The sequence below is a fragment of the Mariniradius saccharolyticus AK6 genome, assembly GCF_000330725.2.
Classification (GTDB): Bacteria; Bacteroidota; Bacteroidia; order Cytophagales; family Cyclobacteriaceae; genus Mariniradius; species Mariniradius saccharolyticus.
The window spans coordinates 173,014-230,684 of sequence record NZ_AMZY02000003.1 but is presented as its reverse complement, the minus strand read 5'-3'; the positions used below and the strand labels follow the sequence as shown (position 1 = coordinate 230,684).

General features: G+C 46.2%; 51 protein-coding genes (2 of these 51 only partly in view). 31 read left to right on the top strand and 20 right to left on the bottom strand.

Translation table 11 applies throughout. The features are described 5' to 3' along the window. Together C943_RS02270 and C943_RS02265 are read left to right on the top strand one after the other, a co-directional pair. Positions 1-576, top strand: the final stretch of a protein-coding gene (locus C943_RS02270; protein ID WP_008623770.1) for an MFS transporter. 606 nt of this gene lie to the left of the window's left edge; 576 of the gene's 1,182 nt are visible here — the last part of the coding sequence; the start codon falls outside the window, past its left edge; it ends in the stop codon at positions 574-576. A gap of 205 nt (positions 577-781) precedes the next feature. After that, positions 782-1,480: a lysoplasmalogenase family protein gene (locus tag C943_RS02265; RefSeq protein WP_008623769.1), complete on the top strand. Its 699-nt coding sequence runs from the start codon at positions 782-784 to the stop codon at positions 1,478-1,480. A gap of 25 nt (positions 1,481-1,505) precedes the next feature. Here the strand turns inward: C943_RS02265 and C943_RS02260 are convergent, their stop codons facing one another. From C943_RS02260 to C943_RS02240, 5 genes are all read right to left on the bottom strand, one after another. Further along, on the bottom strand, positions 1,506-2,864 hold the full coding sequence (locus C943_RS02260; protein WP_008623768.1) for a M24 family metallopeptidase: 1,359 nt from the start codon (positions 2,862-2,864) through the stop codon (positions 1,506-1,508). 57 nt (positions 2,865-2,921) lie between these two features. After that, positions 2,922-4,292: an MATE family efflux transporter gene (locus tag C943_RS02255; RefSeq protein ID WP_008623767.1), complete on the bottom strand. Its 1,371-nt coding sequence runs from the start codon at positions 4,290-4,292 to the stop codon at positions 2,922-2,924. A gap of 13 nt (positions 4,293-4,305) precedes the next feature. Next, complete coding sequence (locus C943_RS02250) at positions 4,306-4,845, bottom strand: NUDIX domain-containing protein (RefSeq protein ID WP_040478754.1); 540 nt, start codon at positions 4,843-4,845, stop codon at positions 4,306-4,308. A 64-nt stretch (positions 4,846-4,909) separates the two neighbouring features. Further along, entirely contained in the window at positions 4,910-5,392 is a 483-nt protein-coding gene (locus tag C943_RS02245; RefSeq protein ID WP_008623765.1) for an Lrp/AsnC family transcriptional regulator, read from the bottom strand. A 210-nt stretch (positions 5,393-5,602) separates the two neighbouring features. Further along, positions 5,603-6,796, bottom strand: a complete 1,194-nt coding sequence (locus C943_RS02240) for a tetratricopeptide repeat protein (protein ID WP_008623764.1) — start codon at positions 6,794-6,796, stop codon at positions 5,603-5,605. Between the two features lie 76 nt (positions 6,797-6,872). Here C943_RS02240 and C943_RS02235 point away from each other — a divergent pair, with 76 nt between their 5' ends. After that, positions 6,873-7,517, top strand: a complete 645-nt coding sequence (locus C943_RS02235) for a hypothetical protein (RefSeq protein ID WP_008623763.1) — start codon at positions 6,873-6,875, stop codon at positions 7,515-7,517. 53 nt (positions 7,518-7,570) lie between these two features. Beyond that, complete coding sequence (locus C943_RS02230) at positions 7,571-9,598, top strand: M3 family metallopeptidase (RefSeq protein ID WP_008623761.1); 2,028 nt, start codon at positions 7,571-7,573, stop codon at positions 9,596-9,598. Positions 9,599-9,623: 25 nt separating this feature from the next. Here the strand turns inward: C943_RS02230 and C943_RS02225 are convergent, their stop codons facing one another. Then, complete coding sequence (locus C943_RS02225) at positions 9,624-11,072, bottom strand: amidohydrolase (RefSeq protein ID WP_008623760.1); 1,449 nt, start codon at positions 11,070-11,072, stop codon at positions 9,624-9,626. Positions 11,073-11,420: 348 nt separating this feature from the next. Further along, positions 11,421-12,434: a cation diffusion facilitator family transporter gene (locus C943_RS02220; RefSeq protein ID WP_245545497.1), complete on the bottom strand. Its 1,014-nt coding sequence runs from the start codon at positions 12,432-12,434 to the stop codon at positions 11,421-11,423. A 96-nt stretch (positions 12,435-12,530) separates the two neighbouring features. Between C943_RS02220 and C943_RS02215 the strand changes: the two genes are divergently transcribed. Together C943_RS02215 and C943_RS02210 are read left to right on the top strand one after the other, a co-directional pair. Further along, on the top strand, positions 12,531-13,619 hold the full coding sequence (locus tag C943_RS02215; protein WP_008623758.1) for an AI-2E family transporter: 1,089 nt from the start codon (positions 12,531-12,533) through the stop codon (positions 13,617-13,619). Continuing rightward, complete coding sequence (locus C943_RS02210) at positions 13,603-14,541, top strand: tetratricopeptide repeat protein (RefSeq protein ID WP_008623757.1); 939 nt, start codon at positions 13,603-13,605, stop codon at positions 14,539-14,541. Before C943_RS02215 ends, C943_RS02210 begins: the two co-directional genes overlap by 17 nt. Here the strand turns inward: C943_RS02210 and C943_RS02205 are convergent. The 4 genes from C943_RS02205 to C943_RS02190 form a co-directional block, all read right to left on the bottom strand. Further along, positions 14,538-17,483: a PAS domain S-box protein gene (locus C943_RS02205; protein ID WP_008623756.1), complete on the bottom strand. Its 2,946-nt coding sequence runs from the start codon at positions 17,481-17,483 to the stop codon at positions 14,538-14,540. The genes C943_RS02210 and C943_RS02205 overlap by 4 nt on opposite strands. A gap of 139 nt (positions 17,484-17,622) precedes the next feature. Then, positions 17,623-18,837 (bottom strand): porin, encoded by a 1,215-nt coding sequence (locus tag C943_RS02200; protein ID WP_008623755.1) that lies wholly within the window; start codon positions 18,835-18,837, stop codon positions 17,623-17,625. A 314-nt stretch (positions 18,838-19,151) separates the two neighbouring features. After that, positions 19,152-21,413, bottom strand: a complete 2,262-nt coding sequence (locus C943_RS02195) for an aconitate hydratase (protein WP_008623754.1) — start codon at positions 21,411-21,413, stop codon at positions 19,152-19,154. Positions 21,414-21,538: 125 nt separating this feature from the next. Next, positions 21,539-22,855 (bottom strand): TIGR00366 family protein, encoded by a 1,317-nt coding sequence (locus C943_RS02190; RefSeq protein WP_008623753.1) that lies wholly within the window; start codon positions 22,853-22,855, stop codon positions 21,539-21,541. A 107-nt stretch (positions 22,856-22,962) separates the two neighbouring features. Between C943_RS02190 and C943_RS02185 the strand changes: the two genes are divergently transcribed. Further along, positions 22,963-24,708 carry a sensor histidine kinase gene (locus C943_RS02185; RefSeq protein WP_040478690.1) on the top strand — a complete coding sequence of 582 codons (1,746 nt, stop codon included), beginning with the start codon at positions 22,963-22,965 and terminating at the stop codon, positions 24,706-24,708. Here the strand turns inward: C943_RS02185 and C943_RS02180 are convergent. After that, positions 24,705-25,715 (bottom strand): aldehyde dehydrogenase family protein, encoded by a 1,011-nt coding sequence (locus C943_RS02180; protein WP_008623750.1) that lies wholly within the window; start codon positions 25,713-25,715, stop codon positions 24,705-24,707. The genes C943_RS02185 and C943_RS02180 overlap by 4 nt on opposite strands. Before the next feature lie 138 nt (positions 25,716-25,853). Between C943_RS02180 and C943_RS02175 the strand changes: the two genes are divergently transcribed. From C943_RS02175 to cas6, 5 genes are all read left to right on the top strand, one after another. Beyond that, a complete protein-coding gene (locus C943_RS02175; protein WP_008623749.1) occupies positions 25,854-26,201 on the top strand; it encodes a 4Fe-4S binding protein in 348 nt (115 codons plus the stop codon). Between the two features lie 171 nt (positions 26,202-26,372). Then, entirely contained in the window at positions 26,373-26,702 is a 330-nt protein-coding gene (locus C943_RS02170; protein WP_040478753.1) for a DUF3276 family protein, read from the top strand. 102 nt (positions 26,703-26,804) lie between these two features. After that, on the top strand, positions 26,805-27,887 hold the full coding sequence (locus tag C943_RS02165; RefSeq protein ID WP_040478751.1) for an AI-2E family transporter: 1,083 nt from the start codon (positions 26,805-26,807) through the stop codon (positions 27,885-27,887). Between the two features lie 10 nt (positions 27,888-27,897). Beyond that, positions 27,898-28,995: a redox-regulated ATPase YchF gene (gene ychF / locus C943_RS02160; RefSeq protein ID WP_040478687.1), complete on the top strand. Its 1,098-nt coding sequence runs from the start codon at positions 27,898-27,900 to the stop codon at positions 28,993-28,995. 104 nt (positions 28,996-29,099) lie between these two features. Further along, positions 29,100-29,969: a CRISPR-associated endoribonuclease Cas6 gene (gene cas6, locus C943_RS02155; RefSeq protein ID WP_040478683.1), complete on the top strand. Its 870-nt coding sequence runs from the start codon at positions 29,100-29,102 to the stop codon at positions 29,967-29,969. A 95-nt stretch (positions 29,970-30,064) separates the two neighbouring features. Here the strand turns inward: cas6 and C943_RS02150 are convergent, their stop codons facing one another. Then, entirely contained in the window at positions 30,065-32,773 is a 2,709-nt protein-coding gene (locus tag C943_RS02150) for a PQQ-dependent sugar dehydrogenase (protein WP_245545496.1), read from the bottom strand. A 133-nt stretch (positions 32,774-32,906) separates the two neighbouring features. Beyond that, the gene (locus C943_RS02145) at positions 32,907-33,488 is read right to left on the bottom strand and encodes an outer membrane beta-barrel protein (protein ID WP_008623741.1); all 582 of its coding nucleotides are present in this window, start codon (positions 33,486-33,488) and stop codon (positions 32,907-32,909) included. 225 nt (positions 33,489-33,713) lie between these two features. Between C943_RS02145 and msrB the strand changes: the two genes are divergently transcribed. After that, positions 33,714-34,814, top strand: a complete 1,101-nt coding sequence (msrB, locus tag C943_RS02140; RefSeq protein ID WP_008623740.1) for a peptide-methionine (R)-S-oxide reductase MsrB — start codon at positions 33,714-33,716, stop codon at positions 34,812-34,814. A gap of 253 nt (positions 34,815-35,067) precedes the next feature. Continuing rightward, on the top strand, positions 35,068-35,478 hold the full coding sequence (locus C943_RS02135) for a hypothetical protein (RefSeq protein ID WP_008623739.1): 411 nt from the start codon (positions 35,068-35,070) through the stop codon (positions 35,476-35,478). 10 nt (positions 35,479-35,488) lie between these two features. Here the strand turns inward: C943_RS02135 and C943_RS02130 are convergent, their stop codons facing one another. Further along, positions 35,489-35,902, bottom strand: a complete 414-nt coding sequence (locus tag C943_RS02130; RefSeq protein WP_008623738.1) for a Dabb family protein — start codon at positions 35,900-35,902, stop codon at positions 35,489-35,491. A gap of 132 nt (positions 35,903-36,034) precedes the next feature. Here C943_RS02130 and C943_RS02125 point away from each other — a divergent pair, with 132 nt between their 5' ends. Then, positions 36,035-38,467, top strand: a complete 2,433-nt coding sequence (locus tag C943_RS02125) for a penicillin acylase family protein (RefSeq protein ID WP_008623737.1) — start codon at positions 36,035-36,037, stop codon at positions 38,465-38,467. Between the two features lie 109 nt (positions 38,468-38,576). On the opposite strand, the gene C943_RS02120 is transcribed toward C943_RS02125, so the two are convergent. The 3 genes from C943_RS02120 to C943_RS02110 form a co-directional block, all read right to left on the bottom strand. Further along, positions 38,577-38,912 carry a rhodanese-like domain-containing protein gene (locus tag C943_RS02120; RefSeq protein ID WP_008623736.1) on the bottom strand — a complete coding sequence of 112 codons (336 nt, stop codon included), beginning with the start codon at positions 38,910-38,912 and terminating at the stop codon, positions 38,577-38,579. A 142-nt stretch (positions 38,913-39,054) separates the two neighbouring features. Next, the gene (locus C943_RS02115; protein WP_008623734.1) at positions 39,055-39,306 is read right to left on the bottom strand and encodes a hypothetical protein; all 252 of its coding nucleotides are present in this window, start codon (positions 39,304-39,306) and stop codon (positions 39,055-39,057) included. A gap of 36 nt (positions 39,307-39,342) precedes the next feature. Then, on the bottom strand, positions 39,343-40,236 hold the full coding sequence (locus tag C943_RS02110) for a sterol desaturase family protein (protein WP_040478749.1): 894 nt from the start codon (positions 40,234-40,236) through the stop codon (positions 39,343-39,345). Between the two features lie 497 nt (positions 40,237-40,733). On the opposite strand from C943_RS02110, the gene C943_RS02100 reads away from it, so the two are divergent. The 3 genes from C943_RS02100 (at position 40,734) to C943_RS02090 (ending at position 43,986) form a co-directional block, all read left to right on the top strand. Continuing rightward, the gene (locus C943_RS02100; protein ID WP_008623731.1) at positions 40,734-41,537 is read left to right on the top strand and encodes a universal stress protein; all 804 of its coding nucleotides are present in this window, start codon (positions 40,734-40,736) and stop codon (positions 41,535-41,537) included. Positions 41,538-41,960: 423 nt separating this feature from the next. Next, positions 41,961-42,632 (top strand): 3-keto-disaccharide hydrolase, encoded by a 672-nt coding sequence (locus tag C943_RS02095; protein ID WP_051069470.1) that lies wholly within the window; start codon positions 41,961-41,963, stop codon positions 42,630-42,632. Between the two features lie 4 nt (positions 42,633-42,636). Next, positions 42,637-43,986 (top strand): Gfo/Idh/MocA family protein, encoded by a 1,350-nt coding sequence (locus C943_RS02090; RefSeq protein ID WP_008623729.1) that lies wholly within the window; start codon positions 42,637-42,639, stop codon positions 43,984-43,986. A 288-nt stretch (positions 43,987-44,274) separates the two neighbouring features. Here the strand turns inward: C943_RS02090 and C943_RS21925 are convergent, their stop codons facing one another. Beyond that, positions 44,275-44,514 carry a hypothetical protein gene (locus C943_RS21925; protein ID WP_157198395.1) on the bottom strand — a complete coding sequence of 80 codons (240 nt, stop codon included), beginning with the start codon at positions 44,512-44,514 and terminating at the stop codon, positions 44,275-44,277. Between C943_RS21925 and fsa the strand changes: the two genes are divergently transcribed. From fsa to secG, 9 genes are all read left to right on the top strand, one after another. Beyond that, positions 44,513-45,172: a fructose-6-phosphate aldolase gene (fsa, locus tag C943_RS02080; RefSeq protein ID WP_008623728.1), complete on the top strand. Its 660-nt coding sequence runs from the start codon at positions 44,513-44,515 to the stop codon at positions 45,170-45,172. The two genes, C943_RS21925 and fsa, sit on opposite strands and share 2 nt — an antisense overlap. A 108-nt stretch (positions 45,173-45,280) precedes the next feature. Further along, complete coding sequence (locus tag C943_RS02075) at positions 45,281-45,484, top strand: hypothetical protein (protein ID WP_008623727.1); 204 nt, start codon at positions 45,281-45,283, stop codon at positions 45,482-45,484. Continuing rightward, positions 45,484-46,194, top strand: a complete 711-nt coding sequence (locus tag C943_RS02070) for a cell division ATP-binding protein FtsE (RefSeq protein ID WP_008623726.1) — start codon at positions 45,484-45,486, stop codon at positions 46,192-46,194. The genes C943_RS02075 and C943_RS02070 overlap by 1 nt, the downstream gene beginning before the upstream one ends. Positions 46,195-46,296: 102 nt before the next feature. Next, entirely contained in the window at positions 46,297-47,703 is a 1,407-nt protein-coding gene (locus tag C943_RS02065; RefSeq protein ID WP_008623725.1) for a S41 family peptidase, read from the top strand. A gap of 998 nt (positions 47,704-48,701) precedes the next feature. Continuing rightward, entirely contained in the window at positions 48,702-50,162 is a 1,461-nt protein-coding gene (gene miaB, locus C943_RS02060; RefSeq protein ID WP_008623720.1) for a tRNA (N6-isopentenyl adenosine(37)-C2)-methylthiotransferase MiaB, read from the top strand. An 18-nt stretch (positions 50,163-50,180) separates the two neighbouring features. Next, positions 50,181-51,464 (top strand): sigma-54 interaction domain-containing protein, encoded by a 1,284-nt coding sequence (locus tag C943_RS02055; RefSeq protein WP_008623719.1) that lies wholly within the window; start codon positions 50,181-50,183, stop codon positions 51,462-51,464. After that, positions 51,451-51,996 carry an LPS assembly lipoprotein LptE gene (gene lptE / locus C943_RS02050; RefSeq protein WP_040478674.1) on the top strand — a complete coding sequence of 182 codons (546 nt, stop codon included), beginning with the start codon at positions 51,451-51,453 and terminating at the stop codon, positions 51,994-51,996. Before C943_RS02055 ends, lptE begins: the two co-directional genes overlap by 14 nt. Before the next feature lie 36 nt (positions 51,997-52,032). Then, a complete protein-coding gene (locus tag C943_RS02045) occupies positions 52,033-52,857 on the top strand; it encodes a hypothetical protein (RefSeq protein ID WP_008623716.1) in 825 nt (274 codons plus the stop codon). Between the two features lie 9 nt (positions 52,858-52,866). Then, complete coding sequence (gene secG, locus C943_RS02040; protein WP_008623715.1) at positions 52,867-53,235, top strand: preprotein translocase subunit SecG; 369 nt, start codon at positions 52,867-52,869, stop codon at positions 53,233-53,235. A gap of 58 nt (positions 53,236-53,293) precedes the next feature. Here the strand turns inward: secG and C943_RS02035 are convergent, their stop codons facing one another. Then, positions 53,294-54,001: a hypothetical protein gene (locus C943_RS02035; RefSeq protein WP_008623714.1), complete on the bottom strand. Its 708-nt coding sequence runs from the start codon at positions 53,999-54,001 to the stop codon at positions 53,294-53,296. A gap of 220 nt (positions 54,002-54,221) precedes the next feature. Between C943_RS02035 and C943_RS02030 the strand changes: the two genes are divergently transcribed. The 4 genes from C943_RS02030 to corA all read left to right on the top strand — a co-directional run. Next, positions 54,222-54,500 (top strand): co-chaperone GroES, encoded by a 279-nt coding sequence (locus C943_RS02030; protein WP_008623712.1) that lies wholly within the window; start codon positions 54,222-54,224, stop codon positions 54,498-54,500. Positions 54,501-54,543: 43 nt separating this feature from the next. Beyond that, entirely contained in the window at positions 54,544-56,172 is a 1,629-nt protein-coding gene (groL, locus tag C943_RS02025; protein ID WP_008623711.1) for a chaperonin GroEL, read from the top strand. Positions 56,173-56,328: 156 nt separating this feature from the next. Continuing rightward, complete coding sequence (locus C943_RS02020) at positions 56,329-56,706, top strand: response regulator (protein WP_008623710.1); 378 nt, start codon at positions 56,329-56,331, stop codon at positions 56,704-56,706. Continuing rightward, positions 56,703-57,671 carry the 5' portion of a magnesium/cobalt transporter CorA gene (gene corA, locus C943_RS02015; protein ID WP_008623709.1) on the top strand. Its footprint extends 36 nt past the window's final position, so 969 of the gene's 1,005 nt are visible here — the first part of the coding sequence; its start codon is at positions 56,703-56,705; its stop codon lies off the right edge, out of view. Before C943_RS02020 ends, corA begins: the two co-directional genes overlap by 4 nt.

Here is a 57,671-nt window from a genome sequence, read left to right as displayed (position 1 = left end):
CACGAAATCATCGAAAAACGGGTATTGACTCCCTCGTTGATTTTATTCCTCGCCGTGTTTTCTTTTGGGATCGTGTTGACGATCACGCCGGATTTTTCGGAGCATTTGGGCATTGCCAACAAAGGATTGTTTTTCGCCGTCTTTACGCTCTCCTCCCTCGGCATCCGCATCATAGCAGGACGAACTTCAGACAAATACGGCAGGATTCCGGTAATGAAAGTAGCTACTTTTTCAATGGTTGTTTCCATGCTGATGATTGGGTTTGCAGATTCGAAGCTGACATTCTTACTGGGTGGGGTGATTTTTGGTGCTGCTGTTGGGATGAACTCGCCGACTATCTCAGCTTGGACGATAGACCTATCTTTGGACAGGTTTCGGGGGAGGGCCTTGGCGACGATGTATATTGCACTGGAATCGGGAATCGGCATCGGCGCGTTCCTTTCAGCCATCGTGCATTCCAACAAGGCCGAGAACTTCCCTTTGGCTTTTGGAGTTGGGGCAGTGACAGCGGGTTTGGCCTTTTTTCTTTTGTTCCTGATTCCAAAAGGCAAAAAATGCCTATTCTTCGATTTATGACCGATTTTTTTGATAGCACATGGTAAAATCATCATAACCCCCCTTAGCGAGTAAGGATAAAATCGAATAAAAAATTAAAATATACATTACATAAAAGTATATTTCATTTTTTTTGAATTCTTCACTTCAACAAATTTGAAAAGAATCGTAATTTCAGCCGATGAAGCTTGGAAACAATATGATTCTGTGGAGTAAAAAGTTTTCAATGATTTATTTCGCCTCTGTCTTCGTGACAGTGGTATTCATTCTTTTAGATAAAAATCCGGCCTTTATTTTTTTCAACCTTACGACGCTGCCGATTTTGATTTTTGGACTGGCACAAAACTTCAGGAAAAACCAGGACATGCTGATGCCGCTGGCGCTTGTGGCTACCACTTTTTCTTTTTTTGGGGATTTCCTGATGCTGATGGACGTGGAAAGAAGTCTTTTCAAGACCTTGGGGATTTGCACTTTCGTAGCAGCACAGACCAGTTATGGGTTACTCTACATTCATTCGATGCGGATGGGCAATCGTTTAGCTCCGATTTCACTTAGTCAAAGGTTACCAGAAATTATCATCGGAATTGTCTTGATTGGCTATACCTATCATATCCTAAGGCAAACAAATGAATTGTTCACACCAAGTCTGATATATGCCATTTTCGCCGATACGGTTTTTTTGTTGGCGCTTTCGAGAAGATTCTATGTGAGCAAGAAAAGCTTCATATCGGTTTTTTCAGGGGCATTCCTGTTCATCATGAGCGCATCACTTACGGCAATCGACTTCTATTCGACCAATTTACTGCTTTATGCCTCCACTATTGTGCTGTATTCAATGGCCCATTTTCTTGTTACCAACGGCATATTGATCCAAATCCAGGACAACGTGGCAAAAAACTCCTACCAGACTTCGATCTTCCGGTAGGGGTTTTGCCAATTTTCGACTTTTTTCAATCCTGGTTTTTCAAAAAGGATGTTTTTCTTGGTATCGTCATCATTTCCCGCTGTCTTCCATTGAAATAGGTTACTTTCTCTCCATCAAAAAAGGCCCCTTCTTCCAGCATAACGCGAAGTTCCTTGTTCCATTCTTTTACAAAAACCACCGCATTCAACTCGATCGCATAGGCAGTGTTTGGGTAGAGGGGATAATCGCCCGCACCGGGAGTATCGCCCTGATTATCCCACATGCCGATGGTAGGTCCGGAAGCATGTCCGTGTGTACCAAGCGGATGTGAGTAAATGCTGCCCTTGATGCCTTCTGCATCCATAATTTTGCGTGCCTCCCTCAATATTTGATTTCCGGTCCTTCCAGTAACAAATTGGGAAGTGAGTATATCCTGCAACCTGTTGCCGACTTTGAACGCATCGTGAAGGTACTGTGGGACCTCGTCCTCACCGGGTCTCAAGACGTAGGCAAGCTGCTGTGTATCTGTATTCAAACGGAGATAAGTGATCCCAAAATCAATATGAAGCACATCTCCAGGCATGATGACCTCAGTTGCTGCCTTGACTGCAAACGACCTCAAATGCTCTTGGGAACTTGGATCGGCCCTTTGGATATCCACCGAAGGATGAAACCAAGTGTCCAATTTAAGTTCTTTGATACGCTCGCGATACCACCAAACCACATCTTCCGTGGTGGTTACTCCTGGGGTGATTACAGCTTCAGACAGCCCCTCGGAAATGATATCTTGTGCAATTTCTTGCAAATGACGATAAGTGGCCATTTCAAAGGGTGTGCGGGTTTCGAGCCATCCTACAGCCAGATTCTGTGCTGATACGACTTTTTGATGGTAATCCTTCGGCAAATACGCCAAAAGGTTGTTGTACTCCGTGAGGTTCAACCCATCGGCATGACCAAAGTCCTTGGCAAAATTCAAACCGATCTTCTGAGGCTTACGAGCCGTGATCAGCTCAGCCAATTGCTTCCACTGGTCGGGTTGGGAATCAGGGTCCCAAGCCCGCTTAAATGATTTGCCTACATCGTAACGGGCGACCGCCAAAGTCTCAACGGTATTGGAATTTGGGGCTTTGTACAACAAAAGCATGGTCCGGCGGCGTGCCGCATGCCATGTGGCGGGGAGAAAAGTCTTGATAACAGGATCCTCATTGTACTCGCGGGAAATGATGACCCACATGTCTATACTAGCCCTGTCCATTAGCCCAGGCAACAGCGTCGTAATCCGCTCATCCAACCAGCGATCTATGACCGATGCCTGTTCTCTCTGGGTTAGGATATGGGGATGTTGGGCAAAGGCATGCCCAAACAGCATGAACAATGCAGCAAAAATCAAGAGTTTGAATTTCATAACGTTTTGTCTAGATGCTTCAAAATAGGCAATCCGACACAAAAACAAAAAGTGATTTTACGCCAAAGATAAATTATCGGCCTGACGGCGAACGAGCAGCTTCCGGCTTAGCACATGAAACCTCCACAGCAGCATGGCACCTGTGATGCTGAGACCCGTAAGCAAGCCAATCCAAATGCCAATTTCCCCCATCCCAAAAGAAAATGCCAAAACATATCCTCCGGGCAATCCGATCACCCAATAGGCCACTAAAGTCACTATCGTGGGGATTTTCACATCTGCCATGCCACGCAGTGCCCCCAAGCCAACTACCTGAATCCCGTCAGACAGTTGGAAAAATCCTGCAATGACAAGCAAAACGGCGGACATCTGAATTACCTGGGCATCGTCGATATACAGTGAGGGCAGAAATTCCCTGAAGACGATGAAGATAAAGGCGGAAACGGACATGAACATAGCCACCATGATGAACACGGTAAAACCGGCTTCGCGAAGCGTGCGGATATCATTCCTTCCGAGTTGATTTCCAACACGAATCGTAGCGGATGCTGCCAAGCCAGTAGCCATCATGTAGCTGATTGAGGCCAAATTGAGTGCGATCTGATGTGCTGCCAAGGCCGTCACCCCTATCCATCCCATCATGATCGCTGCCGAACTGAAAGCGCCGACTTCAAAGATGAACTGAAAGCCTGAAGGCACGCCGATTTTCAACATCTTGCTGACCATCGGGAAACTCAACTTCTTTGGGAAAAAGGAAAGCGAAAACTGTTTGTACCGGTTTGATTTTCGGACATAATACCACATCATCAATCCCATCAGGACCCGGGAAATCAAAGTCGCCCAGCCGGCTCCGTTCAATCCCAATGCCGGGAAGCCCAAGTTTCCGTAAATCATCACCCAATTCAGGAAGACATTTGCGGCGTTCGCAACAATTGTGATGTACATCGCTTGCCTTGTCTGGGACAGGCCTTCTACAAACTGCTTTAAGGTCTGAAAGAACATAAATGGCAATAGCGAAAACGTAATGATTGCCAAGTAGGGAATGGCCAACTCGACAACATCTCCCGGTTGGTTTAGATGGTACAAGAGTGGCGAAGCCAGCAAAATGATCAGAAAAAGCATGAAACCTGTGACCATATTGATGGTGAAACCATGGGCAAAAAGCCTCGAAATCCGTTTGGGATTCTTCTTTCCGTCGGCCATTGCTACCAGCGGAGTCATTGCCATAGAAACGCCAATTCCAAACATCATGACAACATAAAAAATACTGTTGCCCAAGGAAGCAGCGGCCAAAGGTTCGGCCCCAAGTCTTCCGACCATCATGCTGTCAGCCACACCTACCAACACCTGCCCCAGCTGACTCATCATCACCGGAAAGGCCAAGGTAATCGTCTGCGAAAAATTATCCTTAAATGCCTGTATGGTCATTTTCAATCCAATTTTAAATCCCTAACATTCGACCGACTTTTAGTAGTCCGGCCATTGATATAGAATCGGTGATCTCGCCCTCCATCACCATTCGAACTGCTTCGGTTAGCTTGATTCTCATCACTTGCAGCTGTTCAGTTTCATCAAACTCGGTTTCTCCATGTGTGAGTTCTTCCGCCAAAAACACGAATCCTTCTTCGTCCGTCACAGAATTGGAGGTATGGATTCGCATTATTTGCGTCCATTTTTTTGCTGTCAATCCGGTTTCTTCCTTCAGTTCCCTTTTTGCAGAATCCAGGATATCCATGCTAAGCGGCCCACCGCCCATGGGAATCTCCCAAGCATATTCGTCCAAAGTATAGCGATACTGTCCAACAAGCCAAGTGTAGCCCTCGGTATCCAGAGGAATAATCCCCAGCGCTTTGTTCTTGAAATGAACCTTTCCATAAATCCCGTCCCGACCTGAAGGGTTGACAACCTGGTGTTCCTCCAAGGTTATCCAGGGATTTTCATAGATTTTCTTTTTCGATTTGGTCTTCCAAGGGTTTTTCATCTGATTCATTAAAAAGAAAAAAGGGTGACTTTGGGCCACCCTTCAAGTTTCAATTTTGTTTCGCTTAGGCAGGGATTGGCAATACTTTGCTGTCCTTAAAAGTAGAAAGAATCACCATGGATTGCATGGAATCGACTTCCTTAATTTCACTGACCTTCTCCAACATCAGCTTTTGGTAGGCTGTAATATCTTTAGCGATGATCTTGAGAATAAAATCCCCGGTACCTGTTATGTGGTGGCACTCAATCACCTCTTCGATCTGATTAATTTCCTTCATAAAGGCATCAATATTTCCCTTGTTGTGGCCAATCAAGCTCACCAACACAAAAGTACTTACACCAAGACCGATTTTCTCTGGATCCAACTTGGCATGGTAGCTTTTGATGATGCCCGACTGCTCCAATTTTTTAACCCTTTCCAAGGTCGGTGCTGGGGAGAGTCCGATATCTTTTGACAATTGGGCGTTAGTTATTTTGGCATTAGCCTGAAGAATCTCCAGGATTTTGCGATCAATTTTGTCAAATTTCACTCTGATGCTATTATCCATGATTATAGAAATTTCAAAATATTATGTGGCGCAAAATTAATATAATTTAAATTTATTTTAAAGTAAATACCTTCAAAAAACGGCAATCCAAACCAAATATTGTTACATGAATGTCCATTTTTCTAAATTTTTACAATCGTTTTTTCTCAAGTAAGGATAATTATTCAAATTATCTCCTGAAAATATGATCAATGGTACGGATAAATGTGATTAAAGTTTATTCTTTTTGATGTAATCACGAGCTTCTTTATGAGCGGGATGATTTCGCTTCGCGTACTTCTTCACTTTGTTGAAATACTCCTTTGCTTGGGCTTTGTTTTTATCCTCGTTTGCCATCTTGCCTAAGGCGATCAAAGAATAAAGATAGTATCCGCTTTCTTGGGTTTCTGACTCCTCACCATAGGACAAAGTCTTCAGATAAAACTTCTTCGCGGAGGTCCGTTCCCCTGCACGTTCGTAGTATTGTGCAATATAGAAAGACGCATAACGCCCGCTATTTGCCTCATATCCCGTCCAGCCTTCATCTATCCGCTTGAGAATTTCCTCGGACTCTTCTTTGGCCTCCATGATTCTGCCAACGGTGTACAGATGCCGGGCATAGGAACGGTGGAAGTATGGATTGTTGGGGAATTTGCCGTGAAGGTAGTCCGTGATCGCCAAGGCTTTATAGGGTTGCTTTTCTTCCGAAGCATACAGTCTAAAGAGAAAATACTGCGCCTCTATACGGGCATAGAAGGCGTTTTGGGCTACATCTTCCAATTGTTTGAGGCCAAGTTGTTTGTTTCCTTTTGGAAAAAGCGCAACCACAGGCTTCAAGATCGGATAGTTTTCCGGTATCCAAACCGAGAAATAATTGAACAAGGCATCACCCAGGAGCAATTCGGGATTCAGCTCGTCCTCGCCTTTGCTGAGGTTGAGGTATTTCAGTGCGTTTTTGCCCGCAAAGGTTGCCCTCGTCCAACTTTTCCTTTCACTGTACAGTCTTCCCTGAAATCCATAAGCCCCTGCCAGAAAAAAGGACGCCTCTTTGTTTCCGGGATCTGAATCAAGCAGCGCCTCAGCTTTGTCAATCACAACATCCATCTGGTCGATGAACAAATCGTCATAGCGCTGGTTCTCGACGTCCGGGGCTATTTTCCACCATGTACTCAAACCGAGCAGAAAATAAGGAAGTGGATGCTCTGGATACTGGTATTGCATTACTTTGAAGCCACGCTCAGCGGTCTCAAAGTCAAAATTGTAAAGGGCATTGACGTTTTCGGTGATCCTGAACTGTAAGCCTTTGTCCAGCAGGAGGTAAGGTGATTTATCGGGCCCGATCTTGTCCAACGGCTGCTGCTGACCGTAGATAAACGGCGACACGAACACCATCAAAATCAATAACACCCGGGATGTAAAATGCATACTTGTTTCAATTTTGCACCAAAATTAGAGCCAAATCCAAACATTCGTTTAGATTTGGCCTTAAATATTCTATATTATGTCAGAAACGACACCTACACTTCATGAACGGATTCAAGGCTTTTTGGATTTCGACAAAAGAATATTTTTTGTCGTTCTTTCCTTGTTGTTCATATTGGTCAGGTATGTTACAAACGACTTGATTCTGGAAGCCGTTCCGGGAAATGAAAAAATCGAAGAGGAAGGCGGCTTTATGATCTTTCACGTTTTCAATTCGCTGGGCTATATATGGACGCCGTTTTCGATCCTCTGGCGGGTGACCATGACCGCTCTGTTGATTTGGATGGGTTCGTTTGCCTTTGGTTACAAGGCTCCCTTTGTGGCGATCTGGAAGTTTGCATTGGTCGCCGATATCATTTTTTTATTGCCTGAGCTCATCAAAATGTTGTTTTTCATTGTGGTCACAGAAGATGTGGGTTACCAAGAAATACGTGATTTCTTCCCCCTTTCCGCCTACTCGCTCATTGACCCATCATCCGTGGCAGAGAAATATCATTACCCACTCAAGACCATCAATCTCTTTGAGCTTCTGTATATCGGCGCAATGGTGCTGGGCTACCATACGGTGAGTAAAAAAAGCCTGGATATTTCTACCAAGGTCGTGCTGGTAAGCTACGGTCTAGGATTGGCACTTTGGCTTGCTTTTTATATCCTTGTGTACTAAAAGCCGTTACGAAACTTCCAATTCTGAGTAATTACCAATCAAAATCAAGTCAGATGAATCCATTGTTAGCACCCTTTGATACCCCATTTGAGACAGCTCCCTTTGACCTGATTAAGGAAGAACATTATTTGCCGGCAGTGCCGCAGGCAATCCAAATGGCCAAAAAAGAGATTTCCCAAATAAAGGAAGAACCACTTCCCGATTTCGAAAATACCATCGTGGCACTCGAACGTTCGGGGCAAAAGCTCAACACGATCTCAGCGATTTTTTTCAACATCAACAGTGCTGAAACGAATGACCGCATTCAAGCTTTGGCTAGGGAAATATCGCCTCTTCTTACTGCCCACAGCAACGATATCTTGCTGGATGAAGCGCTGTTTCAAAGAATCCAACAAGTATACGAACAACGGGAGGCTTTGACATTGACCGAGGAAATGAAAACCTTATTGGACAAAACCTACAAGGCTTTTGTGAGAAATGGTGCCAGGCTCAATCCGGAACAAAAAGGCAGGCTGAGACAAATCGACCAGGAACTATCCCAATTGGGATTGAAATTTGGGGAAAATGTACTCGCAGAAACCAACCGATACGATTTGGTATTGGAAAAGGAAGCCGACCTTGCCGGTCTTCCCCAAGCAATCATCGAAGCCGCTGCGCAGGCAGCTGAAGAAAAAGGTAAAAAAGGAAAATGGATATTCACCTTGGCGTTTCCAAGCTATATCCCGTTTATGACCTATGCCGAAAACCGAAGCCTTAGGAAAGAACTTTTTGTAGCCTATAATACCAAATGCTGCAAAGGTGACGCGCTGGATAACCAACAACATATAAAAAACATGCTGAGCTTGAAGCATGAAAGGGCGCAACTGTTGGGTTACAAAAACTATGCGGAATTTATACTGGAAGAGCGCATGGCCAAAAGCCCAAAGCAGGTTAAAGAGTTCCTTTTGGACCTGTTGGCAAAGGCAAAACCAAAAGCCGAACTGGAAGTCGACGAGCTTGCCCAATTCGCAAAAAAATCAGACGGTTTGGAAAAGCTGGAAAAGTGGGACTTTGCATTTTATTCAGAAAAACTCAAGAAGGAAAGATATGCCATAGATGATGAATTGTTAAGGCCTTACTTCAAGTTAGAGAACGTCATCGAAGGCGTATTCGAAACTGCCCATAAACTCTTCAAAATATCATTCGAAGAGAATACCAGCATCCCAAAATACCACCCGGAAGTGACAGCCTATGAAGTAAAGGACCGAGACGGGAAACATTTGGCGGTATTCTATGCGGACTTTTTCCCCCGTCCTGGAAAGAGGAATGGAGCTTGGATGACAAGTTACCGTGGCCAAAAGATCCTCAACGGAACAAACCAAAGACCACATGTATCGATTGTCTGCAACTTCACCAAACCCACCAAAACGAAACCCTCGCTACTGACATTCAATGAAGTAAAAACATTGTTCCATGAGTTTGGACATGCCCTTCACGGCATGTTGGCCAATGGAACGTATGAGTCTTTATCTGGAACAAGTGTGTATTGGGATTTTGTGGAACTCCCCTCTCAGATATTTGAAAATTGGTGCTACGAAAAGGAATGTTTGGATCTATTTGCAAAGCATTATGAAACAGGGGAATCAATTCCAGAGAGTTTAATAGAAAAAATAAAGAAAGCAGCAAACTTCCAACAAGGTTATCAGACGGTAAGGCAGATTAGTTTCGGACTGTTGGATATGGCTTACCATGGCACCTCTCCAAACGAAATCGGGGACATCGCAGCTTTCGAGGCCGAAAGGATGAAGGAGACACAGCTGCTGCCCGAGGTAACGGGAACACTCATGAGCACTTCGTTCTCGCATATTTTCCAAGGTGGATATGCGGCAGGGTATTATAGCTACAAGTGGGCCGAAGTCTTGGATGCAGATGCTTTTGCGTTTTTCGAGGAAAAGGGCGTTTTCAATTCAGAAGTGGCCGATTCATTTCAGCGGAATATTCTGGCCGCGGGAGGAAGCGAGCATCCCTCGATACTCTACAGGCGGTTCAGGGGTCGTGACCCTAAACCCGAAGCACTGCTCAAACGCGCAGGATTGGTATAAAAAAAGGGCCATCGAGGCCCTTTTTTTATTTTACTTTATTTTGATCTTTCCTGAACTCCAATGGTGGTTTCATATCGCCAATCAGCGGTTCGTACACCAAGCCCCCCAGTCTTTGGTTAAACTCCTTTTTGGCTTCTTCGATTAACAAGGGATTTAAAATCAGTTCTTTACCTGTCAATGCCATCGTTTTTGCTGCAACCATCATGCCTTTGTAGCCGATTGTCATCCCATCTGCAGCGACGGCTTGCCAAGTATGCGCAGCCGTGCCAGGCACCCAAGTTGCAGTACCCAAACCAACTGTCGGCACCACGTAGCTTACATCACCCACGTCCGTTGATGCTGGAAAATGCGTCAACTGGTAAGGTTGGATTTCTTTAGCCATCGTCAACGGTGGGATCCTAGGTGAGTTGAATGTCTGCTGAATTTTTTTGGCAAATTCCAACTCGGCAGCATCGTATTCCACACCACCGACCGAAGTCAGACTTTTATGCATCGCTTTTGCCAAGGTCTCATTCGGTAAAAGACCATAAATCCCTGACACGACTTCAACCTCAACACTTGTACCTGTTCCCAATGCGGCACCTTCCGCGGCTTTGATGACCCGCTGCCACATCTGCTTTACCTCAGTTACGTCAGGATGTCGAACCATATATTCGACAACTGCATAATCGGGGACCACGTTTGCGGCGAGGCCGCCATTAGTAATCACATAGTGTATCCTGCTTTCTTGGTCTACGTGCTCACGCATCATGTTGACCATCATGTTCATTGCTTCAACTCCATCCAGGGCTGACCTTCCTCTCTGTGGCGCTCCCGCGGCATGGGAGGTTTGCCCGCGGAACTTAAAATATCCCTGCATAACTGCCGTACAGGTGGAAGCATTGGCTGCATTCCTGTCAGAAGGGTGCCAGTTGATGACTGCGTCTACACCGTTGAACGATCCAGCCCTCACCATGTAGACCTTCCCGGCCCCACCTTCTTCGGCTGGCGTACCAAAAATCTTGATTGTTGCTTGAATATTATTGGCATCCACCCATTCCTTGAGCGCGATTCCAGATGCTACGACCGCCGTTCCAAAGAGATTGTGCCCACAACCATGACCATTTCCTCCCTCCACCAAAACTGAACGGAAAGGAACTGCGTCCTGCGAAAGCCCGGGAAGCGCGTCAAATTCCGCCAAAAATCCGATCACAGGACCGCCTTTGTCATAGGTGGCGACAAAAGACGTCGGCATTTCAGCCACTCCTGTTTCTACTCTGAATCCGGCAGCCCTTAATTCATCGACCAAAATCTTTGAACTGGTGAATTCAAGGTAACCCAACTCAGGGTTCTCCCAAATTTGACGGGCCATCTCAGAATACCTAGGCGTCTTGGTATCCAAGGCCTTGGTGATGAAGGCTTCATGGTCGATTTCTTGGGCCCAAATTGAATGGGCCAATAACGCCACGAAGGCGAAGAGTAAAATTTTTCTCATTATAGTTTGGTTAAAGTTTAATAGAGTTTTGATTAAAAATACTGCTTGTTTATTGAAAAGGAAAGAGATTTTGGCAGTCGGTAAACAAAAAAAGGATGCATTTATATGCACCCCTTTTTAACTCCTTAATCCATTTGAAAAGCAATTGCTGTTTAAGGTACAGCAGAACCCTTGAATTCTTGTCAGATCACTATGAGGACCCCCACAAGAATTAACCATACAACGGATGTAACCGCCAATAGTATCCTGAATTGTTTTTCCTCGTTCATAGCTTTTTTTTTGTTGAATATACTAAGATAAATGTATTATTCGAAATATTGCAAACTTTTGAAGATTTTTTTTGATCACCTAGTGGAGTAAATCATGGTAGTGTTTTTGATTCTTCGACATGTTTGCCGCATTCCATTCGACCAATATATCATTTTTTTTGATTCGTACAGCACAATCTGCGACCTGGCAATAATGGCAACACTTTTCGGGGATACAAGGGTCGGCATGCACAAAAACCTCCATGACCCCTGGCCAACTCTCCTTCAGCACCTCTTCGACATCATGTACTTCATCATGAACCTGCTTCAAATTGAAATAGTTAGGCAATGTCAAATGCAAATCGATATGCCTGTCTCCTCCATACTGCTGCACCCGCATGTTGTGGATGTCTATCCAAACATGCCTGCGGTTCTCATTTAGAACTTTCACCGTGGCTTCCACTGCAGCGGGATCTGCCTCGTCCATCAGCCCTGCCACAGACCGACGCACCAAACCATAGCCCGAATAAATGATGTAAAGGGAAAAGACAATCGAAATGACTGAATCGAGAAATTGCAAATCAGTCAGAAGAATGACCACTACACCCAATATCAACAAAAAGCTGGTGAGTGCATCCGAAATCAGATGTTTTCCACTCGCCTCAAGTGTGACGCTGTTTAGCTTTTTGCCTTGGCGTTGAAGTATAAATCCCAAAACTCCATTTACGGTGCCAGCGATCGTGACCAAAACGATGCCTTCAAAAAGATTGACAAGGGCGACCGGAAAAAACCAGTTATAGACCGCTTGGTAAATGATAAACAAACCCGCCAAAATGATCAAAACCCCTTCTATACCCGCACTGAAGAACTCAATCTTTCCGTGCCCGTAAGGATGGTTGTCATCTCTGGGTCGTGAACTGAGGTAAATGCTATAAGTAGCAAAAGCCGCCGCAACTACATTGACGATACTTTCCAATGCATCTGTTAGAATCGCAGTCGAATGGGTCAGGAAGTAGGAATAAAATTTCACCGCCAGCAAAAAAACGCTGACGATAAATGAAACCCTGATCAATAAAGTCTTCTTCCTTTCCACGACTGTTGGTTTAGCTTTCAAAAATATCACTAATTTTAAACTATCCGCTTCCTCCGGTGTAAACAAACTCCCTTTGCCAGTCAAGCTCTTTATTCGGTTTTTAATTTTGCCCCAACCATGAATCCAACTGGTTTTGTTCTTCCAACCTACCTCAAGGCGCTTGCCGTCCTGCTTTTGATCATTGTCCTCATCTTTGTACTAATAGTTGGACAAAGCATCCTTGTACCCCTGTTTCTGGCTGGACTCATAGCCGGGCTGTTGACACCGCTGAGCAATTGGCTTGAGCAAAAAAATGTTTCACGGATTTGGAGTACGTCTATTTGCCTTTTCGCTTCCATTGTTTTGCTGGTTGCCTTCTTGTCGTTCGTCATCCTCCAAATCGCAAGTTTCAGCAACGATGTCGGGAATGTTGGAGAAAAACTGAATGGTTACCTGGTCCAGATTGACAGTTATCTGGTGGAAAATTTCCGGCTCGAAACAGGTATTGGGAAAGGGTTTGACGAACAATACCTGATTGATCTCCTTCAATCCAACAGTTCCAGCTTGGCGGAATTTGTTTTTGGTACCTTGGGATCCCTGTCATCGGCCCTATTGCTGCCGGTTTTTATTTTCTTTTTCGTGCTTTACCGGGACCACTTGACCAACTTCATTGTAAGCCTGTACAATTCCCACGAGGAAAAAAGGGTGAAATCGGAAATCAAAAATCTTCGGCGTGTAGTCCAACAGTACATCGTTGGCGTCCTCAAGGTAATGGCAATCCTTGCTGTCCTCAACAGTATTGCGCTGCTTGGATTGGGAATCAAGCATGCGATTTTCTTTGCCATTCTCGCGGCCTTACTCAATATCATTCCTTACCTAGGGCCGTTTTTGGGTGCAATTCTACCGACCGTTTTCGCATTCCTGACCAAAGACAGCCTTTTCTATCCAATCGGCGTCGTGGTCTGTTTTCAAATCATACAGTTGATCGAAAGCAATTTCCTAACGCCAAAAATCGTGGGCAGCAATGTCAACCTCAATGCGTTCGTCACATTTGTGGGATTGCTCGTGGGAGCTTCCATTTGGGGAGTCATGGGTATGATTCTGATTATTCCCACGCTTGCTGTTCTGCGAAAAATATTTGAACTGAGCGAATCCACCCGGCCCTTTGCAGTGTTATTGGGAGAAGAAAAAACCGAAAACCAGACTCCAAGTGAAAAACCTGATTAAGCTACTGATCCCTGTTCTCTTCTTCGTCAGTCTACTCTCATGTGATAGTCCCGAGGACAAGAAGGGGAGGTTCCTGCTGAAAGGCAATGAAAAACTCAACCAAAATGACGCCAAGGCGGCGATCGACTTCTATACGGAAGCCCTCAACATCGACGACCAATACAGGGACGCGCTCTTCAACCGGGCGTTGGTGTACCAACAGCTAAACCAACTGGATCTCGCAATCCGCGATCTCGACGCAATCCTAACGACCAATCCCACCGATAGCTCGGCAGTTTTCCAACGCGGCGTCTGCCTGATGGACAATGGGGAATATTACAAAGCGCTTGGGGATACCAAAAACCTATTAAAGATTAATCCGGAAAGCTGGAAAGGACATTTCCTCCAAGGATTGATATATGAAAAAATGAAAAACCTGGAAGAAGCGAGGTCCTCTTTTCTGGCTGCACTCCAGAAATCCCCCAACAATGTCGAGATCCTTGTGAATTTGGCGAACATGGAGTATTATCTTGGCAATTTAGATATTGCTTCAAATCTTCTGGACAAGGCCGAGAAAATCGATCCAAGCGAAGCAAATATCCTGAATCTTAGATCCTTACTCGCCCTAGTGGCAAAGGAATATAAACAGGCACTCAACGATATTGAAAAAGCAATCGTACTCCGCCCGGACGAAGCCTATTATTATAACAACCGAGGCTTGTACAAACTTCTTTTGGGAGATCTTGATGCCGGATTGGACGACATCAACTACAGCATTAAGCAGGATCCCAAAAACCTTTTTGCGATCCGAAACAAAGGAATCTATTATGCGCTGAAAGGACAAAAGGAACTCGCACTGCGGTATTTGAACGAAGTCAAGGAAAAAGATCCAAATATGGTGTTGGTGGATGAATATCTAAAAATTGCCCTGAAGGAGGACTAACCCACCACTTCCCGAATCTTCTTCAGAAGCTCGGATGCATCGATAGGCTTAGAAACATAACCGACAAACCCGCTTCTTTCAATCTTCTCCATCATGTCTTGTTTGGCAGCAGCAGACAGCGCGATCACAGGTACGTTAGAAATGGAGGTGATCTTTTCCGTGGCTTCAAATCCATCCATCACAGGCATCTGCAAATCCATCAGGACACAATCGTATTTGCGTTGGCTCACAGCTTCGACTGCTTCTAGTCCATTATTGACCCGATCGTACTCGATTCCCCATTTTTTGATGATCTTACCCAAGACAAGCGCATTCACGTCATTATCTTCAGCCATCAGCAACTTGACTTGACTGAGTGGCAATGCAGGAATTTCAACCTTTGGTGTAATTGGCACAACTTGCCTCTTGGTCTTTTCAAATTCGATTTCAAAGAAAAACCTGGAGCCGACACCCAATTCCGATTCAAGCTGGATTTGGCTTTTCATTTGATCCAATAGTCTTTTTGTGATGGAAAGTCCCAATCCAGTACCGCCATATTTCTTGCTGAATGAATGCTGAATCTGGTCGAATTGGTTGAAAATTCGCGCTTGGTTTTCCTTCGCTATCCCGATACCTGTGTCCTTCACCTCAAAGTAAACCTTGATCCTATCTTCGGCTTGGGAAACCGTCTGGATTTTGACCTCTACCGTACCGTTGTTGGTAAATTTCAGCGCATTGGTAATGAGGTTGTTTAGTATTTGGGAAAGGCGAACTTTGTCTCCTTTTACTTCTTGGTTTACCTCATCGGAAACCTGTAAAAGCAGCTTATTGCGACTATCCTTTGCATGGAACTCAAGGCCCTTGATCACCTGCTGCACGACGTCCTTCAGGTTCATCGGATTGTATTCCAAAGTCAATTTTCCCGCCTCTATCTTTTGGTAATCAAGCAAGTCGTTGATCATGCTGATCAGGTTATCGACAGCAAAATTGATCGTGTTGAGCGCAGATGCTTGATTGGGTGAATGCTCGTCCTGAAGAAGCGTATAAACAGACCCTGAGATCGCGTTGAGCGGAGTCCTGAGTTCATGGCTAATCATGGATAAAAACTCTGATTTGATTTGACTCGCCCTTTCAGCCTGTTCTCTTGCCTGGCTGAGGTTTTCCTCGAAGCGTTTCTGCTCGCTGATATCGGCCAAGTAACCATACCAAATCACCTCTCCGGTTTCCAATTGTTCAGGTTTAGCAGCGCCCAAAACCCATTTGAAACCCGTGCCCGAAAGATCCTTCACACGAAACTGACATTGCCAAGGCCTGAGTGTCTTCGCAGACGAAACAGTCGTCATCAATACTTGGGCGATATCCTCAGGATGAACTTTGTTTATTGCCAAGCCGATATTGTTGAACTTTTTGAGTTCTGTATCACTCACCCCCAATAGGTCCTTGATTCCCGGACTGAGATAGGAAAAGTTCATATCCCCTTCCCTATTCACAACAAACTGATACAATGCACCGGGAACCTGTTCGGTCAGGTGGAGCAAAAAATCAGAGGATTCCTGCAGTGATTTCTCCAACCTCACCCGCTCAGAAATATCCCTCGCAAAAGCAATGATGAATGTATTCCCTTGGGTTGTCGCAAGACAGGCACTGACCTCAACCTCGTAAAATTCACCATTGGTCTTCCGAAGGGAAGATTTGTACCTCAGGTTTCGATCGACTTCCAATTGGCGTCTAAACTCTTCCCATTGTTGCAGATCCTTGAACCGTACTTCATAATCCGAAAACATGGTTTCTTTGGACTCATCGGCGACTATCATCAACCTGTCATTGGCCTCATGGTTGGTGAAAATGATTTTGCCACTTGTATCCGCGATGAGAATCGCTTCAGGCGACATTTCAAACATTTCCTTGTACAGGCCAAATTCATAAATGAATCCCTGCTCAATGGAAACATCCTTTACAGAACCGAAAAATCTGGAAACCTTACCACCACTTGATTCTGTTTCTGCGGCAAATTGAACCCATTTCCCTGTTCCAGAACCCGCGTTGACTTTGATTTTTAGATCGAGTGCAGAACCCATTGCCAGCGACTCTGTGAGCATCTTTTGGAATAAGGGCCGAAACTCAACGCTAATCCCCTGAACAACTTGCTCGATGGTCGGCGTCACGGTTTCTTTCCAACCAAAAATATTCCTGAATCCTTCACTGACCACAAGCTGGTTTGTCTGTGGATTTATTGACCAAACACCCGAGAGTGTTGATTTTTCGCCAAAATTGTACAGCTCATTTTTGTAAGCGATTCGGGCAACCTCTTCTTTGAACTTGGAAATGTTGCGCCCAGTCAGGAAAAACCGTTCTCCGATAAAATTGATATGCCATTCGATCCATACAAATACGCCTCCTTTGGTCAATATTCTTGAACTGAAAACCTGGTTCGACCTTTCTGCCTTGGCTTTAGCAGTGACTTCCCTTGCGGTGTCTAGGTCTTCGGGGTGAAAAAACTGACAAAGTTCGACATTGGTAACCTCTTCGGGGTGATATCCCAACACCGTCTCCACTGCAGGACTGATCCAACTCATGAAGTTTTCCTGTCCAATGCCCAGGATGTCAGGACAATTTCCCAAAATCGCGTCTGCATCCTTTTTTGGGGGAAGTCCCTTGGTCTTTAACTCCGAGCCCTTGTAAAACAGAAAATAATTGGAATCATTCTCTTGCGGCAGTTCCAAATTGAACACAAAATCCCTGTCTTGGAAACTGACGATCAGCTCTTCATTGAAAATATAGGAATTGATATCCAAACCAAGACCCACGAGCGTTTTATCCTTAAGGTGTTGGCCGATATGATTTTCGAAGGACTCGTTTGAATAAAAAATATTGTAAGGATAGGTATCGTCCGCCAGAAAAAGCATTTCTGAAGATTCAAATATGATTTTCTTAAACGTATTGTTAATACCGTTTTCCTTCATGATAAACAATGCTGCAATAGCAAACTACTAAAACTCGGAATGTGGGTGTAAGCGATAAATTATCTAATGCGGTAAACATACATGTTTTTGTTTTTCGCACCAAATATTTTGTACCTAAATGTAAAAAAAGGCCGCTAAATCAAATCCCGAATTCCACTTGGAACATACCCGTGAATGAATTCCCCGTATTTTCGAAACTTGGCAAACCCTCAAGCCATTTGTATCCCGCATTTCCCTGTATTTTGATCCGATGTTTTCTTATGTAATATGAGTAGCCAACAATGGACTCTTCAGTCCTATCCTGCAAGGAGATAATGTCTTCCCGCGGCTGGACGACGGAATAACGAAAAGCCAGTTCCGACTTCGGGCTAAGCATCCGACTCAATTGTATGTTTATTCCGTTACCGACTGTCACATACCTTATCTGGTTTTCGGGCCCATAGGTAATCGGGTCAGTAGCATCACGGCTAAAAAATTCCCCCAAAACAGCCCATCCCTGATACTTGAACATGCCGTCTACGATGAGTGTATAGATGTTCCTTTGGTCAAAAAGAGCCGGACCCAATTGGCCTCCAGTCCTCGTCGCCTTTAAGTTAGCCGAATAGGAAATCCCAATCGATAACCTAGGTTTGGGTTCGAATTCCAAATCTCCCTCCGAATAATCGCCCACGTTTTTGAACGCCCCAAACGGCAAGTACTCCAGCCTTCCGGTATATGCCAATCCATTGTTGGTCTTGGAGGCATTTCTGCCATCGCCGGTAGAAATCACACCCTTCGCCTGAAATAAAGATTGGTTTTTGAATATGAAAGTTTTGTAGGCAAAAAAACCAAAATCACGGTCAATGTTGAAAAACCCGTTGGCAAGTGACCGGTCGGCGAACTGTAAGTTACCCGAGCTCGTCACCCGCTGCCTGTTGCCTGGAAGCTTGGATTGCCCAAATCCCAAATAAAAATTAGGGGTCAAGAAATAATAGACAATCGCGTCTCTCAGCGGTTGGGCAATTCCGGAATTTTCCAGATCCATGTCTGCCTTCGAAAAGCCAAGCTGTATATAGTACTGGAGCTTTTTTGTCCCTACGAAGCCGTCAAATCGCAAACGCATTCGCCGCACCCGCATCTCATACGCTTCGACCCCAAAATCGTCGCCCCCAAAAGTATTCAAACCAGCCCTGTTTTGCATCCTGAATCTTAAATTCATCAAGAACAAGGAATCCTTCGAAAAACTGATGCCATTATCCACTTTCAGCAAAGCCCTTTCGTCCGACTCAAACGTCTGCGCAGAGACCATCCCGGATAGGCCAAATCCGAAAAAAAACACAAGGAACCAAACTAACGTGGGTTTATGGAAAATCATGTGGTCGGGGAAGTTGCCATCAATTCATAGGCGGACGAAAATAGGATAATCTCAGCAGATTTTCAGGTAGATTTGGAATTATTCTACGGTTTTCCGATGCCACCAATTACTTCAAATGATTACCTTCTCTTTTTGTTTTCTTAACCGCTCTCTTGCTCAGAATCCCAAAAAAAGCTTAGGATCAAGCAATCACAATTTTTTGGTTACCAGCAGCAAAAAACTGCTTATTGGAAAAAAACTGTCTTGAATTTAAAGGAAAACAAAAAAAAAGCCCGGAATTGAAACCCCGGGCTTTGTTGATTTATTGATATTTATCAAATCGACGCTTTGATCAAATTCAAAGCCGAACCTGCCCTGAACCAACCAATTTGGCCTTCATTGTAGGTATGATTGACTTTGATTTCATTTTTGCTGCCATCCGCATGGTGCAATACGACGGTTAATGGCTTTCCTGGAGCGAAATCCGTCAAACCAAGAATGTCGATCGAATCATCTTCCTGGATGAGATCGTAATCCGCAGGATTGGCAAATGTCAAGGCCAACATCCCCTGCTTCTTCAAGTTAGTTTCGTGAATCCTTGCGAACGACTTCACCAAGATCGCACGTACACCGAGAAATCTAGGCTCCATAGCCGCATGCTCACGAGACGAACCTTCTCCGTAGTTTTCATCTCCTACCACGATGGACCCGATACCATGGGCTTTGTATTGACGCTGTACCGCAGGCACCTCTCCATAACCGCCACCCAATTGGTTTTTCACCTTGTTGGTTTCACCATTGTAGGCATTGACGGCACCGATGAGCATGTTGTTGGAGATATTGTCCAGGTGTCCCCTGAACCTCAACCATGGACCTGCCATCGAAATATGGTCAGTAGTACATTTGCCTTTGGCTTTGATAAGAAGCTTTAGTCCTTTGAGGTCAGTACCTTCCCATGCCGGGAAAGGAGCCAATAGCTGGAGTCTGTCTGATTTTGGATCCACGATCACCTGAACCTTGGATCCATCGGAAGCCGGAGCTTGGTAGCCCGCATCCTCTACGGCAAATCCTTTTGTCGGCAATTCAAGGCCTTTTGGCTCATCCAACTTGACTGCTTTACCTTCTTCGTTGATTAAGGTATCGGTAACGGGATTGAATGTAAGGTCACCTGAGATCGCCATAGCGGTCACGATTTCCGGAGAAGCCACAAACGCGTGGGTGTTTGGGTTCCCATCCGCACGCTTTGCAAAGTTTCGGTTGAAGGAAGTAATGATTGAGTTCTTTTCCTGTTTTTCGGCACCATGACGCGCCCACTGTCCAATGCAAGGTCCACAGGCATTTGCCAAGACCACGCCGCCCATTTTTTCAAAAACACCCAAGAAACCATCCCGCTCTACAGTGAAGCGAACTTGTTCTGATCCAGGAGTAATCGTGTATTCTGACTTGGCGATAAGCTTCTTGTCAACTGCCTGTTGGGCAAGAGAAGCAGCCCGCGAAATATCCTCGTAGGAAGAATTGGTACATGAACCAATAAGACCAACCTCCAACTTTGCCGGCCAACCGTTTTCTTTCACGGCTTGGGCGAATTTGGACAATGGCCAAGCCAAATCAGGCGTAAAAGGACCATTGATATGTGGCTCCAATTCTGAAAGATTGATGTCGATCACTTGATCGAAGTACTTTTCGGGATTTGCGTAGACTTCGGCATCACCAGTCAGGTGTTCTTTAATCGAATTGGCCATCTCCGCGATTTCGGCACGATCCGTCCCTCTCAGATAGGCCTCTGATTTTTCGTCATAGCCAAAAATTGAAGTCGTGGCACCGATTTCAGCACCCATGTTACATATTGTTCCTTTTCCAGTGGCCGACAATGAACGTGCGCCTTCGCCGAAATACTCCACAACAGCCCCTGTACCGCCTTTCACAGTAAGGATTCCAGCCACTTTCAAAATCACATCCTTAGCTGATGTCCAGCCGGAAAGTCTGCCAGTCAATCTCACACCAATCAATTTTGGGAATTTCAACTCCCATGGAAGTCCAGCCATCACGTCACAGGCATCAGCACCACCAACACCGATTGCGATCATTCCCAATCCGCCTGCGTTAGGCGTGTGTGAGTCAGTTCCGATCATCATACCGCCTGGAAACGCATAGTTCTCCAATACCACTTGGTGGATGATACCGGCTCCCGGCTTCCAAAATCCGATCCCATATTTATTGGACACAGAGGCCAAAAAGTCATAAACCTCCCTGTTTTTATCCTTGGCTTTTTGCAAGTCAGCATCTGCACCGATTTCTGCCTGGATCAGGTGATCACAGTGTACCGTAGATGGTACCGCGACCTTGTCCCTACCAGCTTGCATAAACTGCAAAAGGGCCATTTGGGCAGTCGCGTCTTGCATGGCAACCCGGTCAGGATTGAAATCCACGTATGAACCGCCTCTTTGGTAGGCTTCGGTCGCTGCACCTTGCGTCAAGTGGGCATACAAAATCTTTTCTGTCAGGGTAAGCGGTCTTCCGACAGCCTTCCTAGCGGCGGCAATCCTTGTGGGATAGTTGCCATATACCGCCTTTATCATTTCTATGTCAAATGCCATTGGACTTGTATTTAATAAAATGAGAAGGTTTTTTTAAATCGTTCGCAAAGTTAAAAAATCAGGCCAAAATTGGAAGCAAATTCCAGTAAGCCTTGGTTATTTCTACGGACGGTCATGCACCTGCACTACATGAAGGCGTATATACCAACAGAAAACACCAAGAAGGACACCAGAAAATAAAAAACCGTGTATTTCAACAGACTTTTCGCAGGAATTCCCGTGATCGAAAGTAGGGGCAAAGCCCAAAAGGGCTGAAGCATATTGGTCACCTGATCCCCATATGAAAATGCCAAAATCAGGTCAGCGGGGTTTATTCCCAGTTTGTAACCAGCATCCATCAAGATTGGGCCCTGCACAGCCCATTGTCCACCTCCAGAGGGAATGAATAAGTTTATCAAAGAAGCACTTGCAAAAGCCATCAACGGAAAAAACTGTGCCGATACATTTTGAAAAAACCATTCACTCGCGACAGCCAGAAAACCGGAATATTTCATCATACCCAAAATACCCGCGTAGAAGGGAAACTGAACCAAAATATCCGTAGAAGCAGATAACCCTCTCGTAATAGCCCGAAAGTATGCCTCCACATCCCCAAACAGCAAAAAACCCAAACCCATCAAAGCAAGATTGACATAATTGAGGTCTATGAAGCTCAATCCTCGGTTGTCCGCGGCAAAAAAATCGGAAACACAAAGTGCCAAAATCAAAATCCCGAGAACCTTACCCATCATGCCCTTGCCTTGTAGGATCAGGCTTTGATCATTTTTCTCCAAGTCACCAGAAAGCTCGAGGCCTTCAAATTTTCTTTTGGACATGAAATACATCAAAGTCACCAAGGCCACGACAAGTGCAAGATTGATCCAAAGGTTGGTCGCCGAAAAGATCGTTTGGGAAATCGGTATGACTCCAATCGTCTCCGATAAAAAATGTCCTTCTTCCGCAACCTTGAGCGATGAGGATGCCGACAGTCCTCCGTGCCAGACCAACATTCCCAAATATCCTGAGGCCCCAACGAGCGGGTAGTTGATGTTTGAAGCTGATTTAGCGGCAGCCTGCCCAATTTGCCGCGCCAAAATAGCTCCAATAATAAGCCCAAATCCCCAGTTCAAGTAGCCCGCAACGATTGCGGTCGTGCCGGTAACAACAACAGCTTTTGTATTGGTGTTGGAAATCACGACTAGCGTTCCCAAAAGTTTTTGAGCTGGACCCGAAGTTGCCAAGGCATATCCCAACACGAGGATCATGATCATCTGCATGGTAAACTCCAATAGTTCCCAAAATCCTTTTCGCCAAAATGATAGTATCTGAGTCGGTTCAATCGATTCTCCCTGTATACCAGGCGGTGAAAAGAGCCAAACCACCACAAATACGACCACACTCAAAAAAATGGCTATTTCAAAAGTGGTGGGAAAACTGACCAGTTTCTTAGTTTGTTTATACATCTGATTCCGTTGTTGTTCCATATTGATCGCCGGAATACAAAAAAATAATAAATCCTTTTTACTTTGAAAATTTCTTTACTTTTAAGCCATCCTTAACACCAATCACCTTGGATTTCAATATTTTTTCGGTCACCCTGTTGATTTCGGGTATGATAGTGGCAGGTATTTCCTCTGTAATCATCTATAGGCTTGGAGATTCTGTCAGGTGGTTTGCTATTACCATGCTTCTCGTGGCGATTTGGGCTTTGGCGTATGGCTTTGAGCTGTCCTCAAGCACCCTGGAAGCCATGCTTCGATGGGTAAGGATTGAATATGTGGGCATTGCTTTTGCGCCGGGCACATGGCTTTGGTTCTGTCTCAAATATACGGGACTACACAAATGGACATCCCGCAAGTTTTTCCCGCTGGTCTTTGGTATCCCTATTCTCACATTTCTCCTCGTAGTATCAAACCCCTGGCATCACCTACACTATAAAGAAGTCGATCTCTATTTGGATGGCCCCTTTCCGCTTTTGGCGATTACCGTGGGTCCATGGTATTACGTACACGTTGGATTCTTTTACATTTCGCTGTTTACAGGCAGTCTCCTTCTTGTGTACAGGTTTCGTTTTGCAGAAGCCTTCTTCAAAAACCAAACCTACCTGTTGTTGTTGGCGGGATTTGTGCCTTGGGTTTTCAACCTTGTGTATCTCTTTGGCTATCGTCCTTTTGAGCATATAGACCTTACCCCATATGCTTTTTTGTTTATGTACATTTTCGTGGGTATCGGCTTGCTGAGGTTTGAGCTTTTCAACATTAGGCCGATTGCAAGGGACAAGGTCTTCGAAGTCATCACCAAAGGCATCTTGGTATTTGACCCAAGCCTCCGGATCATCGACTTCAACCCCTCAATCAAAAAATGGATTGGGAAAAAACCGAGCGAGATCATCGGCAAATCCATCGCGGGGGTGATTCCGGGCAGCGAAAGCTTGGAAGCCTTCCTTTCCAAAAAAGAGCAAGCCAAAACAGAGGCAAGCCTGCAAATTGGGGAAATTGCGAGGGACTATTCAGTGGAGTTTATCCCGATGCTCGGCAGCAAATCAAACGTAACGGGCATGCTCGTGCTTTTTGAGGACATTACCCAGGAAAAGTCAATTCAGAACCAGATTCTTCGGCAAAGCGAGGAATTAAAAAACATGAACAGCCTCAAGGACAAGCTGTTTTCGATCATTTCACACGACCTAAAAGGGCCAATTTTTGGCATCAGGGAACTTATCAAGCTCTCCCAAAATGGCGATGTAAGCCGGGATGATTTTTTTGATATCCTGCCCGAAATCAACAAAAGCATGGATTCAGTTTCCATCCTATTGGAGAATCTCCTCGCATGGACCAGCAGCCAAATGAAGGGAGAGTTTATCCAAAAGAAATTCTTTGATTTGGAAAAATTGGTGAACCAGGAATTTGATCTGTTCGAAAATATGGCCAAGGAAAAGGGGATCACCTTGAGGGTTCAGCGGTACGGTAATTTGGAAGTTTTTGCAGACAAAAACATGATTGACCTGTCCTTACGCAACCTCATCAGCAATGCGATCAAGTTTTCGGGGAAAGGCGACTTGGTTACGATAATCCTAAAAGATATGGGCAGGGAAGTCCAGGTAAAGGTGAAAGATACGGGCTTGGGAATCAATGCCGAAAACCTTGAAAAATTGAGGAGAAGAGAGTCGTTCACAACACCAGGGAAAAACAAAGAGGGCGGTACAGGCCTAGGCATGCTACTCGTGCATGAGTATGTCAAGAAAAATGGTGGCGAACTCCAAATCCAAAGTCAAGAATCCCTAGGCAGCGAATTCACCTTCAACATACCTAAAGGCTAGACAAGACTTTTGAGAAACCCAATTGTGTCGACTCCGTCCGCATAATCATCCAAAGCAGGGCATTGCGCTTCGCCAAATGGAAGGCTTTGGGGGTACCAAGCATCCTTGCTCAAGATGCATTGAATTTTGTCAGATATCTTTGATAGGCTATTTTTCAACTCATATTCGTCGTTGTATATCTCATAAAAAACCACCGAAATCGGCGAAACCAATCCCTCACTTTCCCGGACTAGAAGAAATCCGTTATCCAAGTGGGGCTCACGATTGACAAGGTAGATGGACTTGTTGTATTCGTAGTTGTTGAAATATTTATGGTTATCGGCCACATACTTATAGTTCTCCACAGCGTCCAAAAACCTGCGGATACTCTCCATGCCATTCACATAAAGCTTGGAGACATTTCTACATCCGAGACCATAATACTGAAAAACATCCCTACCTAGAGCCTGAAGGTCTGATTCATTTTCGTCGCCGTTCAGTATCGCTACCGAAGTCCGGTTTTTTCGGATGACATTGGGATATTTTCCAAAGTAGTATTCAAAATATCGAGCCGAATTGTCGCTTCCAGTAGCGATATAAGCATCTTTGGCTTTAAGAAATTCCTCAATCGTAATGGAAAACCGAGGCTCTATTTCCAGCAAATTCCGGATCAACCATCCCATCAATACCGCGTCGGATGAACTCAGTTTGACACAGGCCTTGTGCCCTACCAATAACACAGCCATCAGGTCGTGAAAACCGACTGCGGGTATGTTTCCAGCCATCATGATTCCGATGGACTTGGGATTGGGTATTTCTCCCAAATGATAGCCGTCAAGCCAAGCCTGAAGCGCTTCTTCTGTCAACAAATCATACCAAGCATCCAATGCCGCGGCAACCTCCCTATGGGTAAACCAGCGGTTTTGGGCTTCAGCTCTCTGATAAAGATCTTCGCGCTCGTCATCAGAAAGGTGCCCGATACGTTCACCCAATTTCGCAAATGCCGCTATTCGATCCTCAAGACTCATCACAGATATTTTGGGCAAAGATACCCATTGCTCCAAATTACAACCCGACCGGAATGAAATTAAATTAATTAGCATGACAACTTTTTCTTGGTGCAAGTGTTATTGTCTTATTAACTTTACGGCAAAAAATTACACGCCATGGCAATCATGATAACTGACGAATGCATCAACTGTGGTGCATGTGAACCAGAGTGCCCAAACACTGCCATCTATGAAGGCGGCATTGAATGGACCTGGGCAGGTGGAACCAAATTGAAAGAAGTCACATTGGAAGACGGCACGGTCATCGATGCCAGCGAGAAACAGGAACCAAGATCCGACGAATTTTACTATATCGTAACAGAGAAATGCACCGAATGTACGGGGTTTCACGAAGAGCCCCAGTGCGCCGCGGTATGCCCCGTAGACTGCTGCGTGGATGATCCTGACCACAGGGAATCCGAAGAAACGCTGTTGGCTAAAAAGGTCTACATGCATGGTGAATAAAAAAGAGGGGCAGCCCTCTTTTTTTATTTTATGGCGAATCTTATTTCATGATACTGGCAAATCGCCCACTGCTGTTTCAAAAAAAACTTTTTAATCGCTTGAATATTTTTTTTTTATTGATTTAACTTGTCCCACCAAATGCACGCTAATCACACAAAACATCTTTGGACAGTGGAAGATCACAGAGGAAATGACAGAGAAGAAATCTTCTCCAAGAGAGTAAAGGCAGGTAAGAGAACGTACTTTTTTGACGTAAAATCAACAAAATCAAACGACTACTATCTCACCATTACCGAGAGTAAAAGAAGAATGAGGGATGATTCCTTTGTTTTTGAAAAACACAAAATCTTCCTGTACAAAGAGGATTTCGGCAAGTTTCTCGAGGCGCTTCAACATACAGTTGAACACGTGAAAAACGACCTCATGCCAGATTTCGATTTCTCCCAGTTTGACAACCAGGAGTCCGAGAGCGAATACGACGATGAATTGAAATGGGAGTAATGTCCCGATAAGCACCGAGGAAAAGAAACAAATTCCTTATTTTCGGGAACTAGGTCGGGGGAGTTTCGACTGTATTTGTTTCTTTTCCTTTTTTCCAATTTTATGAAGAGGCCGGTCGTCATTCTGTTTATTGCAATCCTGATTTTTTTGGTAGTCGGTTGGTACTTTTCCAACATCACACTTTACCTCATTTTTTCCCTTGTGCTAGCGGCGATTTTGCGCCCGCTTACCAATCGAATCAATTCATTCCACATCCTTGGGCAACACCCCCCACGATGGATGGCCATATTGATGTCCTATCTATTGGTGGCATTTATTGTATTCCTCGCAGGCTTGCTGTTTGTGCCGTTGATCAGCGACCAACTTCGCATCATCGGGTCCTACGATTTGGATTATGTGTATGAGCAAATCCAAAATCCTGTGGGAAAGATCGAAGACCTACTCATCCGGTACGGTGTGATCAAAAGCGAACCTGGATTCCTGATCCTTCAAGTGCGGGAAAGTCTGATTTCAAGCTTCAGCAAGATTCAGTTTCAAGGAATCATCAATACGATCGTAAATACGACTAGCTCCTTTTTTATCGCATTTATGGCAGTTGCATTCATCACGTTTTTCTTATTGCTGGAGAATGGTCTCCTACGAAGAAACATCATGAGCCTTGTACCAAACGCCTATTTTGAACTTGCCGTGTCCACGTTTAGCAAAGTCGAAAAGCTGCTATCCAACTACCTTGTGGGCCTATTGGTGCAGATTTCGATCATTTTTTCGATGGCATCCATTGGACTCACCCTGATGGACATCAACTACGCGCTGACAATCGCCATGTTTGCGGCAGTCGCCAACCTGATTCCCTATGCAGGGCCGATTCTTGGTGCTTCATTTGGGGTTATCGTCGGATTGACAACAGGAGAATTCAATGATTCCAATGATATCGTATTCATGGTGGTGAAGATACTATCGGTTTTTTCGGTCGTGCAATTAACCGATAATATCGTGCTACAGCCATTGATTTTCTCCAAATCAGTAAAAGCCCATCCTCTTGAAATTTTTGTTGTTATCTTTGCCGGGGCAAAAATCGCCGGGGTGCTCGGAATGATCTTTGCCATCCCTGTATATACGATTCTACGGGTGTCCGTGTCGGAGTTTTACAGGGGATATAAGGACTACAAAATCTTCAAAATTTAATCAACCATCCATGGGATTACAGTGCGGAATCGTTGGGTTGCCCAACGTAGGCAAGTCTACTTTATTCAATGCCATATCTAGTGCAAAGGCCGAAGCGGCAAATTTTCCTTTTTGTACCATAGAGCCGAACGTTGGCGTCGTCACCGTTCCCGATAAGAGGCTGGGTATACTCGAGGGCTTGGTAAAGCCACAGCGTGTCATCCCAACGGTGATCGAGTTTGTCGACATCGCAGGTTTGGTAAAGGGAGCGAGTAAAGGTGAAGGGCTTGGCAACAAATTTCTGGCAAATATCCGTGAGGTGGATGCCATCATCCATGTGGTTCGCTGCTTCGAAGACGACAACATCGTGCACGTAGCAGGCGGTGTCGACCCGGTGTTTGACAAGGAAGTGATAGATACTGAACTTCAATTGAAAGACCTTGAGTCGATCGAGAAAAAAATCCAGCGTTTTGAAAAAATCGCGAAATCCGGGGATGCAAAGGCCAAAAAAGACGTTGAAATCCTAAATAAATTCAAGGACGGCCTCCAATCCGGATTGAATGCCCGTTCTGTGGATGTGGAAAAAGAAGACCTTGAAGTGGTGCGTGACCTGCACCTCCTGACCATCAAACCCGTGCTATATGTGGCCAATGTCGATGAGAAAAACATCCTAACCGGCAACAAATACGTGGACCAACTGCGCGAAGCGGTAAAATCGGAAAATGCAGAAGTGATCGTGCTATGTGCAGCTATCGAATCGCAAATCGCCGAATTTGAAGATGCCGACGAAAAAGCCATGTTCCTTTCTGAATATGGGTTGGATGAAAGCGGGCTCAACAAACTGATCGCCGCCGCGTACAAACTGCTCGACCTCATCACCTACTTCACCGCAGGGGTACAGGAAGTGCGCGCTTGGACCATCAAAAAGGGCTGGAAGGCGCCTCAAGCAGCAGGTGTGATCCATACTGACTTCGAAAGAGGCTTTATCAAAGCGGAAGTGATCAAGCTTTCGGACTACGAATTGTACAAATCCGAGGCAGGGTGCCGCGAGAACGGAAAGATTGCAATTGAGGGTAAAGAATACATCGTACAAGACGGCGATATCATGCATTTTCGCTTCAATGTATAGCAAAACAATTGAAAAAAAATTTGTACTTTTGCAAGAATCTGAAAAAATTGCAGTACGTTTGATTTCCTAAAAAAATTGTTTCATTTCTTTTTTTCTAAAAAACCGTGAGAATAAGATTAATATTTTCGTTAAAAAACAAGGGAGCTTATTTGCCATTCCATCACCAGTACATCTTGGCACAGTTCCTGAAAGGTTTGATTGTGAAAGGAGGCAAGGAAGAGTTTTTCAATTACAATTACTTCAACTTCTCTGGTCTGAAAGGACAGACCAAAGTGAGTAGAAGCGGTCTTCATTACTATTCCAGCTTGGTCACGCTTGTGCTTTCATCACCCAATGAAAAATTCATGGACTATCTGTTGGAGCAGGTTTTCGAAACACCAAAGGTTGAATTGGGGAACTTGATTCTTTCGCCAGAGTACACGGAGCAGGAAATAGAGCCTGCATTGGAGACATCCAATAAGTTTGTCTGCATCTCTCCATTGGTTTTGCTGACCCCGGCATTCAATGACGAATCAGGCAAACGATTCATCAATCCCGACACAGATGAGTTTTCGGACCTGTTGTACGAGTCCACATTGACCAGGATGGAACGGTCAGGATGGTACACGCCCGAGCAAATGGAATCTTTCTACAAGTTCCAGGTGGTTCCGGACATGAACTATGTCAACAAGCTCCGTGAACAGCAAAAGAAATTCGCTAGAATCTATTCCGTGTACGACATGGATGTAAAGTATGAGGTTCGTGGTTACACTTTGCCATTTACCCTCTATGCTGCCAAAGAGGTTCAAGACTTCGTTTTCAAATGCGGCTTGGGCGCCTTTACCCACAAGGGATTCGGAATGCTCGACTTGGCAAACCATGCGCCAAACCAGAGAACAGAGCCTTATAAATTCAAGCGAGAAGGATTTGTCCCTTACAAATCCTCCGAAAGGCAAAAACCTACGGAACTCGAAGAAGGTCCTGACGATATGTAAAAAGAAAACCTGGCTGATAGCCAGGTTTTTTCGTTTTGGAATGGTTCGCAATTTGCCTCCAAGTAACGTAAGAGGATACGCGACACCGAAATTGATCAATTCTTGAATCTCACGGTGTGCAGCAAGAATGAACCCCAAATATCCACTCCGGTTTCTGTGTGAAACACGAGGTATAGATCCCCTTGATCAAAGGAAGGTTCCATCTTCATGGTAATGTCGAACCATTTTTCCTGGGAATTTTTGGGACGGGAATCATTGCTAATGACCTGGGATTTTGCGAGGATCCTTCCGTCAACTCCACCCAAGCGCAATTCGAACCAACCTGTTTTGCGGTTTGGATCCAAGGCAAGTACCAATTCCTTCAATCCCGTGAGATCGATATCTCGGAACACCAAGTAAGATTTGTTTTCGGTAAACTTCACAAGGCGGGAATCGCGGAAATTGGCCTTTGCCGTCCCCACAAACTCGTCGGCATCCGCCGCCAAAATCAAAGGATTGCGAAGCGTAATTTGTTCCTGCCTCAAGATCGGTTTGATGCCAGTGGCGCCCTTGTCCTGAAAGCTCGCTGTAAACAGGTAAACACCTTTCCCATTAGATCCATCGTGCCTATCCAATATCAGCGAGCCACTCGGCGGTATTTGGTTGGAAATATTACTTTGATACTTGGGAGAAAGTGAGAGCACATAATCCACCATATGCCCGATATCGGTTTGGGCAATATGGGAATGGCTTGGCATTTGCCGCTCCCCCCAGACTCCGCCCCCGCCTGCCGTGATCTTTTGCATTAAATAATTCTTTGCATCCGTCTTGTCTTCATATTTCAAAGCCACCTGCGTGTAGCTCGGCCCAATGGATACATTATCGACACCATGGCAGGCATTGCAGCCGCTTTTCACAATCAATCCCTCCCCTACCGAAAACGCACTGAGGGTGGGCTGTTGGTGTCCAAGCCCGGATTCTATTTTATCAAAGCCCTCCGGCAGGTAATCCCAGGTAAGCCGGGCACTTGTCGGTTCCAGGACACCGTTGTTTCCATCGCCGTCTTCTCTGTCAGTCACAGTCACCTGATAGTCTATAGGCCCTTTCCCAAAATAGAATGACTTGTTTCCTGTCCATTGAATGTCAATCTGCGGCGGCTCGTTGCCAACCGCTATCTCCACTTCTGCAGATGATTCCAAGCCTTCCTTGTCCTTCACCGTCAATTTTGCCTTGTAAACTCCAGGTTGGGAATACGTATGGGATGCCTCTTGACCAGTGGACATATTTTTCCCGGTTCCTTCGAAATCCCATTGATACAGCAAGCTATCTCCCTCGTCAAAGTCAAAACTCTTTTCTGAATCGAAATTGACACTGAGCGGTGCCGCCCCTTGGGTTTTGTCCGCAGCGGCTTTTGCGATCGGCTTTCTGTTTCCTGCGCTGAATTCGATTTTGTAAATGCCCGAATCATCGTTTTGCGCACTCCAGTAAGTGCCATATTCCAATATGTACAAACTACCGTCTGGACCAAACTGCATATCCACCGGCTTGTCAAAAACCGTCGAAGGCATAAAACGCTCCAAGGTGTCGAGGTCTTGGTTTTCATCCAAGGTGACCGTGAATATCCAATTCCGCATCCAATCATACACAAAAAGCTTCCCGTCGTAATATTTGGGGAATTTCACCTCGGTTTTCGGAAACATGTCATGGTAGTAGACAGGGCCAGCCATCGCATTCCGCCCTCCTGAACCCAGCATCGGAAATTCCTCCGAGTCCGCATATGGATACCAAATAAAAGCAGGCTGGGCAGGTGGGAGGATATTAACTCCCGTATTGTTGGGGGAATTGTTGACAGGAGCCTTGGGATCGTACTCAAATTCGCTTTCCTTCGTCTCGAAGTTGTAATGCCAATACGGCTTGTTGTTACCTACAAAGTACGGCCAACCAAAAAAGCCCGGCCCTTTCGCCTGATTGATCTCGTCGTGACCCCTTGGACCTCGTCGCAAACTGTCTTCCTGCGCATCCGGACCTACTTCGCCCCAATACAATGTTCCGGTTTTCTGGTCTACGGAAATACGAAATGGGTTCCTGTTGCCCATTACATAGATTTCCGGACGCGTATTCGGAGTACCGACGGGGAATAGATTCCCATCAGGAATCGTATAGCTGCCATCAGGCCGTGGCGTAATCCGCAGAATCGAGCCTCTGAGGTCATTGCTGTTTGCGGAACTCCGCTGCGCGTCAACGTTTTCGGGTCTTCCGGGACGTTCATCAATCGGGTTGTAATTATCGGATTCAAATGGGGTCGAATCATCTCCCAAGGAAAGGAACAAATTCCCTTTTGCATCAAACTCCAAAGAACCACCGCTGTGGCAACAGCCTCTGAAATGTGGAATCTCCAGCATTATCTTTTCCGAACCCATATCCAAGATGTCCTCCACCAGTGTAAACCGAGACAGCCGGTTGATACTCTTTTCACCAATAGGAGAATAATAGAGATATATCCAATGGTTATCCTTAAATCCAGGATCTTTCGCCAAGCCCAATAAACCATCCTCCGCCTCGAAATAAACCGGCAAAAATCCAATGTCCTTAGCGATTCCGGTAGTAGGCTCGTACATACGCAACTTCCCTTTTCGCTCGGTAAAAATCACCCTGCCATCCTCCAAGACCTCCAGTTCCATCGGCTCATCCAACTTTTCTATCAAAGTGATCTTTGTAAATCGGTTTTCGTCGGGTTTCTCGGTGACAAACTTTTCTTCCTCTGTCCTACAGGAAAATGCGGCGAGCAAGGCAATGAGTAGCAGTCTTAATTTATTTGGCATCATGGGTTCAAATAGGTATGAGTTGTCAACCTAAAAGCTAATCAAATGTTGATTGCGAAGCCAAAAAAAATCCCCGAGAGGTTCGGGGATTGATTAAATGGATTTCGGAGTTTCTATTTCGATTTTTTGAGGGCTTTCAAAACTTGAATGACAGACCCAGTATGAGTTGTTGAAATTTGAAATCATCGGTGCCAGTAAATACTTGATCGATGTCTACAGATTGTCCATTTAGTACCTTTTCGTACCGCAGGTCTAACCCAACACTTCCAAGATTCAGACCGACACCAAACTGATAACCTGCGTTGAATTTATCATAATCAAATCCACGCAGTTCATCTTCCAAATAATAGTGAAACGAAGGTCCGCCAAAGACCGAAACCAAAGGTCCAAAAAGGTGGATACCTACGAGCACCGGCGCGTCGAGTCGTTTTGTTTGCAGCGTCACCATGTTGATTTCCGACTTCAGGTTGGTATAATACACCTCAGGCCTGAAAAACACAGGGCCAGCATTGATTTTCCCGAACATCCCGACATGGTAACCGAGATTGTTCATGGGATCACCCCAAATCGCCTCTGCGTCCTTGAAATACTGTCCATTGGAGTTGTAGTTCAAGCCACCCTTGATTCCGATTCCACCCTTGGATTGGGCGCTGACTTCCTGGGTCGCCGCGGCAAGTAGCAGCACGAACCCAAACAATACAAAATTTCTGCTTTTCATCTTTGTGTTGGTTTAGTGTGAGTAATAATAGTTGGTTTAGTGAATTTTGTTTTAGGTTTCTTAACTTTTGGAGACAAACAGAATCATCCAAAATTCTGTTATCAAACGTGTATCGAATCCAAAACCATATATTGATCAAAGGGAATTGTTGAAAATCACTGTTTAGTATTTCAACCAAAACCATACCCAAAATCCATTGACACTGATCAAACAGCACGTTTATATATGAAATCAAGAAAGAAAATCCTCACTTTGGTATTTATGACCAGTTTTCTGTTCAGTTTTTTGGCCTGTTCCAAAGCTGAAAACGGAAAAGAAAAAATTTCGGAAAACGAGGAAACAAGCACTTATGCAGGGCCAACGGCACTCGCAACTTTTGCAGGAGGCTGCTTTTGGTGTATCGAAGCCCCGTTTGAGGGAATCGACGGCATTATTTCCGTCACCTCAGGCTATGCGGGTGGCAAGGAAAAAGACCCTACCTACGAACAGGTGGCGGGCGGCAAAACCACCCACCGCGAGTCCGTTCAGATCGCCTTCAACCCTGACATCATCAGCTACAGCGAACTGTTGGACATCTTTTGGCAGCAGTTCGACCCAACGGATGAAGGCGGCTCATTTTATGACCGCGGTTTTCAATATACCTCTGCGATCTTTTTTCATGACAAACTTCAAAAGGATGCGGCAGAAGCCTCTATCGCAAAGCTCAAAAAATCAGAGGTGTTCGAAAAACCGATCGTGACGCCCATCATTAAGTTTACCAACTTCTATCCCGCGGAAGACTACCACCAGGATTACTACAAGAAAAATCCGGATGACTACTACGCCTATAGAAAAGGTTCAGGACGTGATGCCTTTATTGCAGCACATTGGCCAACCAAGCCGGAAACCCAATACAAGAAACCCAGTGAAAAAGAGCTCAAAGAGCGGCTCAGCCCACTTCAGTTTGCCGTGACCATGCACGAAGAAACGGAACGTGCTTTCAGCAACGAATACAACGGCAACAAGGAAAAAGGAATCTATGTCTGCATTGTGTCTGGCGCACCCCTCTTTTCATCCTCGGACAAATACGAATCCTACTCGGGATGGCCAAGCTTCACCAAGCCCTTGGATGCACGCTTGATCGACAAACCGACTGATTCGAGTTACGGGATGGTTCGGGTCGAAGTGAGGAGCAAATTGGGAGATTCCCACTTGGGGCATGTATTCAACGACGGGCCCGAACCAACCAAGCTACGCTACTGCATGAATTCCGCCGCGATGCGCTTCATCCCCAAACAAAACATGGAAAAGGAAGGCTACGGCAAATGGCTTTGGACAGTGGATTAGGAGCTTGGAAAGCTTGGAAGGTCTAACTCGTACACCTACTGTGCAGGACAAAGTGAAGACACTGTCAGCTATTCCGGGCAGAATCTCTTTGTGATATTCAAGGCAAAATCGGTTTTTATCGCTCAATGCATACCTATTGAAAAAATCCTCCGAGCCCCGTGGCTGAAAGTTGCTTTATTCGCCCAATAATCCCAAATTGTAAGGATATTTTTATCCAAAACAATTTTCAACTCAATACGCGCTTCACGTTACTATGAACAAATTTGTAAAAATTGCCCTGTTTGCCTTGGTGGTAATTTTGGCCGGGGTATTCTATTGGAGGTACTATTTTGTATTCGGAGAAGGAATCAAGGCCGGAAACCTCAACTACTTTGAAAAGAAAGGCTACGTCTTCAAAACCTGGGAAGGCCGTATCGTGCAGGAAGGCTTCCAAAGCCCGACGGCAGGGGCACTTCAAAGCAACGAATTCAGGTTCAGCGCCAAGGACGATGAGGTCGCTGCCAAGTTGGAACGGGCAAGTGGACGATTTGTAGAATTACGCTACAAGGAATATTTGAACGCCCTCCCTTGGCGAGGCGCCAGCAATTTTGTCGTGATCGAGGTGGTCAACATAGGCGACAACGAGCACCAGAAAAACAGTGAACTTCCGGTAAATAGGGATTAGATACTAATCCCTATTTTGTTGCCCAATAGTCCACGACCAATACTTTGTCCAAATGAGGCCCCAATACCTCCACAAAAGCCTTATGCTCAGGATGTGGCAGGTAGGTATCCCTATCAGCCTCCGAAGCAAAGGTCACCAAAAAACAATGGGTGAATCCTTGCGCCAATCCTTCAGGACTGTTGTTGGTACCCCACTCCAATGACTGGATGACGTCAATTTTATCCGAAAGTGCCATAAAAGCTTCTACAACCTTGTCAACCTCGGCCTGGGGAGAACTGTCTTTAAACTTGAACAATACTACGTGCCTGAGCGCTTTGTCCATAACGATTTTCTTTTCGATGATTTTTTCTTCTTTGATGACTTCCTTGGGGGCTTGCTGGCAGGCAGCGGTCAAAAGCAATACGAATAGGTACCTTGTTTTCATAGCGCGAAAGTTTTGATGGCCTAATTTCCAAAGTTCGAAAATACAGGACCCTACCGTTTATCCAATTTTTATTTTCCGAACATCTTTTTTGGCGAAATTATTACCCAATCCCCAAACCCAAAATCCATATCCGTGTACAAGTTCGCTCTCAGGTTTCAGTATAAACTATTCTTTGCCGCGACGTTGGTATGCTCTTGCTGCATCCCCCTATTCGCCCAAAATACCCAAATCCGAATCGATGGCCTGGAAAAAGAAGTCAGGGTACTGCGGGACTCTGCCGGCATCAACCATATTTTCGCGGAAACGGAGGCTGACCTTTTTTTCAGCCAAGGATACTTGGCCGCTAAGGACCGATTGTTCCAATTTGAAATATGGAGGCGACAAGCTACTGGGACAATGGCGGAGATTTTCGGTGAACGGGAACTTGCGCGTGATCAAGGTGTACGCCTGTTCAAATACAGGGGAGCAAAATCGACTGAACTGAACCACTATCACCCGCGCGGAGAACAAATCATCGAGTCCTTTGTCCGCGGCGTCAACGCCTACATCGCCGAGGCGCGTGCCAATCCTGCCCTACTCCCGCTGGAATTTAAACTTTTGAATATCCTTCCGGAGCCTTGGACATGGGAAGTGGTGATTTCGCGGCATCAGGGCCTTTTGGAAAACGTAAAGGACGAACTCTCATTCTCAAGGATGGTCAGCATGATTGGACCAGAAAAAACAGCATTCATCCACTATTTCCATCCAAATCGACCCGACCTGAGCCTCCACCCCAATATTCCCAAGGAATTGCTGGAAAAAGATATCCTGGCACCCTACAATGCCTTTCGTGCCCCGTTGAAGTTTCTTCCGGAAGATATCCAAGCATCCTATCGGGCCGGAATCGAAGATTTATCCCTATTGGCGACAACCGAGGAAGAAGGGATAGAATCGTTGGAAAGAGCGCATGACGGCAGCAACAATTGGGTAATCCATGGATCACGGACGGAAAGTGGCTTCCCGATGTTGGCGAATGACCCCCACCGTTCCATCGCTGTCCCGTCATTGCGCTATTGGGTGCACCTCCATGGTCCGGGTTGGGATGTCGTAGGTGGCGGTGAGCCGGTCATTCCCGGTGTCTCGATCGGACATAATCCGCAGGGGGCTTGGGGATTGACGATTTTTGAAACTGATATGGAAGACCTGCGGGTGTATGACCTTGACCCCAATGATCCGACCCGTTATTTCCACGCTGGGAAGTGGAAAAAAATGGATACTGTTTCCGATACGATCTTGGTCAAAAATGTGGGTAAAAAAATCGTCCTCCATCACTACACGGTTCATGGACCGGTGACTTTTGTAGATACCCTATTGCACAAAGCCGTGGCTGTCGAATGCGCTTGGCTGCGTGCCGGCGGGGCACCTTACTTGGCTAGCCTCCGCATGGGGCAAGCCAAAAGTTGGGAGGAATTCCGTGAAGCTTGCAAGTACAATCATGTACCTGCCGAAAACATGGTCTGGGCTGACAAGGAAGGCAACATCGGTTGGCAGGCTACGGGGATCAGTCCCATACGCCGCAAGCACTCGGGCTTGGTGGCTACCTTGGGCGATGGCAGCATGGATTGGGATGGGATTTTGCCGATGCTGGACCGACCCCATAGCATGAATCCAAAAGAAGGCTTCATCGTCACGGCAAATGAAAACGTAAGTCCTGCATATTACCCGTTTCCCGAGGCATTGGGCTATGAGTGGGCGGATGCCTTCCGTGGAGATCGAATAAGGCAGGTGCTTGGAAAAACCGAAAAAGCAAGCTTGCCACTCATGCAACAACTGCAAAATGACCATCAAGCCTTACCTGCACGGATTTTGGTTCCCATGCTGACCAACTTGCAGCTACAGGAAAAGAGACTTTCCGATATGCAGTTGCTTTTGAACCAATGGGACAAAAACCTTGAGGCAGGCTCCATTCCGGCAGCAATCTATATCATGTGGGAGCGTACCATCCGCGAAGACCTGAAGCCACTTGTGGTGCCCGAAGCGGTGCATGATTTGTATGGGCAAATCCAAATGACCAAGGTCCTCGAATGGATGTCGCACCCGGAAATGGTGTTTGAGGCAAATCCGCAGCAAAGAAGAGATTCCTTCTTAATCACGACTTTTGAAAAAGCCATTTCGAAGCTCGAGATCAAGCTTGGCCCCGACATACAAAAATGGCAATACGGCCAAAACGCCTACAAACACGCGCTGCTGCGGCACCCGCTCAGCGCCTTGGTCAAGCCAGAAATCCAGCAGCTACTGGACTTTGGGCCTGCTCCGAGAGGTGGTTACAGCTTTAGCCCCTCGGCCACAGGCTACGGAGACAACAACAATTTTGGGGCTTCTTTTCGGTTGATAGTGGATACTGCGGATTGGGAAAAATCCCGGGGAACAAATACCCCTGGTCAATCGGGAAATCCAGCTAGCCCTTTTTATGGCAATCTGTTCCCGCTTTGGGCAAAGGACCAGTATTTCCCGGTGTATTTTGAAGGTACGATGATCGAAAAGGCAGCAGTGGAGAACATCCTTCTTAGCCCAAAAAACGAATAACCTACCACGAGCAAGGTGCTCTGCCGGGTTTTTTCGAAGTACAGCAATCAAAAAAAGTCCAGCCCCGGAAACCGAGGCTGGACTTCAACACCATTCAACCCAATCTAATTTATACAACTTCGTAAGGCCAGCTCATGATGCCGCCAGCCATATTGTTCAAGTTTTCGAATCCCAACTTGGCCATCACCTCACAAGCTTGGCCACTGCGGTTGCCGCTGCGGCAATAGAGGTAGTATTTTTTGTCCTTGGGAAGATTTTGGACCTGTGCCATGAATCCGGATCCCATGATGTCGATGTTACGGGCACCTTTGAGTTTGCCTGAGTTGAATTCACCGGCGGTCCTGACGTCGATGATGACGGCGTCTTTTTCGTTCATGCCCTTCTTGAAGTCTTCACAAGAAAGGTCCGAATACGTTTTTGGTTTTGCTTTAAAGAAATTGAACATGGTATGTGTGATTTGAGATTGCTTACTCTGGATGTCAGCGCAACGATGGTGTTTCACCCGCCCTTGGCCATTTTTGATTTATTGTAAAGCAAATTTACGGGCAAGGCCTGCCCTCATACAGTAACCTTCATCACACAGGGAGTTACTTTGCGGCTGTCTTCGCTTCCGGCTTGCCAAGCTTTCCCGTCGTTTTGAGTACAATCAACCTCAGCAACAAGATCCAGGGAATAGCATGGAAGAAAAAATCAAACCAATCGAGCGCGGCCATTCCTTTGGCGCCGCCCGCAATCCAGCGGATTTTTCCCCAGATATGAGGTTCAGGTACAAAGGGCGCCAAACCCAAGGTTAGGCAAAGCAGGATGACAAATCTCCAATTATTGAGGCTGGATTTCATTTTCTTATCGTTTATTCATGGGAACGGGAATGCCTGCTATTCGGCATCCTCGTTCGACTTCTTTTTAAAAAACGGATAGGTCACTTGTTGCCAAAATGTTTTTGGAAACTCCTCCATCCCATCGAAACCCAGGGGCTCATATTCCCCTTCATGTGGAATGTAGTCAGTCTTGAATAGGTAGTCCCAAAGGCTCAGCGTGATCCCATAATTCACTCCGTAGGGCATATTCTTGGGCAAAGCCTTGGCGTGGTGCCAAAGGTGCATGACGGGATTGTTAAGGATGAATTTCAAGGGCCCGTACGTCAACTTGATATTCGCGTGGTTGAGGTGCCCGATGGCCGTAGTGAAGATGTGCACGATGAAGAAGTCCTCCAGCCCATAGCCAATCATCGCCAGCGGAATGTATTGTGCCGATTTGTACAGAATTGTCTCCATCCAGTGAAAGCGGAGGTGTGCCGCGAAGCCCATTTCCTCCACCGAATGGTGCACCTTGTGGAACTCCCAAAGTGCAGGCACCCGATGCAGCAGGCGGTGCACATTCCATTGTATAAAATCCGCAATCAGGAACAAAAGCAGGAATTGCGCCCATCTAGGCCAAGACTCGATATGGATGGCCACGATGTTTTCCACACCAAACAGGCCCAGAAAATCATTGAACAATTCCACCGCCACATTTGAAATCGCGTTGTAGGCAATGAGCGAAAAGAGGAAGTAATTGAAAAACATGTAGAAGCCATCCAGCCAAAAGTCCTTTCGGAAAATGGCTTGCTTTTCGCGCCAAGGCAAGAAAATCTCCAAGAGCCACACGCCTACCGACAACCCCAGAAGCCACCAAAAGTAGTTGTGCCAAGAGGGATAAAACATCTCGTTGACGAGGTAATTGAAATACCCGTAGTAAGAATCGCCGATGATCTTGATGTACTTTTCGATTTCCATGTCACTAACTTAATTGATTGAAAGAAAAAGGACAATCTACTGATTGCCCTCTTTCGGTACTCCCATAAACCACAACTAATCACTTTATGGAATGTTGGGAGACTTTCGCCCCCCATCCGTAAGTTTCCTTTAATTTTTCTTTCTTGGTCCAAAAATATCCCTGAAATAGTCGCCAAAGCGTGACGAATGTTACAGTGGAATATGATTTTTATCCATGAAAAAACTGCCCTTTATCATTTCTCGGATTTTGGCATCTTCATCATCAAATGCCTTCCTTTCGCAATCCGTCTGTTTTCAAAACGAATACTTTACCTTCCCATCCTCCATTCCACAACTCGTACTTTTTTGCTTCCTTCCCCAAACCAAAAAAATCAACTTTCCAACTGACCAAAATCAGCATTTCCTACCCTTTTTTTTCGGTAAATTGGCCTAGGTAAAAAAAAAACCGACCGGCCAAATAAGGACCCCTACGATATCAAGACCCAAAGACCATGAAAATCCTCGTCCCCACCGATTTCTCCGACAATGCCAACAAGGCACTCGAATTTGCAAAGAACCTTGCAGCGAAGAACCATGCATCCATCACCTTGTTGTATGCCTTTTACGCCGTATACGATTTTGCCGCCCAAGCCACGGAAATCATCGCCCAGATCGAGCATGAGGCCAAACAGGACCTGAAGAAGCTTGTGGCCGCGGGTAAGGAAGCGGGCCTTGAAATGAACTACCGCATCCTGCAGGGAAGTGTTGCCTCCGCTGTGACATCTTTGGCCTACCAAGAAGAATACGACCTTATCGTCATGGGCACCCAAGGTGCCAGTGGCATCAAAAAGGCCCTGATTGGCTCCAATACAGGCCATGTGATCAAAGAGTCCAAAGTTCCCGTCTTGGCCGTGCCTGCTGATGCAAGCCTGGAGAGAATGGACCAAATAGCTGTCGCCTTGGAACTGAACAAGGAAGACGAAAGATACTTCAAACATATCTTCAAACTCACCAAGGGATTGGACCTCCGGTACACCTTCTTTCATGTTGAGCTGGAAGAATCCTTCGAAAAAAAAATAGAGTTCAAGGGATTGGAGGTCTACCTGAAGGAAAGATATCCCAATTTGGATCTTAATTTTCAGCTCGTACAGGCCGCCGGTCTCGAAGAAGGCATCGCGACTTTCCTTCAAATCAACCCCGCGACGATCCTTACCATGATTTCCAAAAGCAAGAACTTCTACGAATACCTTTTCAACAAAAGCCACTCCCTTCAAATGGCCTACCATACACATGTGCCGTTGTTGGTGGTGAAGTAGTTGGCTAAGTTGATGAGGAACAGGAGATTGGGGATTAGGGATTAGCGGATGAGGGATAAGGGGATAAGGGATAAGGGGAAAATTCGATCCATTGATGACGTTGGTGAAGCGCCCAGATTGCCTTCTTTCCAGAAAATTACCTTGGGGATAATGGCATGTAATCGTTTGAGAATAAAATTGGGTTTTGGAGTCGGATAAGACAGCAATGGGCGGACATCGGGATCGAGGATTAAGATTGACTTGAATGCATGCAGTATCAATTCAGGGGTGTTGGTGGAAATAGGAAAGCGTACTGGAGCGTACCCTTTTTTTAAATTTTTCAATAAGTTTTTTAATCCAGTTTTTTTCGATTATTTAAGCTACAAGAAAGGCTCCATCGCGGACGGCTTCTGTATTTTCCAATCCTTTTTACCTACCAATCCTATGAGACTGAAAGTCCTGCTACCGGTTCCCTTGCTGCTGCTATTTGGATGGCTCCAAGCCCAAGAAGTCCCAGAAAATGGCTTCACTCTGCTTTTCAATGGTCGAAACCTAGAAGGATGGATTGGCAATAAATCCGCATACCGGGCCGAAAACGGCATGATCGTCGTGGATCCCAAAGGTGGTGGCGGAGGAAATCTTTTCACGGAGAAAGAATACGGGAATTTCATTTTGCGATTTGAGTTCAAACTCACTCCCGGTGCCAACAATGGCCTGGGCATCCATGCCCCTTTGGAAGGAGATGCTGCCTATGTGGGTAAGGAGATTCAGATCTTGGACAATGAAGCCGAAAAATATGCCAACCTGAAGGTCTACCAATACCATGGTTCCGTCTACGGCGTCATGCCAGCCGAGCGCGGATATTTGAAAGCAGCTGGTGAGTGGAATCAGCAAGAGGTAATCGTCCAGCATCCCAAAATCAAGGTGATCCTCAACGGGACCACCATTCTTGAAGGCGATTACTTGGAAGCCAGCAAAAATGGAACCCTTGACCAACAACAGCACCCCGGGCTGCAGCGCAGCAAAGGCCACATTGGCTTCTTGGGACATGGGGATTTACTCTATTTTCGAAACATCCGTATCAAAGAATTACCATCAACCAATAAACAACAATAACCCGATGAAGAAGAATTTTCAGGTGATCAACCGCAGGGACTTTTTCAAAAAGTCAGCTTTAGGAGTAGCAGGATTGGCTTTGGCACCGAGCATCCTGGCACAAGCAAAAGCCGCAGGCAAATTGCGAACAGTCCATATCGGCCTAGGGGGCATGGGCATGGAGGACCTGGCAGCCATTGCTTCCCATCCGGAGGTGGAAGTCGTGGGCCTTTGCGATGTGGACAGCAAAATGCTCGCCCGTGCAAAAGCCCTGTATCCCAATGCCAAAAGCTATCCCGATTACCGGGTGATGCTGAAGGAAATGAAAAATGAGTTTGATGCCGTGGTCGTATCCACCCCTGACCATACCCATGCACCTGCTTCCTTGATGGCGATGGAAATGGACAAACCGGTCTATTGCCAAAAACCCCTCACCCATCACGTGACGGAGGCTAGGGCCATGAAAAAGATGGCTGAAGAAAGGAAGCTGGTGACGCAGATGGGTATTCAGGTGCATTCCTTCTACGATTACAAGCTGGCCACGCTCCTGATTCAATCGGGAATCATTGGCAAAGTGCATACGGTCAGGGCCTGGTCTCCCAAGAACTGGGGATATGACGGTCCTGAACCGACAGGAAGTGATCCAGTTCCAGAAAACCTGGACTGGAACCTCTGGCTGGGAACGGCACCCAAGCGCGCCTACAAAGAGGGGTTCTACCATCCCGGCAACTGGAGAAAAATCATGGACTTCGGTTGCGGCACCCTGGGCGACATGGGCGTACATATTTTCGATACGCCTTACAATGCCCTACAGTTGGATGTCCCGCGTACCATCCGCAACGAATGCCGCAAGCCCACCGGATTCGGATTCCCTGAAAACAACATCGTGACCTACGAATTCCCGTCTACCCCATACACCGCAGAAACGCTCAAGTGGGTATGGTATGATGGTGCGGGTGCCCCGGCAGACCATGCCGACTTGCAGCTTCCCAATGGGGACAAGTTACCCGAACAAGGCGCCATGTTTATGGGAGAAAAAGGCAGGTTGCTGCTGCCCCACTTTATGGAACTTCCCCGATGGATCGTGGATGGGAAATACCAGGAATTCGACGTGGCTCCGTTCAAACTTGGCGCACCGGTCAAGGACTATGCCGGAGAAAGCAAAAAGCATTACCATCAGTTTGTGGATGCCTGTCTGGGAAAAGGGCAATGCAGCGCGCCTTTCGAATACTCTGCCCGACTTACCGAAACCATCCTATTGGGTGTGATTGCCGGTAGGTTCCCCAACGAAACGCTCCATTGGGACAGCAAGAAAGCCCGGTTCTCTGAGAAAAAAGCGAATAAGCACTTGGGCGGAAAGTATCGGAAATTTTAGAGAATTGAAGAGCGGCTGGGAATGGGGATTAGGGGAAAGGTTGGAAGGTTTAAAGGTTGGAAGGTTTGGGAATTTTGAATGATGAATGATGAATGATGAATGGGAATAGGGATTTGGCTCCTCACCCCGACCCTCTCCTCCCGGAGAGGGAGAACACCACAGCGGGAGGGATCTTTGATCAGATTTACGTCCGAGAGCCCCAAAAGGGGCGCCATCTTCTAGAGAAGGGTGCAGCCCTTCGCAAAAGTCGAACCGATTTCAATCAAGCACCAAAGGGGCGGCATTCCTTTAGCAAGCGTTCGGAAACTGAGGATAGTAGGCAGGAATGGTCTGTGAGGACACAGACCAGGGGGTGGGGTCAAAAACCATGCCTGCCGTGAACCGACCGCAATGCGGGGCTTTACCTAGTACTTTGTACTTCGTACTTGGTACGTCCCCCAACTGCGTCCCGACATTCCTCCCCTGCCCCCTTCCAGTTCCTGATATTTCGTCTAACTTTGCACCTGTCAACTTTAAACCTATTCCCATGAAATTCTTTATCGATACTGCCAACCTCAACGAAATCAAGGAAGCCTACGACCTCGGTGTATTGGACGGCGTCACCACCAACCCATCCCTTATGGCCAAGGAAGGCATCAGCGGGGAAGAACGCGTCCGTGCACATTACAAAGCCATCTGTGATATCGTGGACGACAATGTCAGCGCGGAAGTCATTGCCACCGATTTTGAAGGCATGATCCGGGAAGGAAAGGAATTGGCCAAGATCGACGACAAAATCGTGGTCAAAATCCCGATGATCAAAGAGGGCGTCAAGGCGATCAAATACTTTAGCAGCGAGGGCATCCGTACCAACTGTACCTTGGTGTTTTCTGCTGGACAGGGCATTTTGGCTGCGAAAGCGGGTGCTACCTACGTTTCCCCATTTATCGGCAGACTTGACGACGTCTCTTATGACGGGCTTGAATTGATCGAGCAATTGGTGTTGATTTACCAAAACTATGGCTTTGCGACACAGGTCCTGGCTGCCTCTATTCGCCATACCATGCACTTGATCAAATGTGCGGAAATCGGCGCCGATGTGGCGACTTGCCCGCTCAAGGTCATTACAGGTTTGCTGAAGCATCCGCTGACCGACAGTGGTTTGGCCCAATTCTTGGCTGACCATGCCAAGGCTGCAGGAAAGTAAATCCAAAGGTTTTCCGAGGGCCATTTCCAGGGAAGTCTTGGGCCGGCCCCGGAATTAAAACCATATCACTTGGAATCGAGTTCTTCCACTGAACCAACCATCGCACACATGTACATTTTGAAGGTCAAAGGCAAAGCCAAAATCCCGGACTACATCCAAATCCGGGATGACAACTTTGTCTTGGTCGCATATTTCAGGGCAGACAGACCCTTGAAAAACATCGAGAAATTCGGTTTTGAAGGCAAAGAAGAAGCCTTGGAAGCCTTAATCAAAGAGCTCCCGTTTGGCAAACCCCAAAAACTTGAACTGTAATGGTTTTTTCCAAACAACCCATTATTGATGTCAAAGGCGCCGTTATTTTCCAAGGCTTGGATACGGTGCTGCAAGATGTGAACTTCTCCATCGAGCCGGATGAGTTTGTCTTTCTGATCGGAAGGACGGGAAGCGGGAAAAGTTCCCTGCTAAAAACCCTCTATGCCGACCTGCCCCTTAAAATGGGAAAGGCAGAGATCGTTGGCTTCCACCTCGAAAAGATCAAAAGGAATGAGGTTCCCTTTCTGCGCAGGAAGTTGGGAATCGTCTTTCAGGACTTTCAGTTGTTCCCGGACAGGACCGTGGCTGAGAACCTGTTCTTCGTCATGCGGGCGACAGGATGGACGGATCGGGAAAAGATGAAAAACCGCATGGTAGAGGTTCTGATGAGGGTAGGTTTGGCGGATGCCGCCACGAAAATGCCCCATCAGCTTTCGGGGGGTGAACAGCAGCGGATAGTCATTGCCCGCGCGCTTATCAATCAACCTTCCATTCTGCTTGCCGACGAACCTACGGGCAATTTGGACCCTGATGTGGCGGATGGCATCTTCAAGCTTTTCCAGGAAATCAACAACGAGGGCACGGCCATCCTGATGGCTACCCACAACCATGATTTGCTGAGGAAGTATCCCTACCGGGTATTGAAATGTGAAAAAGGAAAACTGTTGGACAGCAAGACAGAGGACATTTCCATCAATACTGCCTACTAGCATTTTATTTTTCGAAATTGTCCCTTAATTTGGAAATCCATTTGGCTGTACAGCACGTTATTGCATCTGTATTCGGCCAACATTCACTAAACGCGTATCGGTATGAAATCCAACACCTACTTCCTGAAGCCCCTGATGTGGGGTTTTGTCTTCCTGCTCGTATTTCAATCCTGTAAAGACAAAGAGGAAGATACCCCGCCGACACTATCCGCCAATGCCAAGGTAAACACTTGGATCAAGGAAGTGATGGACCAGGTGTACTATTGGCTGGAATCCATGAAAACCCCCATTTCACTGGAATCAGACCCCGAGGATTATTTCGAATCCCTACTCAACCGTCCCACCGATAGGTTCTCGGTGATCTATCCCGATTACCAGGAATTGATCAACTCACTCCAAGGTACCAGCAAGGAAGCAGGGTACGAGTTTCTGCTTGCCCGTGAAAGTAGTACCAACAACAACGTGGTCGCGTTTATTTCCTACATCAAAAAAGGGAGTTCAGCTGAGTCCAAAGGGTTGAAAAGAGGGGATCTCATCACTCAAATCAACGGCGTGAGGCTCACCTTGGACAATTACCAGGATATTTTGAGCAAATTGGACCAGCCGCACTCGGTATCCTACTTCCGGTACAACCCGGCTACCGATCAGTTTGTGGCACAAACACCGGTCGACCTAACCCCGGTAGTGCTATCGGAAAATCCCAATTTCCTCGACTCCATTTACACCGTAAACGGCGACAAGGTAGGTTATCTGGTTTACCATTTCTTTGCGCCAGGCATTGAGGGTCAGTCCACCCTCTATGATGACCAAATGGATGCCATCTTCGCCAAATTCAAAGCAGAAGGCATTAAGCATCTGATTCTTGATTTCAGGTACAATGGTGGGGGATTCGAATCCAGTGCGATCAATTTGGCAAGCCTCATTGCGCCGAATGTGACCGCGACGGATGTATTTTCCAAGACGAAGTTCAACAGCTTTATCATGCAGTTTCCCGATTACCAGAATGTGCAGCGCTTGTTTAAAGCAAAAGCGCAAAATCTTGGCCCTGTTCTGGCAAACAACCGGGTTTATATCATCACATCCAGGCGTACGGCATCAGCCTCCGAGCTGATCATCAATGGACTCAAACCATACATGGATGTGTTTCTAGTGGGCGACGTTACGGTCGGAAAAAATGTGGGATCTGTGGCTCTCGAGGATGAGGACAATCCTGAGAACAAGTATGGTCTACTGCCGATTGTTTCCCAAACTTTCAATAAAAACGACCAGTCGGATTATTCCAATGGCTTCCAGCCAAACCTCCAGGGATTAGAGCTTAGTCAGAAAACCCTGCTTCCCTTTGGTGATACAAAGGAATACCTGTTGAACCTGGCATTGAACCATATCGCGCCAGGGTCTTTCCCAACTGCCAGGATGGAGTTTGTCGATCGGACTGACCTTGGAAGCACCCTTGATGCCCATCCGCGGGCTGGACGGTTGATCATTGAGTATGATTTCCTGAAAAAATAAGGCAAAGCCCCCGGAGCGATTCGGGGGCTTTTTTTTTGCCGTTTCGATTTTCCTTCAGTGTTTATGGTACATTTCGTGGCTTGAATGATGGTAGGTAAGTTGACAACCTCAATTAATTGGAAAGGCGTATCCGGTGCGTATTCATTTTTTACGTTGCAGAAATCCGAAACCTGGAAATATTTGAAATATCAGATATAATTTGCGGTCAGGTTGCGCATTTTTCAGCCTTCTTGGTGGTGATTGCCTGTAGCTGTAGTCACACTTTTGTCAACGACAAAAGAGGCAAAAACATAAGGGATTTAGGCCTGGTGTGCAGCATCGCTGATATTCAAAAATTCAATTTCTTAGTCAGCAAGAGATCTCGGATTAATCCAGAATTCGACCTCACCCCAAATCCCGAAGGGATTGAATACCTACGGTTATTGGCCCCGGATGCCAATCCGGAGGTTTTAAATGATATCGGTAGACTATCCTTACCACCCCGATCGGGGTTTAATTCAACACCTTTCAGGGTTGGGATTTCTAAAGGCGATTGTTTTTCCGGAATCCTCCGGGCTTTACCCGGGGTAACTACCACTTTGTGGAGTCAATCCCTGCGGGATTGTGACTCACCATGCTAAACCTAAAGGCTGTCCAATGCCAAACAAATAATGGCTGGAGAAAGACTTTTCGGATCCATGGACAGTCGACGTTCTTCCATGGACGATTATCCGCAGTCGATAGCACTTCTTCAGACCAACCTTGCAAAATTGTGTATCCCCATTAAAAATTTACAATCTAAGGTTGACTTCGGTAAATCCACCATAAAATATTTCCCCAAGTGCAAATAGGCTTATAGGCATATCCTCTTTCATGGCAGCATCGTCTTTCTTGTTGATTTGGTCGAAAAGAATAGCCGCACAAAAACCTTCATAGGTACAATTGCCCCCATATTCCACAAAAACACTGTCATTTTGTCCGCATTTTCTTAATTTCGCATCCTGATTGGAAATTGATTCATGGAAAACATCATCAAAGACATAGACTTGATCGCACCGGAAGAGGCGCAGGCATGCGATTACAAAACCACCCAAGACGAGAATACCGGCAAGTCCAAGAAACTCTACATCGAATCCTATGGCTGCCAGATGAACTTCTCCGATTCGGAGATCGTGGCTTCCATCATGAAGGAAAACGGGTTTGACACCACTTCGGATGTCGAAAAAGCAGACGTAATCTTCCTCAATACCTGCTCCATCCGTGAAAAGGCCGAGCAGACCGTCCGCAACCGACTTTCTCATTTCAACGCTCTCAAGCGCCAAAAGCCCGAAATGACCATTGGGGTCCTCGGCTGTATGGCGGAGCGCCTCAAGGACAAATTGCTCGAGGAGGAAAAAATCGTGGACGTGGTGGTCGGTCCAGATGCGTACCGTGACCTTCCCAACCTCGTAGCTGCTGCGGAAGACGGTGAAAAAGGCATCAATACATTTCTTTCCAGAGAAGAAACATATGCCGACATCTCCCCTGTCCGCCTCAATTCCAATGGGGTGACGGCGTTTATATCCATCATGCGGGGCTGTGACAATATGTGTTCCTTCTGCGTGGTACCATTCACCAGAGGTAGGGAAAGAAGCCGCGACCCGCATTCAATCGTCAAGGAAGCGCAGGAACTGTTTGCCGCAGGCTATCGGGAAGTGACGCTGCTTGGACAGAACGTGGATTCGTACAAGTGGTCTCCCGAAGAAAACAACAAAGCCCGCCTCAATAAAAAAGAGGATGAAGTCTCCACGGTGGTCAATTTCGCCCATTTGTTGGAAATGGTGGCGCAGGTAAGTCCTTTGCTGCGGGTGCGTTTTTCCACTTCACACCCCAAAGACATTACCGATGAAGTCCTCCACACGATGAAGCGGTACGACAACATCTGCAAATACATCCACCTGCCTGTTCAAAGTGGCAATTCGAGGATATTGGAACTGATGAATCGTACCTATGACCGGGAATGGTACCTTGATAGGGTCCGTGCCATTCGGGAGATTCTTGGCGAGGAATGCGGGATTTCTTCCGACATGATCGCCGGTTTTTGTACCGAGACGGAAGAAGAACACCGAGATACGCTCAGCCTGATGGATATCGTGCAATACGATTTCTCCTACATGTTCTTCTATTCGGAGCGTCCGGGGACATTGGCGGCAAAGAAATTTGTCGATGACATTCCGCTCGACGTGAAAAAGAGAAGGTTGGCCGAGATCATCGAGAAGCAAACCGCACTCTCCCTGCAGCGCAACAAGTTGGATGCAGGCAAAGTGCAGGAAATCCTCATCGAGGGCACATCCAAACGCTCCGAGGCGCAGCTTAAGGGACGCAATTCGGCCAACAAGGTTGTCATCATTCCGGCCGGCAAGCACAAAAAAGGCGATTATGTCAGGGTCAAGATCACCGATTGCTCTGCTGCCACCTTGTTTGGAGAAGTCGTATCCTAACATTTTTGTCCTCCCAAAATGATCTCAAACGCAGAAATACAAAGCATCAAGCAACGATTCGGCATCATCGGCAACAGCCCCTTGCTGAACCACGCCATTCAAGTAGCCATGCAGGCCGCCCCTACTGATATGACCGTATTGATTACAGGGGAAAGCGGTAGTGGCAAGGAGTCTTTTTCCAAAATCATCCACTCCCTCAGTCTCCGCAAGCACGGCAAGTTTATCGCGATCAACTGCGGTGCGATTCCTGAGGGTACGATCGATTCGGAATTGTTTGGGCATGAGAAGGGCTCCTTTACAGGTGCCCATGAAGCCCGAAAAGGATACTTTGAGGTGACCGATGGTGGTTCCATTTTCTTGGATGAGATTGGGGAAATGCCTCTGGGTACCCAAGCGAGGTTGTTGCGGGTGTTGGAAAACGGCGAGTTCATCCGTGTGGGTTCCTCCAAAGTGCTCAAGACCAATGTCCGCGTGATTGCCGCGACCAATATCAACTTGATCAAAGCCGTGGAAAAAGGCAAATTCAGGGAAGACCTTTACTACCGTCTCAACACGGTGCCGCTTTTCGTGCCGCCCTTGCGGGAACGGGGAGAAGACATCGTCCTTTTGTTCAGGAAATTCACGACCGACTTTTCGGAGAGATATAAAGTAAAACCCATCAGCTTGGACGAGGATGCCAAGCGGTTGCTGATGCGCTTTCCCTTTCCAGGTAATATCCGGCAGCTTAAGAACATTGCAGAGCAGATTTCGCTTTTGGAATATGAGCGGGAGGTGGATGCAGCAACTCTTTCCAAATACCTTCCCAACGAACGCAGCCAACTTCCCGTATTGACTGCAGGACATGGGTCGGGTCAGGATTTCTCCGATTTTTCGGAGCGGGAAATACTCTACAAGGTCCTTTTTGATATGAAAAAGGACATGAACGATCTCAAGAAACTTGTACTTGAAAGCTACCAGGCGGGCGGCCTCAACGCCAACCTGATCAACAAGCACCAAAATCTCTTCGAAGGCATGGACAGCACGCCTGCCTTTGAAGAAAAACGTCCCGCTGCCTCTGTGGGTGTGCCGATGGTGATTGATCATCCATCCGCCAAGGATGAATTGGAGGACTACGATTCCGAGGCAATCGAAGATATCGTGCACGAAGAGGACGACAATTCGCTCTCGCTAGAGCGCAAGGAAAAGGAAATGATCCTGAAAGCGCTTAGAAAACACAATAACAAAAGAAAATATGCCGCGAGCGACCTAGGTATCTCAGAGCGGACATTGTACAGAAAAATCAAGCAGTATGATATCGAGTAAAAAATCCCTGTGCTTGTCCCTTTGCTTTTTTGTCGCGGTGATGTTGTTGCCTTCCTGTGCAGTCAATTACAGCTTTACGGGCACCAATATCAACTATGAGTTGACGAAGACCTTTTCGGTGGAGAATTTCTTCAACGACTCCGGCGGTGGCCCTGCCAACATGGAGCAGCGCTTTACAGAAGCATTGAAGGAGTTTTACCAAAGAAACACCAATCTAGAGCTGATTCGCACCAACGGTGACCTCCAGTTTTCCGGTGCAATCAAGCAATATGCGATCACACCCCAAGCCACCGTATCCACGACTGACCCCAACCTTCCCGACAGGGCTGGACAGATGCGCTTGACGATCGGGATCGAGGTCGAGTATATCAACACCGTCAATGAAGAGGAGAATGTGAAGCGGACTTTCTCCTTTTGGAAGGATTACGATCCGAGGAATACCTCCATTCTACAGGTGGAAAACGTGTTGATCCAAGAAATTTTCGAAAATATCATCCAGGACATCTTCACGGCCACGGTGGCCAATTGGTAAAAATGGCTAACTTGGTGTTTTTCAAACCCAACTAAAGTGAACACCCAACAGATCGTTTCCATATTGCAACAGTCCCATCAGCTTCAGAAGGATGAAGTCATCCAACTGCTGAAGTTGCACGAGACCTTTCCCTTTTTCCAAATCCCCAAGGTATTGTTGGCGCGGTTTGAATACGAAAAGTCAAAGGGAAATACCAAGGAATTCCTGCATTGGGCCGCAGTCACCAGTCCAGACAGGGCTTGGATGAAGACGATGATTGAATCAGAGGCCCCTTTGCAGTTTTTGAAAGCAAAATTGGAGGAGAATTTCGAGGCGGGATTTTCCCAAAAACAGATGAACAACAAGCGTTTGGTTGATTTGGCGGATTTTGAAAAATCCCTCCGACCAAAGCCGACCAAGCAGGCCGACCCCGAAGAAAGGGCAAAAATCCTCAAGCAACTCGGCGAAAATCTGCAGGGAAAACCAGAGACACCGGTTGAAAATCCCGCTGAGCTTCCCGCCAAAAAGAAGAAACACAAAGAGCATCACAGGGCGGAGGATTTGATCGAAACGATCAAACGAAAGGAAAAGAAGGAAATCCTCGATGAGAAGAAGAAAGAGCAGATCGACATCATCAAGGCCTTTAGCAAAAAGGAGATCAAGCTCGCCACTATTCGGGAAATCGAGGACTTCAACAAGCAGACCGACCTTTCCGAAAAAAGCACCCAACTGAACCCCAGCCTTTTGTCGGAATCCTATGCGAAGCTGCTTGTAAAGCAAGGCAAGAAGCAAAAGGCAAAAGAAATTTATCAAAAGTTGATGGTGAAGTTTCCAGAAAAAAGCAATTACTTTGCGGACTTAATCAAGGAATCGGACTTATAAATCAAGCATATGTTTACCTTTCTTATCAGTGTGATTGTTGTTTTGGCGGTTTTGTTGGTGTTGGTGATCCTCGCGCAGGACTCCAAAGGCGGTGTTGGTGCGGCATTTGGGGGCAATGCTACCCAATTGATGGGCGTGACCAAAACAGGCAATATCCTTGAAAAATCCACTTGGGTGTTGGCGATTGCCATCCTGGTACTTTCCCTTTCTTCGGCGGCCTTCTATTCTTCCGTGGACACTTCCCAATCCAGTTCACCAAACATCGAGAGCGCCAAAAAACAAGTGACGCCTTCTTTTGGCGGAGAATCAGAAAGCCTCCTACCATCGACGCCACAGCCGGAAACAGCGACTGATACCGCTGGTTCTGAAAACCAATAAGCGACAGAAAAATGTAAAAGGCCTGAATTTCAGGCCTTTTTTTTTGCTATTACTTCTCTCAATCTACGACTTTGAGCAGCAGGCGTTTGCTGATGGGAACAAAGCTTTCCTCCAAGGGTATCTGCTTTTGACTGTAGATGCTGTAGGTGGCAGGGTTTGGCAATTCCTTGTAAGTTTTGATCAGGTCTAACTTGATGTGTTCGAGGGTATGAGCCAGGGTTCTTCTCACCCGATTGATCAGTTGCATCATGATCCCTTTGAATTGGTCCACACTGTTTTGGAAAAGATTGACTTTGTACCTGTAAACGTACACGTCCTTAGATTTTTCGTAGGACAGCATGACATAGCCTTCCTTTTGGTAGAGGGGAGATAAGCCGATCGGCTCGATTTTCATTTCATGTTCCAAAAGATCATAGATTGTTTTCCCCTCTTCAATGTGTTTCTGAAGTTGGGGCAAAGAAAATGCAACAATCTCCTCCAGCTGCTTCATGACTTCGTCGTCGATCACCAAAGGTTTGTAATTCAACTTGAACTCCTTGGAATCCGGACCTTGGAGGAGTTTGGGGAACGCGGATTTGATCTGTTCCCTGTTTTGTTCAAAAATCTTCAGCTTCGAATAGTGGTGAATAAGCTCGGCCAGGGGTGGGTACAATTTCACTTCCCTGAATTGGGCGCCGACATGCTGAAGATAAGCCAACAGAAGGTACTTTTTATATTCGAAATCGATCCAACCTTCCGTAATCCAGTTTTCTGATAGACTTTTCATACCGACATACTTTGTGAAAAGCTAAGTAAAACTGACAAAATTTACAAGGGACCGTGGCAAAATTGGCAGTGCCAAATCAGGCGTTTCCTTGTCCAATGGCGTTTTTTGGCGGATTGTCAGGACTTAATGTCAGTTGTAAAGCGGACAAGTTGATTGGCACGAAAAATGGGAATGGGGGGATGTAAGAATTTGTTTTTAAACCCTAAACGTTTTAATAATCATGTCAAAAGTGCACATCAAACCTCTTGCAGACAGGGTCTTGGTAGAACCTGCTGCCGCCGAAGAGAAAACCGCTTCCGGCTTGTTCATTCCAGACACAGCCAAAGAAAAACCACAAAAAGGAACTGTTATCGCAGTGGGAAGTGGCAAGAAAGATGAACCACTGACTGTAAAAGTAGGTGATACCGTGTTGTATGGCAAATACGCCGGCACCGAGCTTTCCGTTGACGGTCACGACTACCTCATCATGCGGGAGTCTGATATCTTCGCAATTCTCTAAATCATCTATTTCAAACAATCAAAAAACCTAAAACAACAAAAAAATGGCTAAAGAACTATTTTTCGATACCACAGCAAGAGACAGATTGAAAAAAGGCGTGGACGCTCTTGCAGACGCAGTAAAAGTAACCCTAGGTCCAAAGGGAAGAAACGTCATCATTGACAAAAAATTTGGGGCCCCTGCGATCACCAAAGACGGTGTGACAGTTGCCAAAGAAATCGAATTGGCAGAGCCAATCGAAAACATGGGCGCACAATTGGTGAAAGAAGTAGCTTCCAAGACAGCAGACAACGCAGGTGACGGAACTACCACTGCAACCGTTTTGACCCAGGCTATCTTCAACGCCGGTATCAAAAACGTAGCAGCAGGTGCCAACCCAATGGATCTGAAAAGAGGCATTGACAAAGCTGTTGCAGCAATCGTAGCCGAGTTGAAATCCAACTCCAAGGCAATCACTACTTCCAAAGAAATACAGCAAGTGGCCACCATCTCCGCCAACTCTGACGAAGAGATCGGCAAGATGATCGCCGATGCGATGGACAAAGTCGGAAAAGACGGCGTCATCACCGTGGAAGAAGCAAAAGGCACCGAAACTGAAGTAAGAACAGTAGAGGGTATGCAGTTTGACAGAGGTTACTTATCTCCATACTTCGTGACCAATACAGAGAAGATGGAAGCCGAATTGGATAGGCCATTCATCTTGATCTATGACAAGAAAATCTCTTCCATGAAGGAATTGCTTCCAGTATTGGAGCCAGTGGCACAGTCAGGCAAGCCTTTGTTGATCATCGCTGAAGATGTGGATGGCGAAGCTTTGGCGACCCTGGTGGTAAACAAAATCAGAGGTGCCTTGAAAGTGGCTGCAGTAAAGGCTCCTGGATTCGGTGACAGAAGAAAGGCCATGTTGGAAGACATCGCGATCCTTACCGGTGGTACCGTCATTTCCGAAGAGAGAGGCTACAAACTGGAAAATGCGACTGTTGATTACCTCGGTACTGCCGAGAAAATCAATGTTGACAAAGACAACACCACGATCGTCAATGGCGCTGGCGCAAAAGAGCATATCCAAGCCAGAATCAATGAGATCAAAGCGCAGATCGAGAAAACCACTTCTGACTATGACAGAGAGAAACTTCAGGAAAGATTGGCAAAACTGTCAGGTGGCGTAGCTATCCTGTACATCGGTGCCGCTACTGAAGTGGAGATGAAGGAGAAGAAGGACAGGGTGGACGATGCATTGCATGCTACTAGGGCTGCCGTACAAGAAGGTGTGGTCGTAGGTGGTGGCGTGGCCCTCGTGAGAGCTGCTTCTGCACTTGACAACATCAAAGGTGAAAACGAAGACCAAGATACCGGTATCAATATCATCAGACTTGCGATCGAGTCTCCTTTGAGAACTATCGTGGAGAATGCTGGTGGCGAAGGTTCGGTGGTTATCAACAAGATCAAGGAAAACAAAGGGAACTTTGGATACAATGCTAGAACAGACCAGTATGAAGACCTCTTCCAAGCTGGTGTGATCGACCCAACCAAGGTGACCAGATTGGCATTGGAAAATGCATCTTCCATCGCGTCATTGCTGCTCACGACTGAGTGCGTGGTTGCAGACGTGAAGGACGACTCCCCAGCTATGCCTCCAATGGGTGGCGGTGGCATGGGCGGCATGATGTAATCCAGCCAAGTGACAATCAGGAAAGGGGCCCCTCGATGGGCCCTTTTTCATTTTCGGTCTCAGCAAAAATCCCTTGGCAAATTTTTAGGTCAAAAAGTATTTGCTATTTTTAAAGGTCTATTCTTGATGGCGACAATCACCTGACCTACACAATTCATGGAATCTTACTCCTCCATCCTATTGATCGATGATGACCCTATCAATAATTTGATCAATAAACGCTTGATAGCCAAGCTTGAGATTGGAAACAAAATAGAAGAATACTTGGAGGCCGAGAAGGCGATCGAGCGGATTCGGCAATTGGAGTCAGACAAAAGCATCCTGATTTTTTTGGACATCAATATGCCAGTCATGAACGGATGGGATTTTTTGTACCAATATCTCAACCAATTTGAAGGCAGGAAGGATACGATTGTGGTCCTCTCGAGTTCGATTGATATTCAGGACAAAAACAAAGCCTTAGGCTTCTCCTGCGTGGAGGGCTTTATTGAAAAGCCGCTTTCCCCAGAAAAAATCAAAAACGTTTTAGCATGAGCGCCAAAACCCAACACAAGACACCTTCCAGTATGGAACTGTATGAGTTTGGGGAAAATTATTTTCAAAAACACCACATCAAGACCGCTGAGGAAGTCAGGCCGTTCCTTACCGGTACACATAAGTTTTGGCTGAATGTCTCCAGTCTGGAAAACGAAGACTTACTCAAGGAATTATCTGCGCTATTTGATATCCATCCGCTTACCATGGAGGATGTCCTCAATTGCCATCAAAGGCCTAAGTTCGAGGAATTTGAAAACAACATCTTCATCGTATCGAAGATGGTGTATTATGTTCACTCCAAAAAACCCACCACAGAACAAATCAGCATTTTCATCGGAAAGAACTACGTGCTGACCATTCAGGAAGACGCGTATGACTTTTTTGATCCGATCCGGACAAGATTGGAAAACCCACATGGCAAGATGCGGAAGTACGGGGCGGACTATTTCGCCTACACGCTTATCGATTCTATCGTCGACAAGTACTTTGAAATCATCGAAACGCAGGAAGAAATGATCGACAAAATGGAAGATCAGATCGTTGCCAATACCAGCAAACAAAAACTGTCGAGTATCTTCCAGCTTCGCAAAGACATCCAACACCTCAAAAAGATCATTTGGCCGACGCGGGAATTACTTTCCAATTGGAAAAAATCGGAGAGTCCTTTGCTCAAAAAGAAGACTGATCCTTTTATCAACGACGTTTACGAGCACATCATTGAAGTCAATGAAAATCTCGAAGTGCAGCGGGAATCCATTGCCACATTGGTGGAAATGTTCCTGTCCAGCCTGAGTATCAAGCAAAACGAAGTGATGAAAACGCTGACCATCATTGCGACTATTTTTATTCCGCTTACTTTCATCGCAGGCGTTTATGGAATGAATTTCCAATTTATGCCCGAGCTGTCTTGGAAGTATGGCTACTTTCTCACCTGGGTCGTTTTTATCGGTACGACCGTGGCC

Coding starts and splice junctions, on each gene's coding strand:
- ychF (WP_040478687.1), top strand. CDS start 27,898: ATGGGATTACAGTGCGGAATCGTTGGGTTGCCCAACGTAGGCAAGTCT.
- C943_RS02190 (WP_008623753.1), bottom strand. CDS start 22,855: ATGTATAAACAAACTAAGAAACTGGTCAGTTTTCCCACCACTTTTGAA.
- C943_RS02245 (WP_008623765.1), bottom strand. CDS start 5,392: ATGGATAATAGCATCAGAGTGAAATTTGACAAAATTGATCGCAAAATC.
- C943_RS02255 (WP_008623767.1), bottom strand. CDS start 4,292: ATGACCATACAGGCATTTAAGGATAATTTTTCGCAGACGATTACCTTG.
- msrB (WP_008623740.1), top strand. CDS start 33,714: ATGAAATCAAGAAAGAAAATCCTCACTTTGGTATTTATGACCAGTTTT.
- C943_RS02070 (WP_008623726.1), top strand. CDS start 45,484: ATGGTTTTTTCCAAACAACCCATTATTGATGTCAAAGGCGCCGTTATT.
- C943_RS02215 (WP_008623758.1), top strand. CDS start 12,531: ATGAATCCAACTGGTTTTGTTCTTCCAACCTACCTCAAGGCGCTTGCC.
- C943_RS02235 (WP_008623763.1), top strand. CDS start 6,873: ATGTCAGAAACGACACCTACACTTCATGAACGGATTCAAGGCTTTTTG.
- lptE (WP_040478674.1), top strand. CDS start 51,451: ATGATATCGAGTAAAAAATCCCTGTGCTTGTCCCTTTGCTTTTTTGTC.
- miaB (WP_008623720.1), top strand. CDS start 48,702: ATGGAAAACATCATCAAAGACATAGACTTGATCGCACCGGAAGAGGCG.
- secG (WP_008623715.1), top strand. CDS start 52,867: ATGTTTACCTTTCTTATCAGTGTGATTGTTGTTTTGGCGGTTTTGTTG.
- C943_RS02115 (WP_008623734.1), bottom strand. CDS start 39,306: ATGAAATCCAGCCTCAATAATTGGAGATTTGTCATCCTGCTTTGCCTA.
- C943_RS02035 (WP_008623714.1), bottom strand. CDS start 54,001: ATGAAAAGTCTATCAGAAAACTGGATTACGGAAGGTTGGATCGATTTC.
- C943_RS02260 (WP_008623768.1), bottom strand. CDS start 2,864: ATGAAATTCAAACTCTTGATTTTTGCTGCATTGTTCATGCTGTTTGGG.
- C943_RS02145 (WP_008623741.1), bottom strand. CDS start 33,488: ATGAAAAGCAGAAATTTTGTATTGTTTGGGTTCGTGCTGCTACTTGCC.
- C943_RS02230 (WP_008623761.1), top strand. CDS start 7,571: ATGAATCCATTGTTAGCACCCTTTGATACCCCATTTGAGACAGCTCCC.
- C943_RS02265 (WP_008623769.1), top strand. CDS start 782: ATGATTTATTTCGCCTCTGTCTTCGTGACAGTGGTATTCATTCTTTTA.
- C943_RS02150 (WP_245545496.1), bottom strand. CDS start 32,773: ATGATGCCAAATAAATTAAGACTGCTACTCATTGCCTTGCTCGCCGCA.
- C943_RS02090 (WP_008623729.1), top strand. CDS start 42,637: ATGAAGAAGAATTTTCAGGTGATCAACCGCAGGGACTTTTTCAAAAAG.
- C943_RS02250 (WP_040478754.1), bottom strand. CDS start 4,845: ATGAAAAACCCTTGGAAGACCAAATCGAAAAAGAAAATCTATGAAAAT.
- C943_RS02100 (WP_008623731.1), top strand. CDS start 40,734: ATGAAAATCCTCGTCCCCACCGATTTCTCCGACAATGCCAACAAGGCA.
- C943_RS02175 (WP_008623749.1), top strand. CDS start 25,854: ATGGCAATCATGATAACTGACGAATGCATCAACTGTGGTGCATGTGAA.
- C943_RS02195 (WP_008623754.1), bottom strand. CDS start 21,413: ATGGCATTTGACATAGAAATGATAAAGGCGGTATATGGCAACTATCCC.
- C943_RS02075 (WP_008623727.1), top strand. CDS start 45,281: ATGTACATTTTGAAGGTCAAAGGCAAAGCCAAAATCCCGGACTACATC.
- C943_RS02205 (WP_008623756.1), bottom strand. CDS start 17,483: ATGAAGGAAAACGGTATTAACAATACGTTTAAGAAAATCATATTTGAA.
- C943_RS02055 (WP_008623719.1), top strand. CDS start 50,181: ATGATCTCAAACGCAGAAATACAAAGCATCAAGCAACGATTCGGCATC.
- C943_RS02020 (WP_008623710.1), top strand. CDS start 56,329: ATGGAATCTTACTCCTCCATCCTATTGATCGATGATGACCCTATCAAT.
- C943_RS21925 (WP_157198395.1), bottom strand. CDS start 44,514: ATGGGAATAGGTTTAAAGTTGACAGGTGCAAAGTTAGACGAAATATCA.
- C943_RS02200 (WP_008623755.1), bottom strand. CDS start 18,837: ATGATTTTCCATAAACCCACGTTAGTTTGGTTCCTTGTGTTTTTTTTC.
- C943_RS02065 (WP_008623725.1), top strand. CDS start 46,297: ATGAAATCCAACACCTACTTCCTGAAGCCCCTGATGTGGGGTTTTGTC.
- C943_RS02135 (WP_008623739.1), top strand. CDS start 35,068: ATGAACAAATTTGTAAAAATTGCCCTGTTTGCCTTGGTGGTAATTTTG.
- C943_RS02165 (WP_040478751.1), top strand. CDS start 26,805: ATGAAGAGGCCGGTCGTCATTCTGTTTATTGCAATCCTGATTTTTTTG.
- fsa (WP_008623728.1), top strand. CDS start 44,513: ATGAAATTCTTTATCGATACTGCCAACCTCAACGAAATCAAGGAAGCC.
- C943_RS02120 (WP_008623736.1), bottom strand. CDS start 38,912: ATGTTCAATTTCTTTAAAGCAAAACCAAAAACGTATTCGGACCTTTCT.
- C943_RS02095 (WP_051069470.1), top strand. CDS start 41,961: ATGAGACTGAAAGTCCTGCTACCGGTTCCCTTGCTGCTGCTATTTGGA.
- C943_RS02240 (WP_008623764.1), bottom strand. CDS start 6,796: ATGCATTTTACATCCCGGGTGTTATTGATTTTGATGGTGTTCGTGTCG.
- C943_RS02030 (WP_008623712.1), top strand. CDS start 54,222: ATGTCAAAAGTGCACATCAAACCTCTTGCAGACAGGGTCTTGGTAGAA.
- C943_RS02180 (WP_008623750.1), bottom strand. CDS start 25,715: ATGAGTCTTGAGGATCGAATAGCGGCATTTGCGAAATTGGGTGAACGT.
- C943_RS02225 (WP_008623760.1), bottom strand. CDS start 11,072: ATGAGAAAAATTTTACTCTTCGCCTTCGTGGCGTTATTGGCCCATTCA.
- C943_RS02130 (WP_008623738.1), bottom strand. CDS start 35,902: ATGAAAACAAGGTACCTATTCGTATTGCTTTTGACCGCTGCCTGCCAG.
- groL (WP_008623711.1), top strand. CDS start 54,544: ATGGCTAAAGAACTATTTTTCGATACCACAGCAAGAGACAGATTGAAA.